This window comes from Falsiroseomonas selenitidurans, assembly GCF_012103215.1.
Classification (GTDB): Bacteria; Pseudomonadota; Alphaproteobacteria; order Acetobacterales; family Acetobacteraceae; genus Falsiroseomonas; species Falsiroseomonas selenitidurans.
This window is the reverse complement of sequence record NZ_JAAVNE010000018.1, coordinates 54,485-98,446: the sequence shown is the minus strand read 5'-3', so window position 1 is coordinate 98,446 and position 43,962 is coordinate 54,485. Positions and strand designations below refer to the sequence as shown.

General features: G+C 72.2%; 35 protein-coding genes and 1 tRNA gene (1 of these 36 running past the window's edge). 13 read left to right on the top strand and 23 right to left on the bottom strand.

Annotated elements, in window-relative coordinates; all coding sequences use genetic code 11:
* The 8 genes from HEQ75_RS13000 to HEQ75_RS12965 form a co-directional block, all read right to left on the bottom strand.
* Positions 1–4,126: right-handed parallel beta-helix repeat-containing protein (locus tag HEQ75_RS13000; RefSeq protein WP_209318523.1), on the bottom strand; the 4,126-nt coding region annotated here is incomplete at its 3' end.
* A gap of 745 nt (positions 4,127–4,871) precedes the next feature.
* A tRNA-Met gene (locus tag HEQ75_RS12995) sits at positions 4,872–4,948 on the bottom strand.
* A 30-nt stretch (positions 4,949–4,978) separates the two neighbouring features.
* Entirely contained in the window at positions 4,979–6,088 is a 1,110-nt protein-coding gene (gene mnmA / locus HEQ75_RS12990) for a tRNA 2-thiouridine(34) synthase MnmA (RefSeq protein ID WP_168031121.1), read from the bottom strand.
* Positions 6,085–6,777 (bottom strand): TenA family protein, encoded by a 693-nt coding sequence (locus HEQ75_RS12985; RefSeq protein ID WP_168031143.1) that lies wholly within the window; start codon positions 6,775–6,777, stop codon positions 6,085–6,087. Before HEQ75_RS12985 ends, mnmA begins: the two co-directional genes overlap by 4 nt.
* A gap of 14 nt (positions 6,778–6,791) precedes the next feature.
* Positions 6,792–7,121, bottom strand: a complete 330-nt coding sequence (locus tag HEQ75_RS12980) for a ferredoxin family 2Fe-2S iron-sulfur cluster binding protein (RefSeq protein WP_168031119.1) — start codon at positions 7,119–7,121, stop codon at positions 6,792–6,794.
* 86 nt (positions 7,122–7,207) lie between these two features.
* Entirely contained in the window at positions 7,208–8,392 is a 1,185-nt protein-coding gene (locus tag HEQ75_RS12975; protein WP_168031118.1) for a cysteine desulfurase family protein, read from the bottom strand.
* Positions 8,389–9,495, bottom strand: a complete 1,107-nt coding sequence (locus HEQ75_RS12970) for a cysteine desulfurase family protein (protein WP_168031117.1) — start codon at positions 9,493–9,495, stop codon at positions 8,389–8,391. Before HEQ75_RS12970 ends, HEQ75_RS12975 begins: the two co-directional genes overlap by 4 nt.
* A 5-nt stretch (positions 9,496–9,500) precedes the next feature.
* A complete protein-coding gene (locus HEQ75_RS12965; RefSeq protein WP_168031115.1) occupies positions 9,501–10,004 on the bottom strand; it encodes an Rrf2 family transcriptional regulator in 504 nt (167 codons plus the stop codon).
* Positions 10,005–10,557: 553 nt separating this feature from the next.
* On the opposite strand from HEQ75_RS12965, the gene HEQ75_RS12960 reads away from it, so the two are divergent.
* Positions 10,558–11,226, top strand: coding sequence for an alpha/beta hydrolase (locus tag HEQ75_RS12960; protein ID WP_168031113.1), 669 nt, complete (start codon positions 10,558–10,560; stop codon positions 11,224–11,226).
* 60 nt (positions 11,227–11,286) lie between these two features.
* Here the strand turns inward: HEQ75_RS12960 and HEQ75_RS12955 are convergent, their stop codons facing one another.
* Positions 11,287–12,381 (bottom strand): anhydro-N-acetylmuramic acid kinase, encoded by a 1,095-nt coding sequence (locus HEQ75_RS12955; protein WP_168031141.1) that lies wholly within the window; start codon positions 12,379–12,381, stop codon positions 11,287–11,289.
* Positions 12,382–12,486: 105 nt separating this feature from the next.
* Between HEQ75_RS12955 and tyrS the strand changes: the two genes are divergently transcribed.
* Positions 12,487–13,722 (top strand): tyrosine--tRNA ligase, encoded by a 1,236-nt coding sequence (tyrS, locus tag HEQ75_RS12950; protein ID WP_168031111.1) that lies wholly within the window; start codon positions 12,487–12,489, stop codon positions 13,720–13,722.
* Between the two features lie 78 nt (positions 13,723–13,800).
* Here the strand turns inward: tyrS and HEQ75_RS12945 are convergent, their stop codons facing one another.
* Positions 13,801–17,052, bottom strand: a complete 3,252-nt coding sequence (locus HEQ75_RS12945; RefSeq protein WP_168031109.1) for a DUF3971 domain-containing protein — start codon at positions 17,050–17,052, stop codon at positions 13,801–13,803.
* A 17-nt stretch (positions 17,053–17,069) separates the two neighbouring features.
* Here HEQ75_RS12945 and HEQ75_RS12940 point away from each other — a divergent pair, with 17 nt between their 5' ends.
* From HEQ75_RS12940 to HEQ75_RS12910, 7 genes are all read left to right on the top strand, one after another.
* Positions 17,070–20,120, top strand: coding sequence for a bifunctional [glutamine synthetase] adenylyltransferase/[glutamine synthetase]-adenylyl-L-tyrosine phosphorylase (locus HEQ75_RS12940; protein ID WP_168031107.1), 3,051 nt, complete (start codon positions 17,070–17,072; stop codon positions 20,118–20,120).
* Positions 20,121–20,134: 14 nt separating this feature from the next.
* Positions 20,135–20,602, top strand: a complete 468-nt coding sequence (gene bcp / locus HEQ75_RS12935) for a thioredoxin-dependent thiol peroxidase (RefSeq protein ID WP_168031105.1) — start codon at positions 20,135–20,137, stop codon at positions 20,600–20,602.
* Positions 20,602–21,678 (top strand): methyltransferase domain-containing protein, encoded by a 1,077-nt coding sequence (locus HEQ75_RS12930; RefSeq protein ID WP_168031103.1) that lies wholly within the window; start codon positions 20,602–20,604, stop codon positions 21,676–21,678. Before bcp ends, HEQ75_RS12930 begins: the two co-directional genes overlap by 1 nt.
* A 189-nt stretch (positions 21,679–21,867) precedes the next feature.
* Positions 21,868–22,770 (top strand): FkbM family methyltransferase, encoded by a 903-nt coding sequence (locus tag HEQ75_RS12925; protein WP_168031101.1) that lies wholly within the window; start codon positions 21,868–21,870, stop codon positions 22,768–22,770.
* A gap of 19 nt (positions 22,771–22,789) precedes the next feature.
* A complete protein-coding gene (locus HEQ75_RS12920; RefSeq protein WP_168031099.1) occupies positions 22,790–24,001 on the top strand; it encodes an MFS transporter in 1,212 nt (403 codons plus the stop codon).
* Positions 24,002–24,154: 153 nt separating this feature from the next.
* Positions 24,155–24,598, top strand: coding sequence for a hypothetical protein (locus tag HEQ75_RS12915; protein ID WP_168031097.1), 444 nt, complete (start codon positions 24,155–24,157; stop codon positions 24,596–24,598).
* A 5-nt stretch (positions 24,599–24,603) separates the two neighbouring features.
* Positions 24,604–25,239: an aspartate/glutamate racemase family protein gene (locus HEQ75_RS12910; RefSeq protein WP_168031095.1), complete on the top strand. Its 636-nt coding sequence runs from the start codon at positions 24,604–24,606 to the stop codon at positions 25,237–25,239.
* Here the strand turns inward: HEQ75_RS12910 and HEQ75_RS12905 are convergent.
* The 3 genes from HEQ75_RS12905 to HEQ75_RS12895 are packed head-to-tail and all read right to left on the bottom strand — an operon-like array spanning position 25,133 to position 27,541.
* Positions 25,133–26,263: a M48 family metalloprotease gene (locus HEQ75_RS12905; RefSeq protein ID WP_168031093.1), complete on the bottom strand. Its 1,131-nt coding sequence runs from the start codon at positions 26,261–26,263 to the stop codon at positions 25,133–25,135. The genes HEQ75_RS12910 and HEQ75_RS12905 overlap by 107 nt on opposite strands.
* Positions 26,264–26,280: 17 nt before the next feature.
* A complete protein-coding gene (locus HEQ75_RS12900) occupies positions 26,281–26,838 on the bottom strand; it encodes a LemA family protein (protein WP_168031091.1) in 558 nt (185 codons plus the stop codon).
* 43 nt (positions 26,839–26,881) lie between these two features.
* A complete protein-coding gene (locus tag HEQ75_RS12895) occupies positions 26,882–27,541 on the bottom strand; it encodes a DsbA family oxidoreductase (protein ID WP_168031089.1) in 660 nt (219 codons plus the stop codon).
* A gap of 195 nt (positions 27,542–27,736) precedes the next feature.
* Between HEQ75_RS12895 and HEQ75_RS27855 the strand changes: the two genes are divergently transcribed.
* Positions 27,737–31,402 (top strand): beta strand repeat-containing protein, encoded by a 3,666-nt coding sequence (locus HEQ75_RS27855; RefSeq protein ID WP_209318522.1) that lies wholly within the window; start codon positions 27,737–27,739, stop codon positions 31,400–31,402.
* Positions 31,403–31,438: 36 nt separating this feature from the next.
* Here the strand turns inward: HEQ75_RS27855 and HEQ75_RS12880 are convergent, their stop codons facing one another.
* Together HEQ75_RS12880 and HEQ75_RS12875 are read right to left on the bottom strand one after the other, a co-directional pair.
* Entirely contained in the window at positions 31,439–32,608 is a 1,170-nt protein-coding gene (locus tag HEQ75_RS12880; RefSeq protein ID WP_168031087.1) for an aminotransferase, read from the bottom strand.
* A complete protein-coding gene (locus tag HEQ75_RS12875; RefSeq protein ID WP_209318521.1) occupies positions 32,605–33,270 on the bottom strand; it encodes a DNA-3-methyladenine glycosylase family protein in 666 nt (221 codons plus the stop codon). Before HEQ75_RS12875 ends, HEQ75_RS12880 begins: the two co-directional genes overlap by 4 nt.
* A 293-nt stretch (positions 33,271–33,563) precedes the next feature.
* Here HEQ75_RS12875 and HEQ75_RS12870 point away from each other — a divergent pair, with 293 nt between their 5' ends.
* The gene (locus tag HEQ75_RS12870; protein WP_168031083.1) at positions 33,564–34,292 is read left to right on the top strand and encodes a response regulator; all 729 of its coding nucleotides are present in this window, start codon (positions 33,564–33,566) and stop codon (positions 34,290–34,292) included.
* 3 nt (positions 34,293–34,295) lie between these two features.
* Positions 34,296–35,654 carry an ATP-binding protein gene (locus HEQ75_RS12865; protein WP_168031081.1) on the top strand — a complete coding sequence of 453 codons (1,359 nt, stop codon included), beginning with the start codon at positions 34,296–34,298 and terminating at the stop codon, positions 35,652–35,654.
* A gap of 173 nt (positions 35,655–35,827) precedes the next feature.
* Here the strand turns inward: HEQ75_RS12865 and HEQ75_RS12860 are convergent, their stop codons facing one another.
* Positions 35,828–36,034 (bottom strand): hypothetical protein, encoded by a 207-nt coding sequence (locus tag HEQ75_RS12860; protein ID WP_168031079.1) that lies wholly within the window; start codon positions 36,032–36,034, stop codon positions 35,828–35,830.
* 153 nt (positions 36,035–36,187) lie between these two features.
* Between HEQ75_RS12860 and HEQ75_RS12855 the strand changes: the two genes are divergently transcribed.
* Positions 36,188–36,694, top strand: a complete 507-nt coding sequence (locus HEQ75_RS12855) for a hypothetical protein (protein WP_168031077.1) — start codon at positions 36,188–36,190, stop codon at positions 36,692–36,694.
* A gap of 241 nt (positions 36,695–36,935) precedes the next feature.
* Here HEQ75_RS12855 and HEQ75_RS12850 read toward each other — a convergent pair whose 3' ends face one another.
* The 7 genes from HEQ75_RS12850 to HEQ75_RS12820 all read right to left on the bottom strand — a co-directional run.
* On the bottom strand, positions 36,936–37,970 hold the full coding sequence (locus HEQ75_RS12850) for an ABC transporter ATP-binding protein (protein WP_168031139.1): 1,035 nt from the start codon (positions 37,968–37,970) through the stop codon (positions 36,936–36,938).
* Positions 37,971–37,987: 17 nt separating this feature from the next.
* Positions 37,988–38,992 carry an ABC transporter ATP-binding protein gene (locus tag HEQ75_RS12845; protein WP_168031075.1) on the bottom strand — a complete coding sequence of 335 codons (1,005 nt, stop codon included), beginning with the start codon at positions 38,990–38,992 and terminating at the stop codon, positions 37,988–37,990.
* Between the two features lie 8 nt (positions 38,993–39,000).
* Complete coding sequence (locus tag HEQ75_RS12840; protein WP_168031073.1) at positions 39,001–39,936, bottom strand: ABC transporter permease; 936 nt, start codon at positions 39,934–39,936, stop codon at positions 39,001–39,003.
* Positions 39,937–39,961: 25 nt separating this feature from the next.
* Positions 39,962–40,933, bottom strand: coding sequence for an ABC transporter permease (locus HEQ75_RS12835; protein WP_168031071.1), 972 nt, complete (start codon positions 40,931–40,933; stop codon positions 39,962–39,964).
* 9 nt (positions 40,934–40,942) lie between these two features.
* Complete coding sequence (locus HEQ75_RS12830) at positions 40,943–42,544, bottom strand: ABC transporter substrate-binding protein (protein ID WP_168031070.1); 1,602 nt, start codon at positions 42,542–42,544, stop codon at positions 40,943–40,945.
* 151 nt (positions 42,545–42,695) lie between these two features.
* Positions 42,696–43,160 (bottom strand): Lrp/AsnC family transcriptional regulator, encoded by a 465-nt coding sequence (locus HEQ75_RS12825; RefSeq protein WP_168031068.1) that lies wholly within the window; start codon positions 43,158–43,160, stop codon positions 42,696–42,698.
* A 47-nt stretch (positions 43,161–43,207) separates the two neighbouring features.
* Positions 43,208–43,962: the 3' portion of a class I SAM-dependent methyltransferase gene (locus tag HEQ75_RS12820; RefSeq protein ID WP_168031066.1), read on the bottom strand. It continues 19 nt past the right edge of the window; 755 of the gene's 774 nt are visible here — the last part of the coding sequence; the start codon falls outside the window, past its right edge; the stop codon is at positions 43,208–43,210.

Here is a 43,962-nt window from a genome sequence, read left to right as displayed (position 1 = left end):
CCTCGGCATTGCCGTAGAGCGCATCGGCATAGATCGAGCCTTCAAGGTTCTCGATGCTGTCGTAGAGGTCGCCAAGGGCCTCGCCGGTGTTCGGCGAGTCAGGTGCATCCAGGATGCCGATGCTGTCGATGCCGATGGAGTCGAGCGAGGCGGTCACGCCGGACTTGGCATGGGCATAGCTGGCGGTGTCGATCCCGTCGCCGCCATGGAGGCTGTCCCCGCCGGCACCACCCTCCAGCGTGTCGTCGCCGTCCAAGCCATCGAAGGCATTGCCCTCGGCATCACCGATCATCAGGTCGTCGAAGGCGCTGCCGACGACCCCTTCGATGGCGACCAGCTCGTCCGTGTTCAGGCCGTGCGTGACGTAGCCAAGGTCGAGGCGGACCTCGATGGCCGTCGAGCGGGCGAGGTACAAGGCGGTGTCGAAGCCCTCGCCACCCAGCAGCAGGTCGTCGCCGGCGCCGCCAGCCAGCGTGTCGTCGCCATACCCGCCGTCCAGGATGTCGTCGCCCGCCAGGCCGAGCAGGATGTTGTCGACGGGGCAGCCGGCATCGCTCACGTCGCCGATGATCCAGTCATCCGCCAGCGTGCCGATCACGCCCTCGATCTCGCTCAGCATCTGGCCGGCGGCGGACTGGCCGCCCGGCTGCGTCGAGTCGAGCGAGACCACCACGCCATCCGCGAAATCCTCGTGGAGATAGACAACCCAGTCCGTCCCGTCGCCGCCGATCAGCGTGTCCGCCCCAAGGGAGGCGCGGAAGAAGTCGTTGCCGTCGCCGCCGGCCAGCACGTTGGCCTCGTCATCGCCGCGCATGATGTCGCTGTAGTCCGTGCCGATCACGGCCTCGATCGAAACCAGCGTGTCATCGCCATCCGCCCGCTCGACCGCGGATTCGGAGAGGTCGACGCGGATCGAGTCACTCTCCCCGCTGTAGTCGGCGGTATCGAAGCCGGCGTCGCCCTGCAGCAGGTTGGAGCCCTCGCCCCCGACCAGCGTGTCGTTGCCGGCGCCACCGGACAGCGTGTCGTCGCCGGCCCCGCCATCCAGGCTGTCCGCGCCCGAGCCCGCGGTGATCGTGTCCGCACCGTCGCCGGCATCGAGAACGGTGGCGGCGGCCCCGGTGTCCACGAAGCTGTCGTCGCCGCCGAACAGCGAGTACTGGATGAAGCCGCGGCCGTTGGTCACCAGGGCCGAGGAGTCGACGGTGATGGTCAGCGCGTTCTGCGCCAGTCCGTCGAAGCCGTTGTTGTTGTTGTCCTGGCTGTCATAGACGCCGATGTAGGCGTTTTCGTAGTGGTTGCCGCTGAGGACATGCGCCGCGTCGTAGGTCTCGAGCGGGCCCCAGGGCGCCTCGATGAAGACGCCGATCGTCGTCTGGTTGAAGGTGTTGTTCGAGACGGTGGCAGCCGTGCCGGCCTCGTACAGGCCCACGCCGACCGAGCCCATGGTCTCGATCGGCGCGGAGAGCTCGGCAGGACCGCTGATCGTGTTGCCGGAGATCTCGAGCGTCCCGGCCTGGCGTACCAGGATGCCGGTCGCGGAGTAGCCGGGGCTGCCGGGGGCGATGTCGTTGATGGTGTTGTTGCGGATGATGCCGGTGGTGCCGTCGCGACCGTTGCTGGCCGCGGAGCCGATCTGCATCCCGTTCTGGTTCGATTTGCCCCGCTCGCCGCTGGCATTGATCGTATTGTCTTCGATCAGCACGTCCAGCTTCGGGCCCCAGGCGACGATGCCGGTCTTCTGGAAATCGCTGATCGTGCTGTTGCGGACCTCCACCGTCACCGCCGTTTCCAGCGCGCTGCTGCCTTCGGCCACGATCCCGTAATGGGTCGAGTAGCCGGAGAGGTTGTCGTCGCTCTCCAGCGGCTCGCGGATGCCGGTGATCGTGACATCCTCGATCACGGCGGCGGTATCGCTGATCGCGATGCCGACCATCGGGTCATCCGAGGAGGCGGCGCCCTGGCCGCGCCCGTCGATGGTGATGCCGCGCACCGTCACGGCGCCCTGCGTCGGATCGGCGACGTCCAGTTCCAGGATGGAGAATTTCAGCCAGCCATTGATCGTGGTGCCGGTCTGCACCTGGTTGGCGGTATCCGGCGCCTCCAGCGTGATGTCGTGGCCTTCGGCCGCCTCGATGGTGATGCCGCCGGTGCGGACGATGAACTGCCCGCGATAGAATTCCGGCGAGGAATCCTCAAACAGGCGAATGGTGTCGCCGGGCTGTGCAGCATCCAGCGCATCCTGCAGGCTGGCAAAGCCGCCATTGCCGACGAGCAGCAGGGCCCGGCCGGACGGATCGACGATCTTCTCGAGACCCTGGACGGTCTGGGTGCCGTCGCTTGTCGTGGTGATGGTGAAGCCGCCGCCATCCAGCGCCGTGATCGTCTCCGGAAGCGCACCATCGAGCTGCAGCATGTCGATGCCGTCGCCACCGATGACCACGATGCCGTCGGTCGCTTGGAAGGTGTCGTTGCCTGACCCGCCATCCAGCGTATCGGCGCCGGAATCGCCGCCGCTGAGCTGGTCGTCGCCGCCGCCGCCGGTGATGACATTGTCCCCGGCGTTGCCGATCAGGATCTGGCCGTCGCTCGAGGTGCCGGTCAGATCCTCCACATGATCAACCAGGGTGTAGAGGCTCAGCCCGGTCTGCACCTCGTCATGCCCGCCGGCGGCGAGTTCGGTCACCGTGTCGAGGCCCTCAACGCCCAGATAGACGTCGTTGCCCTCGCCGCCGCTCAGCGTGTCGATTCCGTCGCCGCCCTCCAGGGTGTCGTCGCCCTGCTCACCCCGCAGGTCGTCATTGCCGGCCGCCCCCTGCAAAAGGTCGCCCGCGCCGCCGCCGATGAGGCGGTTGTCGTCGCCCGAGCCGATCAGCGTATCGGCATAGTCGCCACCATGCGCGCCTTCCATGCCGACCAGCGTGTCGTTGAGGCTGCTGGTGCCGGCCTCAAGGTTCACCATCACGGCGCCGGAGTGGTCGTAATAGGCGGCCATGTCGAAGCCATCGCCGCCATCCAGCCGGTCGTTGCCTTCGCCGCCGGTCAGCGTGTCGTCGCCGGCGCCACCTTCGACCGTGTCCGCGCCGTCGGCGCCGAGCACCTGGTCGTTGCCTTGGCCGCCCTGCAGAAGCTGGCTGCCGGTGGCACCGTAGATGGTGTCATCCTGGCTGCTGCCGATGACCGCTTCGATGCTGGAATAGCTGTCGCCCGCGGCGTCACCGCCGGTGCCGGTGCCGCTGTCGAGATCGACATTGACCGCGGCGCCGGACTGCGCGTAGTCCGCCGTGTCGATCCCGTCATCACCATTCAGCACGTCCGCACCGGCGCCGCCCTCCAGGGTGTCGTCGCCGGCGCCGCCGAGCAGCTCGTCGTCGCCGCCGCCGCCCTGCAGCGTGTCGGCGCCAGCGCTGCCCTGCAGGCTGTCCCCGCCGTCGCCGCCGCTCACCAGATCGTCGCCATCGCCGCCAACCAGCAGGTCGCCGTGGCTGCCGCCCCGCAAGGTGTCGCCATAGGCGCTGCCGAAGGCGCCCTCGAAACCATCCAGCAGGTCGGTCCCTTCGCCCGTGGCCCCGCCGGCGTCGTAGTTGTCAGGATCGGCTTCCTCGGTCAGGCGCACCGAGACGGGCCCTTCGGCCGCGCGGAAATCGGCGATATCGTTGCTGACGTCCCCACCGCCGATCAGGGTGTCGTTGCCCTTGCCGCCGGCCAGCACATCGCTGCCGCCGCCGCCGTCGAGGTAGTCGTCCCCATCGCCGCCCGCGAGGTCGTTCTCGAGATCGGAGCCGTAGATCGAGTCGCTCGCGTCGGAACCGATGACGCCCTCGATGTCGGTCAGAATGTCGCCGTCCGCGTCGCCACCGGAGGTGTCGCCGGTACCAAGGTCGACGACGACGCCCACGCCGGAACCGGCATAGCTGGCCGTGTCGATGCCGTCGCCGCCATCGAGCGTGTCGCCGCCGGCGCCACCCATCAGCAGGTCGTGGCCGTCGCCACCGCTGAGGCTGTCGGCCGAATCCCGGCCCGTCAGCGTGTCATTGCCACCCAGTCCGTTGATGAAGTTCATCACGCCGGCGTCGCCGGTGAGGGTGTCGTCCGCTTCGCTGCCGGTGATCGTCGAGATACTCATGATCGGGGTTCCGCCTCGTGGCCTGGTTGTCGACGCAGCGCGCCGTCGCCGGAAAGACCGGGAATGCCGTCAGCCCCCCCGGTTGCACGTCGTCCCTGTCGGTGGCGCATGATGGAAGTGCATGGCCTGGCCAATTCCAGGTGGAGCACAAATTCCCGCAATGCTGAGGACCGCGCCGCGGGGCGCCTGCCAAATCCACCGGAAGACAAGCGCGCCACAGATACTTGTGCCGGCCGCCCATCGACATCGAATACCACCAAACCAGGGACGCCATACTGCGGGGCGGACCCTACCAGCCCAACACGCCGCCGCTGAGACCCGGTTTTGTAAGGTATTGTCGTGTAAACGGAACGTTAAGCGGTCGCGCTGTCACCCCCAACACGCAACCCGGGCGTGTGAATCGGTGCCGGTGCGTCGGCCAGGCCGCTTCGGCCCTCGCGCCTCGGCACCGCTGCATGGGCCGCTTGAGCCTGCGCGATGCCGCCGCAGCCGCCGGCCGGCAGCGCGTTCAAAGAATTGGACGGCGTCTTCTTTCGCCACAACATCCGGAACGATCGGGACCGATCCGGCCTACATCACCCTACAATTCACGGCGAAATCGCCGTCGTGCCGGGCGCCGGCCATGGCGTCGGAATCCGACAGCGGCCGGATGCGCATCGCCCGCCGGGTGGCCGGCGCTGCGGCGCGGCCAATCCAGGACGACCGGGAGAGAGGGTGTGCAGGCCTACCCCGCAGCGCGGGGCGATGGTAGCGGCGAGCGGACTTGAACCGCTGACCCCGGCATTATGAGTGCCGTGCTCTAACCAGCTGAGCTACGCCGCCCCATGGGGGCACCCGAGGGCGGGGCCGCGATTACGCTGCCGCCCCATGGCTGTCAATGTCGGACTGCGCCAGGGCGGGCGCGCGCAGGAAGCCGCCGCCCAGCACGCGGTCGCCATCATACACCACGCAGGCCTGGCCGGCGGCGACGATGTTGGGCTCGGCCAGGGCCACATGCATGAGGCCGGCGGCCGCGTCCCATGCCACCCTGGCCTCCCGCGGCGCCTCCCGCCCCCGCAGCTTCACCTGCACGGATAGCGGCGCGGTGGGCGGGGCGACCAGCCAGTTCACCTCGCCCGCCACCGCCCGGGCCTGCGGCAGGGCGGCGCGGGGGCCAACGACGATGCGCCGGCGCGGCGCGTCGATGGCGGCGACGAACAGACGCTCCCCACCCCCGCCCAGGCCGAGACCGCGCCCCTGCCCCACCGTGTAGCGCCCGATGCCCTGGTGGGTGCCCAGCACGCGGCCCTGGCCATCGACGATCTCGCCCGGCTCGGCCGCCTCCGGCCGCAGCCTTGCCACCAGCCGGTCGTAGCTGCCTTCCGGCACGAAGCAGATGTCCTGGCTGTCCGGCTTGGCGGCAACCGCCAGGCCCAGGCGCGCCGCCACCGCGCGCACCGCCGCCTTGTCCGGCATGTCACCCAGCGGGAAGCGGCAGAAATCGAGCTGCTCCCGGGTCGTGGCGAACAGGAAGTAGGACTGGTCCCGCACCGGGTCCGCCGCACGATGCAGCGCCGCGCCCCCGGGGCCTTCCACGCGGCGGGCATAGTGGCCGGTGGCCAGCGCCTCGCAGCCCAGGTCGCGGGCCAGTTCGACCAGATCCTGGAATTTTACCGTCTGGTTGCAGCGCACGCAGGGGATGGGTGTCTCGCCGCGGGCGTAGCTGGCCGCGAAATCGTCGATCACGGCCTCGCGGAAGCGGCTTTCGCGGTCCAGCACATAGTGGGGGATGCCCAGCACCTCGGCCACGCGGCGGGCATCGTGGATGTCCTGGCCGGCGCAGCAGGCGCCCTTCTTCTGGATGGCCGCACCGTGGTCATACAGCTGCAGGGTGGCGCCCACCACCTCATGCCCCTGCTCCACCAGCAGCGCGGCCACCACGCTGCTGTCCACGCCGCCGGACATGGCCACGAGGATCCTCATCCCGCCGCGTCCAGCCCCTGCTGCCAGAAGCGCTGCTCCAGCCGCGCCGCCTCGCCGAAGGTGGCGGCCAGCATCGGGAAGCGGGCGTCGCCGCCATGGGTTGCGCCCAGCGCGTCGATCCGCGCGGCGGCGGCGCGCGCCAGGGCCTGGTAGCCGGGCGCGGCATAGGCCTCGATCCAGCCCTGGTAGGGGTTGCCTTCGACCTTCCGCGCCGGGTCGGCCAGGATGCGCAGCGCCACCTCGCCATAGCCCACCGTGCAGGGGGCCAGCGCCACCTCAAGGTCCAGGATGTCGCCGGCCAGGCCGCGGTCGATGACGTAGCGCGTGTAGCTGACGGTCTCCGCCGACTCCGCCGTGGCGCGCACCGTGGCCTCCGGGATGCCCCATTCGGCGCAGTAGGTCAGGTGCATCGTGGTCTCGGCCAGGATGGCCTGGATCGACGCCGCCTTCTCCCGCATCGAGTCCAGGCTTTCCGCCTTGAAGACGGCAAGCGCCTTGGCGCGGGCGAACTGGATCAGGAACAGGTAGTCCTGGATCAGGAAGTCCTGGAAGGCGGCCAGCTTCAGGCTGCCGTCGGAAAGCTGCCGGACGAAATCGTGCCAGGTGTAGGCCTGCCAATCCGCCGCGCAGTCGGCGCGCAGCCGGCGGAACAACCCGCCCTCGGCGCCGAAATCCTCCCAGGGCGGCATGCTCGGCTGCATGATCAGCCGCCGGCGTTCCGGGTGCCGGCGGGCAGCTTCACCACCAGCCCGTCCAGCGCCTCCGTCATGATGATCTGGCAGCCCAGCCGCGAGGTCTCCTGCAGGTCGAAGGCGAGGTCGAGCATGTCCTCCTCATCCTCCGTCGCATCGGCCAGCTTGCCGTACCAGCCGGCATCCACCACCACATGGCAGGTGGAGCAGGCGAGCGAGCCTTCGCAGGCGCCCTCGATGTCGACCCCATGCTTGTGCGCGATCTCGAGCACGGACAGGCCAAGCGGCGCATCCACCTGCCTGTGGGTCCCATCGCGCTCGATGAAGGTCATCTTCGGCATGTCAGCCTCTACTCCGCGCCGCTGGCCCCACGCCGGGGCGATCGATGTCCAAAAGTCGCGGCGCCCCGTCCGGGGACCGCCCCTGCTCAGGAAGCTTTCGAGGACTCCATGGCCCGGCGCCAGGCGGCGGCGAGGGCCGCGGCAGCTCGATCCACATCCATGGGCGAGGTAAAGCGGCCCATGCCGATGCGCAAGGTCGCGCGCGCCCGCTCCGGCGCCAAACCCAGCGCCTGCAACACATAGGAAGGCTCGACCTCGGCCGAGGAGCAGGCGGAGCCGGTGGAGACGCAGAGCTCCGGCGCCGCTTCCATGATGGCCTGCGCCGTCACCCCGCCCGGGAAGGAGAGGGAGAGGTTGCCCGCAACGCGCGCCTGCCAATCGCCATTCACCGCCAGGCCGGGCACGGCCGCCTCCAGCGCCGTGCGAAAGCGGTCCCGCTGCCCGGCGATGCGGCCGGCATCCAGCGGGCCTTCCAGGGCGGCGATGCGGCAGGCCTCGCCGAAGCCGACGATCAGCGGCGCCGGCAGGGTGCCGGAACGCAAGCCGCGTTCCTGCCCGCCGCCGGAGAACAGCGGCGCGAGCCTGACGCGCGGCCGGCGCCGGACATAGAGCGCACCGATGCCCTTGGGGCCGTAGACCTTGTGGCCCGAGAGCGACATCAGGTCGGCGCGGATCGCCGCCACATCCAGCGGCAGGCGCCCGGCCGCCTGCGCCGCATCGGTGTGGAACAGCGCGCCATGCTGCTTCGCCAGCGCCCCGATCGCGGCCAGGTCCTGCACCACGCCGATCTCGTTGTTCACCGCCATGACGGAGACCAGCAGCGTCGGTGCCTCCACCAGGGCGGCGTCCAGAACCGCCAGGTCCAGCAGCCCATCCGGCCGCACCGGCAGCACCAGGGGCGCGAAGCCTTCCGCCGCCAGGTCGCGGACGCTTTCCAGCACGCATTTGTGCTCGGTCGCCAGCGTGATGACGCGCCGGCGCTCGGTTGCCTGGCCGGCGGCGAAGCGGGCGGCGCCCTTGATCGCCAGGTTGTTGGATTCGGTGGCGCCGGAGGTGAACAGGATCTCCGCCGGCTCCGCCCCGATCAACGCCGCCACATGGGCCCGTGCCTCCGCCACCGCCGCCTCCGCGGCCCGGCCCATGGCGTGCTCGACGGAGCCGGGATTGGCGAAATTCTCCTCCCACCACGGCCGCATTGCCGCCAGCACCCGCGGGTCGGCCGGGGTGGTGGCGTGGTTGTCGAGGTAGATGGGGCGGTTCGGACGGGTCATGGCGCCAATCTGGCCCCGGCCAGGGCCGGGCGGGAGAGGCGGCTGCGCATGGCCGACCACGCGGCCGTGAAACGCTCCGCCGAATCCGCCGGGGCATCCCAGGGCAGCGAGACGCGAATCGCCCCCTGCAGCCCCATCGCCGCCAGCACATGGCTGGCGCCGACCTTGCCGGAGGAACAGGCGGCGCCGGCCGAGACCTGCACCCCGGCGAGGTCCAACGCGATCACCTGCGTCTCCGCCGCCGCGCCGGGCAGGATGAGGCTGCTGGTATTGGGCAGGCGCGGTGCCCCGCCCCCGGCGACCAGGGCGCCCTGGGCCAGGCAGAAGGCCTCGATGGCATCGCGGAGCGGGGCGAGCCTCGCGGCGGCGGCCGGGTGCGCGGCTGCGGCCGCGGCGCCCAGGCCGGCGATGGCGGGCAGCGGTTCCGTGCCGCCGCGCCTGCCGCGTTCCTGCCCGCCGCCGGCGATCAACGGCGCCACCGCCAGGCCCGGGCGCAGCAGCAGCGCGCCGGCGCCCTTCGGCCCGCCCAGCTTGTGGCCGGACAGCGCCAGCGTGTCCGCCCCCAGCGCCGCGGCATCCAGGGGCACGCGCCCGGCCGCCTGCACCGCATCCACATGCAGCGCCGCGCCATGGCGCCGGCAGATCGCGGCCAGTTCCTCCAGCGGGTGCAGCACGCCGGTCTCGTTGTTCGCCGCCATCAGGCACACCAGGGCGGGCAGGCCCTGCCGCAGCGCCGCGTCCAGCACGGCAGGGTCCAGCGTGCCGTCCGGCCGGACCGGCAAGTGCGTGGCATCGGGGGCCGCGGCCAGGACGGCGGGGTGTTCGGTGGCGCCGAGCAGGATGCGCCGCCCCGGCGCCAGGGCGTGAATCGCCAGCGCATTCGCCTCGGTCCCGCCGGCGGTGAAGACCACATCGGCCGGCGCCGTGCCGAAGCGGGAAGCCACCTGGTCCCGCGCCCGTTCCAGCAGCCGCCGCGCCGCCCGCCCGGCACCATGGACGGAGGAGGGGTTGCCCGGCAGGTCCAGCGCCTGCAGCACCGCCTGGCGCGCTTCGGGGCGCAGCGGCTCCGTCGCGTTGGCGTCCAGGTAAAGCGGCGCGGCCATGCGGGTCAGGCCGGCGGAGCCGGGGCCGGACCGGGCGGGGTGGGCGGGATGGCGCGGCCCAGCACCTGGCCGCAGACCACATCGGCCAGCGTCACGCCATCCAGGAACAGGCGGATCTGGCTGCCGAGTTCGGCCCAGAGGTCATGCGTCAGGCAGCGGTCCCCGGCCAGGCAGCCCGGCCCGCCCTCGTCGCAGCGAGTCGCCTGGATGGGCTCGTCCACCGCCTCGACGATCGCGGCGATGGAGATCTGCGCCGCGGGGCGGGACAGCCGGTAGCCGCCGCCGGGGCCGCGGGTGGAGGCCACCAGCCCGGCGCGGCGCAGCGGGCCGAAGAGCTGTTCCAGATAGGCCAGGGACAGGCGCTGGGCCTGGGCGATCTCCGCCAGGCTCACCTGGCTGCGCGCCGGCACCCGGGCGGCGACGGAACATTCCGCCGACTCGCCCTGCGCGCGCGCCGCAAGCTCGACCATGGCCATCACGGCGTATCGACCGCGGGTGGAAAGCCTCATGGCGCACTCCCGTGCTGCGTGTTGCGCGGGCCCCGATCGGGCCCGCATGGCGATCCGCCCGCTTCCGTGTCCGAAGCATAGGCGGTGACGTCGCAGTCAGGGCGCAAGAACATGCGGGTCATGCCGTGAATCCGATATCAAAGCTGACCCTGTCTCACCTATATTACGTGAACCCCAGGGGCACGGGAGCCTGACCTGGGGTGCCCAATCCGGGGTGCCCATCGGCGCAAGCCTTGCCGCACCCGCCAGAACGATGATGGAGCCCGAGGACAGCGACCGCTATCCCGTTGACCGCGTGCCACCCCAACACGCATCAACCCGGCGGCGGTTGCCTGCATGACGCTATAGTTCCCGACCCCTGTCGTCAACAATGACGGGGCCGATCATTGGACTGGACGTGCCGAGGCGCGCCGCGGCGACGGTGCCCTGGTTCCCCAAACGGGCTGGAGAAGGGTGTCGCTGCGCGCGCCCCTCTCCGCCCTTGGTCCCCTTCCCCCGGTGCCGGCAGGCCCGGGACGGCGGGGGACCCAACATGGACTGGATCGACAGGACGATGCCTGAAGTCATGTTTGCCGGGCCGGATGGCCGGCTCGAGGGTCGCTACCACCACGCGAAGCAGGCGCATGCGCCGGTTGCGCTGATCCTGCACCCGCACCCGCTGCATGGCGGGACCATGAACAACCGCGTCGTTCATGCGCTGTACCAGCGCTTCCAGGCGATGGGGTTTTCCACCCTGCGCTTCAACTTCCGCGGCGTCGGCCGCAGCCAGGGCCGCTATGATGGCGGCATCGGCGAGATCTCGGACGCTGCGGCGGCGCTGGACTTCCTCCAGGCGGTGAACCCGAACGCTTCCTCGCTCTGGGTCGCCGGCTATTCGTTCGGCTCCTATGTCGGGATGCAGCTGCTGATGCGTCGGCCGGAGATGGGCGGCTTCGTCAGCGTCTCCGCCCCCGCCAGCCATTATGATTTCGGCTTCCTGGCGCCCTGCCCCTGCAACGGGCTGATCCTGCACGGCGCCGATGACGAGCTGGTGCCGGAAGCCAGCGTGCGGAAGCTGGTTGACAAGCTGAACACCCAGAAGGGCATCCGCATCGACTACCGGGTGATGCCCGCCGCCGGCCATATCTACACCCCGCCGCAGGCGGAACAGGTGGCGGATGCGGCGGAGGACCATGTGATGGCGACGCTGAACCGCGGCCGCATGGCGCTGGCGGCCGACTGAGGCGCCGGGCGGGCCGCCCTGGCCCGCCCCTTTCCCGCCGCGCCGGCAACCGGCCCCTTTCTACAGCAGCGGCCCCACCAGCCGCCCCCCCGGCATCGACCCCGGCGCCCCGGTGGTGCCCGGAAAGGTCAGCGGCAGGCCGCGCCACACCCGCGCCGCCAGCACGCCGAAAGCCTGGGCTTCCAGCGCATCGCCGTTCCAGCCCGCCACCTCCACCGCGCGCACCGGTTCCGCCAGCGCGGCGCCGAGGGCGCGCATCAGCGCCGGGTTGCGCCGGCCGCCGCCGGCCACCAGCCATTGCACCGGCGGTTCCGGGAAGTGCCGCGCCGCCGCCGCCACGCAGATGGCGCAGAAGGCCACCAGCGTCGCCGCACCATCCGCCGGCGACAGCGCCGCCGCACCCGAATCTTTCAGCGCCCGGTCGAAATCCAGCCGGTCCAGGGATTTCGGCGGTGGCGCCGCCAGCCAGGGATGCGCCATCAGCGGCGCCAGCACCCCGCCATCCGCCTGGCCGGCCAGCGCCAGCCGGCCGTCGCGGTCATAGGCCTCGCCCGTCGCCAGCCGCGCCCAATCGTCCAGCGGGCCGTTGGCAGGGCCGGTATCGAAGGCGATCAGCCGGCCATCGGCGCCAATCCAGGTGACATTGGCGACGCCGCCCAGGTTCAGGATGGCCAGCGGCTTGGGCAGCCGCGCCGCCATCACCGCATGCACCACCGGCACCAGCGGCGCCCCCTGCCCGCCGGCCGCGACATCGGCGGCGCGGAAATCATGCGCGACGGTCATCCCCGTCTCCCGCGCCAGCCGCGCCGCATCGCCCACCTGCCAGGTGAAGCCGGCGGCATTGCTGCCCGGCCGCTGCGGCCGGTGCAGGATGGTCTGCCCGTGGAAGCCGATGAGGTCCGCCGGCCAGCCGATGGCGCGCACCGCCTCCACATGCCGCTCGGTCAGCCGCGCCACGCAATGGGCCAGGAAGGGGTCCTCCGGCCCGATTTCCGCCGCGCGGTCCAGCAGCGTCCGCAGGTCGCGGCGCAGCGCCGGCGCATAGGGCAGGGTCAGCACCGGGCCGAGCCGCCCGATCGCCTCCCCATCCGTCTCAACCCAGGCGGCATCCACCCCATCCAGGGAGGTTCCGCTCATCAGCCCGATCGTTCTCAGCATGGCGCCAACGTGCTACGCCACCCGCGCCGCCGGAAGCCCCGTCCGGGCAGACCCGCCCCGGTTCGGACCCGACCTCGATGATGGACCCGATCGCACAGCGCCATGACCGCCACCGAAGATTTCCTCGCCATTGCGCGTGAGCGCGGCTTCATCCACCAGGTGACGGATGCCGAGGCGCTGTCGGCCCGCCTGCGTGCAGGGCCGGTGGCCGGCTATATCGGCTTCGATGCCACCGCGGACAGCCTGCATGTCGGATCGCTGGTGCAGATCATGCTGCTGCGGCTGATGCAGCGCACCGGCCACAAGCCGGTCGTGCTGATGGGCGGCGGCACCACGAAGGTCGGCGATCCCTCCTTCCGCGACGAGGCCCGGCCGCTGCTGACCGATGCGCAGATCGAGGTGAACAAGGCCGGCATCCTGCGCGCCTTCCGCAGCTTCCTGCACTTCGGCGAGGGTCCGTCGGATGCCATCATGCTGGACAACGCCGAATGGCTGGACCGGCTGGAATACGTGCCGTTCCTGCGCGACATCGGCCGGCATTTCAGCGTCAACCGCATGCTGTCGATGGACAGCGTGAAGCTGCGGCTGGAACGGGAACAGAACCTCTCCTTCCTCGAATTCAACTACATGCTGCTGCAATCCTACGACTTCCTGGAACTCAGCCGGCGGCACGGCGTGGCGCTGCAGGCCGGCGGCTCGGACCAGTGGGGCAACATCATCATGGGCGCCGACCTGGTCCGCCGGGTGGATGGCAAGGAGGCCTTCGGCGTCACCACGCCGCTGATCACCACCGCCTCCGGCGCCAAGATGGGCAAGACGGCCAGCGGCGCGGTGTGGCTGAACGCGGACCGCTTCGCGCCCTACGATTACTGGCAGTTCTGGCGCAACACGGAGGATGCGGATGTCGGCCGCTTCCTCGGCCTGTTCACGGACCTGCCGATGCCGGAGGTGGCGCGCCTCGGCGCCCTGGCCGGGGCCGAGATCAACGAGGCGAAGAAGATCCTGGCGACGGAAGCCACCGCCCTGCTGCATGGCCGGGAGGCGGCCGGGACGGCGGCGGAGACCGCGCGCCGCGCCTTCGAGCAGGGCGAGGCGGCGGAGACGCTGCCGAGCCATGACGCCGCGCTGCCCGCGCCCGTGGTGGACCTGCTGGTCGCCGCCGGCTTCTGCGCCAGCAAGGGGGAAGCCCGGCGGCTGATCGCCCAGGGCGGCATCCGCCTGAACGACGCGGCGGTGGGCGATGCCGCGCAACTGCTGACGGCCGGGGACCTGCGCGACGGCGCCGCGAAGCTCTCGCTCGGCCGCAAGCGTCATCTGCTGGTGCGTCAGGCCCCCTGACGCTTGCCCGGGGCGCCCGCCGATGGCGGGGCCGGCCGGCGCGCGGCGATGCGGCGTGCGTGGTGGAACCGGGCGGCTTCAACGCTCCTGCCCGATCTGGAACAGGCCGCGCAGGAAGCCCGGGGTCAGCGCCGCCAGGGGGTTGAAATCCGCCAGCTGCGGGTCCTCGACCGGCCCGGTCAGGCGGAAGGTGGCGGCGAACAGCCCGCCGCCGGCCTCGGGCGCGAACAGGCGCCCGATCAGCGGCAGGTTGCCCAGCAGGGAATTGAAGAAATAGGCCGGCACCACCGTGCCGGAGATGTTCATCCGCTTCCGCCGGCGGTCCAACGTGCCCGTCGCCGTCAGCCCCAGCGAGGCGGAAAAGGCCCGCGCCTCGCCCAGGGTCAGCACATCCGGCGTCAGGCTGAAGGGGGCGACGAGGCGGGCGAAGTTCAGGCCCGGGCCGGACAGCGCCTCCACCAGCCCATAAAGCGTCATCGCCTGCAGCAGCTTGGCGAAGCTCGGCGCATCCTGCACCACGAAGTCGGTGATCTCCGCGGTGCCGGACAGCGTGGCGCCGGGGCGGTTGCCGGCATAGCGCGCCTCCACCGAAAGCTGGCCGCCGCGCAGCTTGCTCAGCACGTCGAAACTGCCGAGCAGCGCGCCGGCATCAGCCGCCCGCACCCGCAGCGACCGCCCGCCCGCCACCGGGGCGATCTCCACCTGGAAATCGCCGCGCGGCCCGGCGCGGCCGGAGAGGCTGCCGGCCCGCACCACGCCATGCTGATCCACCCGCACCCGCGCCTGCACCGCGCCCAGCGCCCGGCCGGGGCCGAGCAGCACGCGCTCGAACCGCGCATCGGCGGAGATCGCCGGCCCTTCGCCCTCTGCCTCCACCGCCGCGCCGGTCGGCCCCGGCGCCGCCTCGCTGAAGGCGCGTGCCAGGTCCAGCTGGGCGCCGCGCAGGCTGACGCTCCAGGCCCCGCCGGGACCGGAAGGCGGGCGCGCCTCGCCGGCGAAGCGGCTGTCATCGATCGCCGCCTCCGCGATCACCAGCCGTTCGAGCCGCGTGCCGCGGCCGAAGCTGGCACTGCCGGTGACGCGCAGGCCCGGCGCCTCCACCCGGAAGCGCTCGATGGCCGTCATGCTTTCCCCCTGCAGGCGCAGCACCGCCTCGCCGCCGGCGATCTGGCCGGGCGGCTTGGCCCAGGCGAGGGGTTCCACCATCAGCTGCGCCTGCCGCAGATCCGCCTTCACCACCGCCTGGCCCTGGCCGTTGCGCCGCCTTTCGCTGCGCACCTCGATCCCGACGGGGCCCGCCACCAGCTCCGGCAGCGCCAGGCCCAGGGCGTCCAGCTGCTGCGAGGTCGGCGTGGCCTGCACGGTCTCACGCATCACCACCTGGCTCGGCGGGCCGTTGCGGAAATCCATCTCCACCGCCAGCCGCGCCGCGATCCCGGCCAGCGAGGCGGTCCCGGTCACGCGCAGGCCGTTGGTATCCACCGTCAGCTCCGCCTGGCCACGTTCCAGCGGCCGGCCGAGCAGGATGTCGCCCAGCCGGAGGTCGCGCAGCCGGGCCTGGGCGCGGATCTGCAGCTGCTCCACCGGCAGGTCCGCCAGCAGCGGGAAGGCGATGTTCAGCCGCCCCTCCAGGCTGCCGCGGGCATCCTGGATCGGCATCGGCCGACGCTCGAACAGCCGCAGCCGCGGATGCTTCACCACGGCCAGCACGTCGGGCACCGGGCCGGCCAGGTTGAACACCATCTCGGTGGTTTCCTGGCCTCCATCGGGCAGCAGGAATCGCACCGTGCCGCCGCGCACCACCACGGCGCTGCCGGATTGGCGCCCGGCCGTCACCGTCATGGTGATCTGGTCGAGACCGAAGGCGACCTGGCCGGACGCACCCTCGGCCGGCGGAATCGGCCGCAGCCAGTGCACCGTGGCATCCTCCACCGCCAGGGTGCCGGACAGGCCGGTGAGCCGCGGCGCGGCCAGATCCTCGCCCACCGCCCCGGCCAGCTGCCACTGGCCGTCGCGCACCCGGCCGGCGGTCAGGTTCTCGACCAGCCAGCTGCGCGGCGCGGCGGCCAGGCCAGGCGGCCAGTAATGGCCGAGATCGGCGATCGCCAGACGGTCCAGGCCGAGCTGCGCCGTGCCCTGCCAGCGGCCCTCCCGCAGGGTGGCCTCCGCCGCCAGCGACAGGGTGGGCGCCTCGGTGCCGCCCGGCGGGGCGGCCAGCAGCAGGCGGCCGCGCGTCACCCGCAGCCGGCCGGGCGCCATCTCCGCCTCCAGTTCCAGCCCGCCCATCGCCACCGGCGGGCCGGCGCCGAGGTCGAGCGTGCCGGGGCCGGCGGTCGCCTCGGCGGCGAGCCCGGCCAGGGTGCCGGCCGCATCGATCCGGCCGCTGGCCGCCAGGCGCAGCGTCGCATCCAGCCGCGCCAGCGGGCCCAGGCCGGGCGCCGCGGCGGCCAGCAGGGCCGGGCGCACCTCCGGCAGCAGCAGGCGAAACGCGACCCCGGGCGGGCCGGCCTCGCTCGCCGTCATGGCCAGGGTCAGGCTGACCGGCACCCGCTCCGCCCCCAGCAGCAGCATGGCGGCCAGCGTGCCGTCCACCCCGCCGCCGCTGCGGCGGCGCAGCGTCACATGGGCCTGGTCCAGCGACCAGGTCAGGCCGAGCGCCTCATCCTCCACCGTGATGCGTCCGGCGGCCACGCGCAGCAGCCGCAGCGCGGCCATCGGGGAGGCGTCGGAGGGCGGCGCCATCAATGCCGCCAGCACCTGCTCCGTCCAGCCCCCGACCGGCTCGGGCCCCTCCGGCCCGGGTCGCTCCGTCCTGGACCCCTCCGGTGCGGCATCGGCGGGCTGCGGCACGCCCAGCAGCAGCGTCACCCCGCCATCCGCGGCGCGCCGCAGGGTCAGCCTCGGCTCCCGCAACTCCAGCACCCGCGGCGCGAGTTCGCCCTTCAGCAGCCAGGGCAGGGACAGGGTGACGGCGGCATCCGGCAGGTCCATCGCGACCGTGCCGTCCGGTGCCTTCAGCCGCACGCCGGACAGGCGCAGCGCCACCGGCGTCAGCCGCCCCTCCTGCCAGCCCTGCCAGCCGATGGCGGCGGTGCCGACCTCCAGCCGCCGGGCGGGCGCGCCCGGCGGCGCCGGGTGCAGCCCGCCCTGGTCCGGCGGCTGGTTCACCTGGTCCTCGATCGCGCGGGCCAGGACCTCCAGCTCGATCGGCCCCTGCGACAGCCGCCAGGCGGCGGCACCGGCCAGAAGCAGCAGCAGCAGCGCCAGGCCGAACAGCAGCCGCAGGGCGCGATGCGCCTCCCGCGCCACTTGACCGGCGGCCGCCCTCATCGCCACGTTGGCCCCACATGCCAAAGACCCGCGCGACGGCCCCGGACGCAGACCGGTCCGCCACCCGCATCGCCGCCCCCGCGGGCCGCGCCGCGGAAGCCCCCGCCTGGGCGCCCACCGCCCTGCCCCGCCCGCATGACCCGGAAGCCGCCGACCTGCTGGCGCAGCGATTCGCCGACCGAGGCGCGGCGGAACGCGGCTTCGTCGCGACGGCGGAAGGCGCGGCGCTGCTGGGCGCGCTCGGCGGCCACAGCCCCTACCTGGCCGACCTCGCGCTGCGCGAATCCGCCACGCTGCTGCGGCTGGCGGAACGCGGGCCGGAGGCCGCCTTCGCCGTGGCGCTGGACAAGCTGGGCCGCGCCGATCCGGAGGCGACGCGCGCCGGCGTCGCCGCGCTGCTGCGCCAGGCCAGGCGGCAGGCGGCGCTGATCGCGGCGGTGGCGGATCTGGCGGGGCTGTGGGGGCTGGACCGGGTGACCGGCGCGCTGTCCGACCTGGCGGATGCCTGCACCGACTACGCATGCGCCCATCTGCTGCGGGAAGCCCAGGCGCGCGGCGACCTGAAGCTGGCTGGCGGCGTGGCGCGGCACGACCCGCGCGCCACCTGCAAGGGCTCCGGCCTGGTCGTGCTCGGCATGGGCAAGCTCGGCGGGCGGGAGCTGAACTACTCCTCGGATATCGACCTCATGGTGCTTTATGACCCGGAGGTTGCAACCTACGACGCCGACCGGGCCGGCGCCATCTATGTGCGGCTCGCGCGCGACCTTGTGCGCCTGCTGGAGGAGCGGACGGAGGATGGCTACGTCTTCCGCACCGATCTGCGCCTGCGGCCCGACCCGGCGGCGACGCCGCTGGCCGTCAGCCTGCCCGCTGCCATCGCCTATTACGAGAGCATGGGCCAGAACTGGGAACGCGCGGCCATGATTAAGGCCCGCCCGGTGGCCGGCGACCGGGCGCTGGGCGAGCATTTCCTGCGCGAGATCCGGCCCTTCGTCTGGCGCCGGCACCTGGATTTCGCGGCCGTCGCGGACATCCACGCCATCAAGCGGCAGATCCACGCCCATAAGGGCCACAAGGGCGCGCATGCCCAGGTGCAGGTGGAAGGCCACGACGTGAAGCTCGGCCGCGGCGGCATCCGCGAGATCGAGTTCACCGTGCAGGTGCTGCAACTGATCTGGGGCGGCCGCGACCCGGCGCTGCGCGACCCGACCACGCTGGGCGCCTTGGCCGCCCTGGCCGCCGCCGGCAAGATCGACCGCCGCGCCGCGGCCGACCTGGCGGATGCCTACGGCTTCCTGCGCCAAGTGGAGCACCGGCTGCAGATGGTGGCGGACCGCCAGACGCATCGCCTGCCGGAGGATGCGGCCGGCCTGGCCAACATCGCCTCCTTCATGGGCTATGCGGGGCGGGAGGATTTCGCCGCCGCCCTGCTGGGCCATCTCGGCCGGGTGGAACGCCGCTATGCCGGGCTGTTCGAGGCCGCGCCCAGCCTCGCCTCCGGCCAGGACGGCGATGGCAATCTGGTGTTCACCGGGGTGGAGGACGACCCGGAGACGCTGGCCACGCTGCAGCGCCTGGGCTTCCAGAATCCGCCCGCCGTCGCCGCCACGGTGCGCGGCTGGCACCATGGCCGGGCGCGGGCGACGCGCAGCGAAAGGGCGCGGGAATTGCTGACCGCGCTGATGCCCAGCCTGCTGGCCGCCCTGGCCCGCCAGCCGCAGCCCGATGTGGCGCTGATGCGCTTCGACGCGGCGCTGGCGCGGATGAGCACCGGCGTGCAGGTGCTGTCCCTGCTGGCGCGCAACCCGGCGCTGCTGGACCGGCTGGCCTTCGTGCTCGGCGCCGCGCCGCAGCTGGCGGACCATTTCGCGCGCAGCCCCGCGGCGCTGGACGGGCTGCTGGCCGGCCATGCCGCCCCCGGCACCGACCCGGCTTCCTCCCTCCCCGCTCTGGTGAAAGATGCCCGCTTCCTGGAGGAGGCGCTGGAGGCCGCGCGGCGGCTGGTCACCGAAGGCAAGTTCGAGATCGACGCCGCGGCGCTGGAAGGCCGGCTGGACCCGGATGAGGCCGGCACCGCGCGTTCGGCGCTGGCGGATGCCGCGATCGGTGCGCTGCTGCCGCGGCTGGCCCAGGATTTCGCCCGGCGGCACGGCAAAGTGCCGGGCGGGGCGCTGGGTGTGGTGGCGCTGGGCAAGCTCGGCGCGCGGGACATGCTGCCCGGCTCCGACCTCGACCTGATCCTGGTCTACGATCATGCGGCGGAGGCGACGGAAAGCGCCGGCGGCGCCCGGTCCGGCGTGAAGCCATTGGCGCCCAGCCAGTATTTCGCACGCCTGGCCAACCAGGTGGTGGGCGCGCTGACCGCGCCCGGCGCGGAGGGGCGGCTGTACGAGGTGGACATGCGGCTCCGCCCCTCCGGCTCCAAGGGCCCGGTCGCGGTTTCGCTGGGCGCCTTCAGCCGTTACCATAGTGAATCAGCCTGGACCTGGGAAAGGATGGCCTTGACCCGCGCCCGCTTCGTCGCGGGTGCGCCGGCGCTGAAGCGGCGGGTGGAGGCGGCGATCCGCCAGGCGCAGGCGCGGCCGGCGGACCCGGCGACGGTGCTGGCCGATGCGCGGGCGATGCGCGCGCGGATGCTGCGCGACCTGCCGGCCGACGGGCCCTGGGACGTGAAGCACCGGCCGGGTGGGCTGGTGGAGGTGGAGTTCATCGCCCAGGCCCTGCAGGTGGCGCATGGGCACCGTCTGCCGGCCGTCATCTCCCCCACCACGCGGCTGGCCCTGGCCGCTCTGGCGCGGGCGCGGATCCTGCCGGAGGAGGATGCCGCGGTCCTGGTCGCGGCGGACCGGCTGTGGCGGGCCATCACCGCGCATCTGCGGCTGACGCTCGGCCGCTGGCCGGAGGAGACGCTGCCGGAGCCGGTGGCGCTGGCGCTGCTCTCGGCGACGGCGCGGCTGCTGCCCGGCCCGGCGGTTGACCAGCCGGGCTACCGCGCACAGATGCGCGAGGTGGCGGCGCGGGTGCGCTGCGCCTTCACCCGCCATCTCGGCAACCCAGAAACCCCCTGACCGGAGCCCCGCCCATGTCCGAAGCCATCGAGGGGGCGCCCGCCCCGGAGTTCAGCATGCCGGCCTCCGGCGGCCGCACGGTCAGCCTGGCGGCGTTGAAGGGACAGCCTTTCCTGCTGTATTTCTACCCGAAGGCCGACACGCCCGGCTGCACCAAGCAGGCCTGCGGGGTGCAGGAAGCGCTGCCGCAGCTTGGCAGGCTGAACCTGGCGGTGATCGGCGTCTCCCCGGACGCGATGAAGCCGATCGAGAAATTCGCCCAGAAATTCAACCTGACCTTCCCGCTGGCCTCGGACGAGGATCACAAGGTGGCCGAGGCCTATGGTGTGTGGGTCGAGAAGTCGATGTATGGAAAGACCTATATGGGCATGGAGCGCAGCAGCTTCCTGGTGGGCGCCGATGGCCGGATCGTGAAGGTCTGGCGCAAGGTGAAGCCGGAAGCCCATGCGGGCCAGGTGCTGGAGGCGGCGAAGGGGCTGTGATGCAGGGGCAGGACCAGGCTGGCTGGGGCCAGTTGGAGCCAGGCAAACCATTGAGCGCCGAGGCGGTGGCCTGGGCCTTCCGGCTGCTGATCGGGCGCGACCCCTTCTCGCCGGAGGAGGTGGAGGCGCATCGCGGCCTGCCGGACCTGGCGACGCTGCGGCGCGCCTTCGCCAATACCTGGGAGTTCTTCGACTTCTTCGACAGCGCGGTGGACGGCGTGCCGACCTACGGCATGCCGCTGTTCCTGATGCGCCCGCCGGCCGACCCGGCCTTTCCCTTCCGCTTCACGCCGCCCAGCCTGGACGAGCCGGTCTGCCAGTTCTGCACCATGTCGCAATTCGACGACGCGGCCTTCGCCGAGATCGTCCAGGCCATGGGGATGAGCCCGACGCGGACCCGGCGCAGCTGGGAACAGGTCTGGATCGTTTCCATGCTGGCGACCGCCGGGCTGATCGGGCCGGGCCGGACCGCCATCGGCTTCGGGGTGGGGCGGGAACGCATCCCCTCGCTGCTGGCGTCCCGCGGGGTGCGGGTGCTGGCGAGCGACACGCCGAACCAGGATGGCGACGCGCAGCTGCCGCCCGGGGCGCAGCACATGGCGCTGTTTCACCCCGAGATCCTGCATCTGGAGGATTTCGAGGCGATGGTCGGCTACCGGCCGATCGACATGAACCACCTGCCGGACGAGTTGGAAGGGCAGTTCGACTTCTGCTGGTCGGCCTCCGCCGTGGACCGGCTGGGCTCGCTGGCCAAGGCGACGGAGTTCCTGGAGAACAGCCTGCGGGTGCTGAAGCCGGGCGGGCTTTCGGTGCACACCTTCGGGCTGAACATCCGCTCCGACGTCGCGACGGTGGACCACCCGCTGCTGGCGCTGCTGCGCCGGCGCGACATCGAGCAGCTGGCCAGCACGCTGCAGGTGCAGGGGCATGAGATCCTGCCGGTGAACTTCCACCCGGGGCTGGAGCCGCTGGATGCGGAGGTGATGGTGAAGCCGGACGGCCCGCCGCGGCCGAAGCAGCGGCATGGCGCGCTGATCCTCACCTCCTTCGGGCTGGCGATCCGCAAGGCGGCGTGACACGCGCCGCAACCCGGGCGCGTCGCTGCTGCCTTCTTTTTGTCGGCAGGCTGGGCTACAGCAGCCCGGCGTAGGCGCAGGACGCCCTGCGCCCGGCTCATGCGCGAGAGTCGAATGGCCCGGTGCGGGGTGGCGGTGCTGGACCCCGCCGGCACCGGATTCGCGCCCCGATCGGAGGCTTTCTGCCGGATGCTGCGTGATCTGCTGTCGCTTCCGGGCCGCCTGCTGCGCATGCAGCGACGGCTCGAGGAGAGCATCGCCTACTTCGCCACCCGCACCCACCCGAGTTATTTCGTGCAGAATGCCTATCTCGGCGACAACACGGCGCTGGCGCGGCTGCAGGGCCGCCTCAAGATCTTCGTCGATACGCGGGGCAACGACATCGCGCCGCACCTGCTGATGGACGGGGCGTGGGAGCCGGACGACACCAGCCTGTTCCAGCGGCTGATCCAGCCCGGCGATACGGTGCTCGACCTCGGCGCGCATCTCGGCGTCTATTCGCTGCTGGGTGCGCTGGCCACCGGCCCGACCGGGCGGGTGGAGGCGTTCGAGCCCAATCCGCGCTTCGCCGCCCTGCTGGCGCGGTCCCTTGCCGTCAATGGCTTCGCCGACTTCGCCCGGGTGAACAACATGGCGGTCGGCGCCGAGGAAGGCGTGGCGGAGCTGCTGTTCTCCTACGCCTGGGGCGGCGGCGGGCATATCTCGGTCAATCCCGGCCATGTGCCGGAAGGCGACGAGATCCGCGCCTGCCGCGTGGTGGCGGTGGACGACATGTTCCCCGACCCGGCCTTCCAGGTGAACGTGATGAAGATCGACGTGGAGGGGACCGAAAGCCGGGCTGTGCGCGGCATGTGGAACCTGCTGGCCCGCTCTCCCCGCGCCCGGGTGATGTTCGAATTCGCCCCCGGCATGCTGGCCGCGCAGGGCAGCAGCGCGGCGGAACTGGTGCACCTGTTCGCCGAACTGGGCTTTCGTTTCTGGGCCATCGGGCCGCAGGCGGTGCTGGAGCCGGTGGAGGCGGCGGTGCTGTCCGACATGACCGCTGGCGTGCGCAACATCCTGGCGGCGCGGGAGCATCCCTTCCCGGCCTGAACCCGAGGGAACCACCGGCATGGCCCAGCGCCCCGCTTACGCCGCCGCCGTGCTGATGAGCTGCGGCGTGCTCTGCGCCGCGCTCGCCATGGGGCTGCGCAATTCTTTCGGCCTGTTCCTGGCGCCGATGACGGAGGCGAATGTCTGGACCGCCTCCGGCTTCTCCTTCGCCATTGCGCTGCAGGTGCTGCTGAACGGCGCCAGCCAGCCCTTCTGCGGCCAGATCGCGGATCGCTGGGGCGGGCGCGTGGTGGTGATGGGCGGCGCCGCGCTCTATGCTATCGGCCTCCTCGGCATGCTGCTGGCCTCGGCGCTCGGCGTCTTCACCTTCTTCGCCGGGGTGGTGATGGGCGTGGCGGTGTCCGCCGCCGGGATGCCGGTGATCATCGCGACGCTGACGCGGCTGCTGCCCGAGGGCCAGCGTGGGCTGGCCGTGGGCCTCGGCACGGCCGGATCCTCCTTCGGCCAGTTCCTGGTGGTGCCGCTGGCCGGGCTCGGCATCGGCACGCTGGGCTGGCAATGGACCCTGGCGCTGATGGCCGCCGTGTCGCTGCTGATGATCCCCCTCGCCCTGCCCCTGGCGGAGCCGCCGCGGCCGCGCCAGGCGCCGCAGGGGGAGGAGACGGCGCGCCAGGCGCTGGCGCGGGCCTTCGCCACGCCGAGCTTCTGGTTCCTGTTCTTCGGCTTCTTCGTCTGCGGGCTGCACATCTCCTTCCTCACGGTGCATCTGCCGGGCTTCGTGCAGTATTGTGGGCTGCCGGTGGCGGTGGGCGCCGGGGCGATCGGGCTGATCGGGCTGTTCAACGTGGCCGGCTCGCTCGGCGCCGGGGTGCTGACGCAGCGCTGGCGGCGGCGGGAATTGCTGGTCATCATCTACGCCGCGCGCGGCGTGCTGATTACCGGCTTCATGCTGGTGGAGAAGACCACCGCCTCCGTCCTCGTCTTCTCCGCCATCATGGGCATCCTGTACCTGTCCACCGTGCCGCCGACGGTGGCGCTGGTGGCGCGCAATTTCGGCACGCGCTGGCTGGCGACGATCTTCGGGCTGGTCTTCCTGGGCCACCAGCTGGGCGGCTTCACCGGCGCCTTCATGGGCGGCGTGGTGCTGGACCTCACCGGCTCCTACGACCTGATGTGGTGGATCGGCGTCGGCGCCTCCGCCTTCGCCGCGCTGGTTCACCTTCCCGTGAAGGACCCGCCCTTGCCGCGGCCCGCCGCGGCAGCGGCCTAGGCGCCCGCCGCGGCAGCGGCCTAGGACTGCCCGCGGCAGCGGCCCAGGACTGCCCGCGGCAGTGGCCCTGGGCCGGAGCCGGGCGCGGGCGGCGATGGTAGGCGCTGCCCCCCCGCGCGCGCTATCATGCGCTGATCGGTGAAGGAGCACGGCATGCGACGGTGGATCCTGGCGGCGGCGGCCCTCCTGGCGCTCAGTGGCGGCGCCGAGGCGCAGCGTGCGGACCCGCCACATGCCTGGGTGTTCGGCTCCTGGACCGGCGGCATCTTCCCGCCCGGGGAGGCCAGCGGCCCGCGCTGCACCGGCCAGCCCACCGTCATCTTCACCCGCGACGTGGTGCTGCGCGCCTCGGTCTTCGACGTCCCCTATCGCCAGCGGCTGATCGAGACGGTCGCCACCGGGCCGGACGTGCTGGAATTCCGCTTCGTCCCCGCGGCCGGCCCCTCCGGCCCGCTCGCCTCCCGCATGCCGCCGGATATCGGCTTCGGCTGCCCGGGCGGGCCGAACACCCTGCGGGTGGAGCGGCGGGGGGATGAGATCGTCTTCCCGGATTGCGCCGAATTCCCCTCCCCGCTCAAGCGCTGCGTCGGAAACTGAGGCCGATGCGCATCGCGCTGATCCACGCGCTCCGCCACTCCCCGCCGCCGATCGAGGCCGCCTTCGCCGAGGCCTGGCCGGAAGCGCGGCTGATGAACCTGCTGGATGACAGCCTCTCGGCGGACCTGGCACGGGACGGCGCACTCGGCCCGGCGATGACGGAGCGCTTCCTCACCCTCGGCCGCTATGCGCGCGGCACGGGGGCGGACGGGGTGCTGTTCTCCTGCTCCGCCTTCGGTCCCTGCATCGCGGCGGTGGCGGCCGAGCTGGCGCCCATCCCGGTGCTGAAGCCGAACGAGGCGGCGATCGAGGAAGCCTGCGCGCTTGGCCGGCGGATCGGCCTGCTGGCCACCTTCCCCGGCACGCTGGCCTCCATGCCGCCGGAATTCCCCGCCGGGGTGGCGGTGGTGCCCTGCCTGGCGGAAGGCGCGCTGGCGGCGCTCGATGCCGGGGATGTGGCGACCCATGACCGGCTGGCGGTGGAGGCGACGCGGCACCTGGCCGGGCGCTGCGACGTGGTGCTGCTGGGCCAGTTCAGCCTGGCGCGGGCGGCGTCGGCGGTTGCCGCCACCACGGGCTTGCCGGTGGTGACGACCCCGGGGAGTGCGGTGCGCCGTCTGAAGGCGTTGCTGGCGGGCTGAGCGGCGGCCCGGCAACGGGCACCAGCGCCGCCTTCGGCAGGTCGCGGGCGCCGGCATGCTGCACCAGCGCCGCCACCCGGGCGGCGATCGGTGGATGGGTGGCGAACCAGCCGGGGCCGAGGCTGTTGGCGCCATCGTGCAGCAGCAGGGCGCGCACCTGCCCGGGCAGGTCCTCCATCCCCGCCTGCGCGCCTTCCAGCTTGCGCAGCGCGCCCACCATGGCGTCCGGGTCCGCCGTCATTTCCACGGCCCCGGCATCGGCCAGGTATTCGCGGTTGCGCGACAGCGCCAGGCGCAGCACCAGCGACAGCACCCAGGCCAGCGCCGCTACGCCCAGCGCCAGCAGCACCAGCAGCATCGCCCCGCCGCGCCCCTTGCCGGAGGAGCCGCTGCCGCGCGGAACCCGCCGCAGCAGCCGCCAGCCGCCGCGCCCGACGCCGCGCCACATCACCTCCCCCGCCATGGAGATCACGCCGGCGAAGACCGCGGCCACCACGCCCAGCCGGGCGTCGCCGTTGCGGATATGGGTCAGTTCATGCGCCAGCACCGCCCGCACCTCCCGCGGCGTCAGCGCGTCCAGCAGCCCGCGCGTCACCGTCACCGCCCCCTTGTCGCGGGTGAGGCCGGAGGCGAAGGCGTTGCGGGCGGGGGTTTCGATCACCGCCAGGCGCGGCATGCGCATGCCGCGGCTGATCGCCAGTTCCTCCGTCATCCGCCACAACTCGGGTTCCGCCTGGCGCGTCACCGGCCGGGCGCCGGAGATCGCGTCCAGGATCCGCTGGTTGGCCAGCCAGGCAATGCCGAACCAGAGCGCGGAGACCAGCAGCGCGATCGGGATCGTCACCGGCAGCAGGTCGCGGGACAGCAGCAGCCCCTCGGCGAAATCCGCCGCCTGCCCCGCCGCCAGCAGCAGCGCCACGGCCCAGGCGATCAGCGCCAGCAGCACCGGGAAGCCGGCCAGCAGCAGCAGGGTGCGCAGGCCGGTATTCCAGATATGGGTGCGCAGGCCGAGGGTTGGCAGCATGGCCGGGGGCTACCGGCTCAGAACTTCACCTGCGGCGCGTTGCGCGTTGCCGCCCGCTCGCCCTCGTCCAGTTCGAAGAAGCCGCGCGGCCCGAAGCCGGCGGCGCCGGCGAAGAATACGGCCGGGATGGACTGGATGGCGGCGTTGTATTCCGCGACGCTGCTGTTGAAGAAACGCCGCGCCGCGGCCAGCGTGCCCTCCACCGCCGAAAGCTCGGCCTGCAGGGACAGGAAGTTGGTATTGGCCTTGAGGTCCGGATAGGCCTCGGCCAGGGCGAACAGCCGGCCGAGGGCGGCGCCCAGCACGCCTTCCGCGGCGCCGGCCTGTTCCGGCCCCTGCGCCCGCACCGCACCGTTGCGCGCGGCGATCACCGCCTCCAGCGTGCCGCTTTCATGCGCGGCATAGCCCTTCACGGTTTCCACCAGGTTGGGGATCAGGTCGTGCCGCTGCTTCAGCTGCACCTCGATATCCGCCCAGGCCTGGGACACCGCCTGCCGCAGCGACACCAGCCGGTTGTAGAGCACGACCAGCCACAGCAGCAGCAGGATGACGAGCCCGAGCAGCACCCATTCCATCGCATCACCCCCCGGGCGCCGATCCGCCGCGCCGGCGGGAAGGTTACGCCGCCGCGCTGCGCGCCGAAAGGATGGCGTCGGCCTGGCGGAAGGCATCCGCCATCTGCTCCGGCGGCATGGCGCCGCTGAACAGCAGGTGGCGGTCCATCAGGAAGGCGGGCACGCCGTTGATGCCGCCGCTGCGCGCCGCCATGTCCTCGTTCAGCACCGCCTCCCGGTAGCTGTCGCCCTCCAGCATCCGGGCGACGGCGATGCCGTCCATCCCCGCGGCGGCTGCCAGCTCCACCAGCGTGACCTTGTCGCCAACATCGCGGCCTTCCTGGAAATAGCCGCGGAACAGCGCTTCCAGCACCGGATCCTGCAGCCCCTGCTCGGCGGCCATGCGGACCACGCGGTGGGCGGCGACCGAATTCGGCGTGCGCTGCATCAGATCATGGCGGAATTCCAGCCCGGCGGCGCGCCCGGCCTCCGCCACCCGTGCATCCAGCTCCCGCCCCCGCTCGGCGGAGCCGAACTTCGCCGCGCGGTAGACGGCGCGTTCCACGCCTTCCTCCGGCATGTCGGGGTTGAGCTGGTAGGGGCGCCAGCGGACCTTGAAGCGCAGCCCTTCCGCGGCCAGCCCGGCCAGCGCCGTCTCCAGGTTGCGCTTGCCGATCCAGCACCAGGGGCAGATCGCGTCGGACAGGATGTCGAGTGTGCGCATAGCCGGCTCCTTGCCGTTGCGCCTGACCTCGCATCTCGCCGCCAGGCTGGTCAAGCGTGCCGAGGGCCAGGGCGCATCTTCACCCAGCATTAGCCGATGTGCGCGAAAATGGAAGCGACGCAGCGTTGGGAGGGTCCCCTCGTGCCGATCGCCGCAGGCAGTACCGCGACAGGCGCCCGCCAGCTTGCCGGCGTGATGGCCAACCTCACCGCCACCCAGCTCGGCCAGTTGCGGCCGGAGGTGCTGGCGCGGCTGCGGGGGGAGGCCTTCTCGGCGCTGGACCAGGACGACATGGCGGCGCTGCAGACCAGCCAGCTGGCCGCGCTCGGCACCCTGCAGATGGCCGGGCTGGCGACGACGCAGCTGGCGGCGCTCGCCACCACCCAGGTCGCGGCGCTGGGCACCGCGGCGCTGGGCGGGATGGCGGCCAGCCAGGTGGCGGCGCTGGGCGCGGCCGGGCTGGCGGCGCTGTCCTCGACACAGCTGGCGGCGCTGAAGCCGGCGGGCCTCGGCGGGCTGGCCACCGCCGCCCTGGCCGGATTCGGCAGCGCCCAGGCAGCGGCGCTGACGCGTGGCCAGATGGCCTCGCTGGCGCCGACGCAGGTGGCGGCGCTGTCCACCACCGCGCTCGCGGCGCTGACGACGACGCAGCTCGGCGGGCTCGGCAAGCCCGGCATCGCGGCGCTGGGCACGGCGCAGCTGGCGGCGCTCGCCACCAGCCAGATCGCCAGCCTGAGCCGCAGCCAGGCCGCGGCGCTGACGGCGACGCAGGCGGCCGGGCTTGCCACGACGCAACTGGCCGCCCTGGCGCCGGACCAGCTGGCCGCCTTTTCCAATCCCGAGATCGGCAGCCTCGGCACCACCGCCATCGCGGCGCTGTCGGCCAACCAGCTTGGCGCGCTGAGCGGCCAGCAGGCGGCGGCGATCCAGGCCGAGGGCCTGGCGGCGCTGGATGGGGGCCGGCTGGGCGCGCTCTCGGCCTCCGCCATGGCCCTGCTGAGCCTGGCGCAGGTGCAGGCCCTGGGCACGGAGCAGGCGGCGGCGCTGACCACGGCGCAGCTGCGCGGGCTGGGCGCGGTGCAGGCCAAGGCCCTGAGCGGCGGGCAGATCGCGGCGCTGTCCACCACCCAATTGGCGGCGCTGACGCCGGTGGCGCTGGCCGCCGTGGATGGCGCGGATTTCGATTCGCTCTCGACCACCCAGCTGGCCGCCTTCGGCACGGCGCAGATGGCGGCGCTGAAGCCGGCGCAGCTGGCGGCGATGGGCACGGCGACCCTGGCGGCCCTGCCCGATACCGGCTTCGCCGCGCTGTCGGGCAGCGCCATCGGCGGGCTGACGACGGCGCAGCTGGATGCGCTGGGCACCACGCGGCTGGCGGCGCTGACCACCGGCCAGGCCGCCGGCCTCGGCTCCGCCCAGCTCGCCAGTCTGGACCAGACGCAGCTCGGCGCGCTGGGGGCCACCCAGATCGCCGCGCTGTCGCGCAGCGCCGTGCCGGGGCTGGCGCTGGCGGCGCTGGGCAGCACCGGCCTGGCGGCGCTCGGCACCGGGCAGGTCGCCGCGCTGGGCACGGCGCAGCTCGCCGGCCTGTCGGCGACCGGGCTGGCCGGGCTGGCGACCAGCCAAATGGCGGCGCTGGCCGCCAGCGCGATCGGCGCGCTGGCGACGACGCAGCTGGCGGCGCTGGCAACCTCGCAGATGGCCGCCCTCGGCAGCGCGCAGCTCGGCGGCCTTGGCAGCGCCCAGCTTGGCGGGCTGGCCGCCACCCAGCTGGCGGCGCTGGGCAGCACCCAGGTGGCCGGGCTGGCGGCGACGGCGCTGGCCGGGCTGCAGGGCGCGGCGATGCAGGCGCTGGACGTGCGCGGCCTGGGCCGGCTGCAGATCATGGGCCTGGGCAGCACGCAGCTCAGCGCGCTTGCCACCGGCCAGGTCGCCGCGCTGTCCAGCACGCAGATCGCCGGGATGGACCGCTACCAGGTGCAGGCGCTGCCGGATGGCGGCACGGCACAATGGGGCTCGGCACAGCTTGCCGCGCTGTCCGCGGCCGCGATGGCGGGGCTGGAGACGGCGGATATCGCGGCGCTGACCACGGAGCAGGCGGCGGCGCTGAAGCGGACGCAGCTGGCCGCGCTGGCCAGCAGCCAGATCGGCACGCTGGGCGCCACCCAGCTTGCGGCGCTGGGCACCGCGGCGCTGGGCGGGCTGGGCTCGGCTCAGGCGGCGGCGCTGGGCAGCACTGCGCTGGCCGGATTCGGCACCGCGCAATGGGCGGCCCTGCCGACGGCCGCCCTGGCGGGGCTGGAGGCGCCGGCGCTCGGCGCCCTCGGCACGGAGGGGCTGGCGGCCCTCGGCGGCGCGCAGGTGGCGGCGCTGTCCACCGCGCAGCTCCTGGCGGCCGGATCGGACCAGATCACCGCCCTGTCCACGACCCAGCTGGCGGCACTGACCGCGACGCAGCTGGGCGGGCTGGACGGGTCGCGGGTGGCGGCGTTGTCCACGGATGGCCTGGCCGCGCTTTCGCCCGCATCGATCGGCGCATTGTCCACCGCCACCACCAGCCTGTGGGGCCAGGCGGGCTATGCGGCACTCTCCACGGCCCAGGTGGCGGCGCTGTCCACCGGCGTGGCGGCGGGCCTGGATGCGACGGCCATCGGCGCGCTGGCCACCACGCAGCTGGCGGCGCTGGGCTCCGTCCAGCTCAGCGCGCTGTCCGGCCCGGCGCTGGCGGCGCTGACCGAGACGCAGATCGGCGCGCTGGGCGCCGGCGGGATCGGTGGCCTGGCGGTCGCGGCGCTGGGGGCAACGCAGATCGCCGCCCTCGGCACCGCGCAAGTGCCGGGGCTGGGCTCCGCCCAGCTGGCCGCGCTGAGCGCAACCCAGACCGCCGGGCTGGCGACGACGCAGCTGGCGGCGCTGGCGCCCGCCGCCGCGGCGGGGCTGGTGGTGGCGGGGCTGGATGCCGGCGGGATCGGCGCGCTCGGCACGGCGCAGGTGGCGGCGCTGGGCTCGGCGCAGGTGGCGGCGCTGGACAGCGGCCAGGTGGCGGCCATGGCCAGCGCGCAATTCGCCGCGCTGTCCGCCACGGCGATCGCCGGGCTGGACCTCGGCCAGGCTTCCGCCCGGCTGCCGGCGTTGACGACGGCGCAGATGGGTGGGCTGGGCTCGGCGCAGATCGCCTCGCTGGGCACCACCGGGCTCGCCGCCCTGGCCGAGACCCAGGTGGCGGCGCTGTCCGCCACCGGCTTGGCCGGGCTGGACGGCGCGCAGGTGGCGCAGCTTGGCACAGCCCTGCAGGGGTTGAGTGCTTCGCAGCTCGGCGGGCTGGGCTCGACGCAGGTGGCGGCGCTGTCCACCGAGACGCTGGCCGGCTTCTCCGCCGGCCAGGTGGCGGGCCTGTCCTATTCGGGCGTGAGCGGGCTGGCGACGACGCAGCTGGCGGCGCTGGGCGGGGCGCAGATCGCCGCGCTGCGCCCGGTGCAGCTGCTGGCACTGGGCACCGGCCAGGTGGCGGCATTGGCGAGCACGCAGGTGGCGGCGCTGGGCTCGGCACAGATCGCCGGCATGGCTGCGGCGCAGATCGGCGCGCTGGACAGCGGCCAGATGGCGGCGCTGACCGGCACGGCGCTGGCGGCGCTGGACGCGGTGCAGGTGGGCGCGCTGTCCACCGCCGATGTCGCCGCGATCACGCCGGACGCCTTCCTCGGCCTGACGCCGACCGCGCTGCAGGCGCTGTCCTCCACCCAGCTGGCGGCCGTCACCACGGGGCAATTGGCGGCGATGCGCGCGCGCCAGGCGGAAGGGTTCGGGCGGGAACAGCTGTTTGCCATGTCGCCGGAGCAGTTGGCGGCGCTTTACGGGTAGAGCCTGTTCCGCCGAGGATCAGGGCGATGGATGCTTTCAGCCGAGGGCCGCCAGGCGCCCCGGCACCTGGGCCAGCACCGCCGGTCCGGCATTGGCGAAGGCCAGGCGCAGATGGCGGTCCTGGCCGGGGCCGAAGAAGGGGCCTGGCAGCGTCATAAGCCCCTGCTCCGCCGCCAGCCATTCCGCCGCCGCCAGCGCATCCGGCGCCGCTTCCGGCAGGCGCAGATAGGCGAAATAGGTGCCGATCGCATCCAGCCGCCAGCCGGGCAGTTGCGCCATGCCGGCGCGGAACAGCGCGGCGCGTTCCGCCATCAGCGCGCGGTTGCCGTCGCGCCAATCCGCCAGTGCCGGCACCGCCCAGGCCAGCGCCGCCTGTGCCGGCCGGGCCGGGCAGATCTGCCAGGTATCCAGCGCCTTGGCCAATTGCTCCCGGAACCCCGGCCCGGCGGCGATGGCGCCGACCCGGTGCCCCGGCACGCAATACGCCTTGGAGAAGGAATAGAGGTGGACCAGCCCCTCGCCCCAGCCGGGGTCGGCGAACAGCGCGTGCGGCGGCGACTGCGTGGGCGTGAGGAAGTCGCGGTAGGTCTCGTCCAACACCAGCATCACGCCGCGGGCGCGGCAGGCGGCGTGCAGGGCGTGGATGACCGCCGGCGGGTAGACCGCGCCGGTCGGATTGTTCGGCGTGACCAGCACCAGGGCGCGGATCGTCGGGTCCGCCTCCAGCAGCGCCGCCGCCTCCGCCGGGTCCGGCACGAAGCCACGCGCCGCATGGGTGGGCAGGGCCACGGGGCGGACGCCCTGCATGGTCAGGGCCATCTGGTGGTTGAAATACCAGGGGGCGGGCAGCAGCACCGCCTCCCCCGGCCCGGCCAGCACGGCCATGGCCATGGCGAAGGCCAGGTTGCAGCCGGCGGTGATGGCGATGGCCTCCGCCGCCATTGGCGCGCCGTAGAAGCGGGCGATGTCCCCGGCCAGGGCTTCGCGCAACGCCGCATCGCCATCGATCGGGCCATAGCCGGCGCAGGCGGTGCTGCCGGCGGCCTCGGCCAGCCGGGCCAGCAATTCGGGCGGCGGCGGATAGCCGGGCACCGCCTGGGTCAGGTCCAGCGCCGGGCCGGCGGCACCGGCATAGCGGGCGGCCCAGGCGCGGGCGGCGGGAATGGGCGGCGCGGCGGTGGCGCGCAGGCGGGCGGAGAAGGTCATTGCGGCAGCCTGCCGCCGGCCCCGCCCGGGTTCAATCCATCCGGCCCGTCCTCGATCAGCGGCCGGCCGGTGACATGCCGCCAATGGTGCCAGAACAGCCGTGCCGCCAGGCCGCGCCAGGGCGACCAGCCCAGCGCCAGCGCCGCCAGCGGCTTCGGCGCCGGCCGCGCCGGCAGGCGCTTGAGATGCGCGACGCTAGCGGCCAGGGCGATGTCGCCGCTCGGGAAGATGTCCGGCCGGTCATGCGCGAACAGCAGATGCACCTCCGCCGTCCAGCGCCCCAGGCCGCGCACGGCCGACAGATGCGCCACCGCCTCCTCATCCGCCATGGCCTGCACCTCGGCGAGCCGCAGCGTGCCATCCAGGCAGGCGGTGGCCAGCGCGCGGGCATGCGCCGCCTTGGGGCGGGACAGGCCGGCCACGCCGCACAGCGTGGCATCGTCCAGCGCCAGCAGCCCGGCGGGGTCGAGCGCGCCGGGGATGGCGGCCAGCCGCCGCCAGATGGCGCCCGCCGCCTGGTTCGAGATCTGCTGGCCGCAGATGGTGCGCAGCAATCCGGGGAAGCCCGCGGGGCGCACGCGCCAGGGCAAGGGGCCGGCGGCCTGCTCGATCACGGCAAGGTCCGGATCCGCCGCCACCAGGGCAGCCAGCGCCGGGCGCACCCAGGACGGGGTTTCAGGAGGTTCCGGTGGCGGGGCGTTGGGGGGGAGAGGCATCCCCGCCACCGGTACAACACGCCACCCCACGCTGGGAGGGGGGGGATCCCACGGCGAAGTCGGGGCCTGCGGCGGGGTGGCATCCTGCACTTCGCCAGATGGGGGGCGAAGGTAACGGCCGAAGCCGTGGCGGGTCAGGAATTGCAACGGCCGGTAACGGGCGGGGCCGGGGACACATCCCGCAACACCGCCGCGCCTTTGCCGCTAGGGGCCGCGCCACGCCGCGCTATGTTACAGCGATGGACGCCACAGCCCCGCATATCCTGGTGGTCGACGACGACCGCGAAATCCGAGAACTGCTCGGCAAGTTCCTGGAGAAGCAATCCTTCCGCGTCACCGCCGCGCGCGATGCGCGGGAGGCGCGGAAGCTCTGGCCGCTCGGGCGCTATCACCTGGTGGTGCTGGACCTGATGATGCCCGGCGAATCCGGCCTGGACCTGGCCCGATGGCTCCGCAGCCAGTCGGAGGTGCCGATCGTGATGCTGACCGCGATGGGGGAGGAGACGGACCGCATCGTCGGGCTGGAACTCGGCGCCGACGATTATGTGGCGAAGCCCTTCAACCCGCGGGAGCTGCTGGCGCGCATCCGCGCCGTGCTGCGCCGCGCCACGGCGGACAGCAGCACCGGGCCTTCCCAGGAACCGCCCGCGCGGATCCTGCGCTTCGCCGGCTGGGTGCTGGAGCCGACAAGGCGGCGCCTGCTGAACCCGCAGGGGGCGGAGGTGCCGCTGACCGGCGGCGAATACGAGCTGCTGATGGTGCTGGTGGAACGCCCCAACCGGGTGCTGACGCGCGACATGCTGATGGACCTGCTGCGCGGCCGCCAGGCGGGACCCTTCGACCGGGCGATCGACGTCGCCGTCTCCCGCCTCCGCCGCAAGCTGGAGGATGACGGGCGCAACCCGCAGGTGATCAAGACCGTGCGCGGCGGCGGCTATGTGCTGTCCGCCACCGTCGAGCGCGGCTGAAGCATGCGCCGCTTCCTCCGCCGCTGGCTGGGCTGGCTCTGGCCGCGCAGCCTGGCGGGGCGCACCGCGCTGGTGCTGCTGGGCGGGCTGACGCTGGTCCAGGTGGCGGGGCTGACCATCCATGCGCTGGACCGGGTGGACCTGCAGCGCTTCCAGCAGGCGCGGGAGATCTCGCAGCGCGCCTATGGCGCCTGGCGCAGCCTGCTGCAGGTGCCGCCCGCCCAGCGCCCCGGGCTGGTGGAGGATCTGGACATGCCGCCGGGGCTGAAGATCTCGGTGGATGCGGGACCGAACGCCGTGCCCGGCTTTCCGCCGCCGCCGCCCTCCCTCGTGCGGCTGCTGCGGCTGGACGGGCTGCGCCACGCACCGCCGCGCTTCCGGCCGCGGGAGGTGCTGATCGGCACCAATGGGCGGCCGGGGCGGCTGGTGGTCAGCCTGCGCTTCCCGGACCAGGGCTGGCTGAACCTGCGGCTGGAAATGCCGCCGCCGCGGCCCTGGCACTCCGAGACCTTCCTGTTCGCCTTCGTCCTGATGACGCTGGCTGCCGGCGGATTGACCCTGTGGGCGGTGCGGCGGCTGACCCGGCCGGTGGCGGCGCTGGCCGCCGCCGCGGACCGGCTGGGCCGCGACGTGAACGCCACGCCGCTGCCGGAATCCGGCCCGGAGGAGGTCGCCACCGCGGCCCGCGCCTTCAACACCATGGCGGAGCGCATCCGCCGCTTCGTCGGCGACCGCACGCAGATGCTCGCCGCCATCGGCCATGACCTGAAGACGCCGATCACCCGGCTGAAGCTGCGCGCCGAATTCCTCGATGATGAGGAGCAGCGCCGGAAGATGCTGGCCGACCTCGATGAGATGGAGGCGATGATCGCCGCCACCCTGGCTTTCGCCCGCGACGATTCGACGCGCGAGCCCTCGGTGCCGGTGGACCTGGTGTCGCTCTGCCGCACCGTGCTGGACGAGACGGCGGATGCACGGCCGGAATTCGCGGATTTCATCACCTATGCCGGGCCGGAGCACCTGACCGTCACGGCGCGGCCGGGTTCGCTGAAGCGGGCGCTGGCCAATCTGGTGGGCAATGCCGTGGCCTATGGCGGCTCCGCCATGCTGCGGCTGAGCCCGCCGCTGGGCGGCATCGTGCGCATCGCGGTGGAGGATGACGGGCCGGGCGTGCCGGAAGCGGATCTGGAAACGGTGTTCCAGCCCTTCCGCCGGCTGGAGGCCAGCCGCAACCGGGAGACCGGCGGCACCGGGCTCGGCCTGCCGATCGCGCGCAACATCTTCCGCGCGCATGGCGGCGACGTGGTGCTGCGCAACCGGCCGGGCGGCGGCCTGCAGGCACTGGCGACGATGCCGGTCTAGCAGCCTCTGATTCTACGGCAAAAAATGCGTCCAGATGAAGCCATTTGGACGCATATTGCCCTAGCCAGGAGATCCTCAGGCCAAGCGGGCTCGCCTGACGACTTGGAACAGGCGTGGGACCCGACCGAGAGCGCATGGTCCGCGCCACTCGAACCAACTGGACGGCGCGTGCTTCAGGGGCCCCACAGCGCCAGCGCCACCTCGCCGGCGGCCAGGCTGGCGGTCAGGGCGATGACCGACCAGCGCATCGCCTCGCGCCAGGCGGGCTCGGGGAGGACGGGGCGGCTGACCACGCGCGGGCGCGGCGGGATGCGGAGATCGGCCGGGATCCCGGAGGATTTTCCAGCCTGGGGGCGAAAGCCGAGGGCGATCGTGCTCATGGGTAGACTGGAACATATCACGAACATGAAGGCAAGCTCTTTCGCGGCCGCATCAACCTCGCCGCGCCTCACCCTCTCGCTTCCGTGGCAAGGGCCCACTTGTGGAAACCCGGCCGCGCCGTGAACATGCCCGCTGGGAAGGAGCGCCGCCGCATGTCCGCCTCAGACGAATCTCCGCTCGGCCGTCGGCTTCTGGTGCTGCGGGTGGCGACGCTGTCCGGCGCGGGCGCCCTGCCCGCTGCGGCCGGTGCCCAGGGCGCGAAATCCGGCGGCGGTGGCGTGCCGGACAGCAAGGGCGGGCCGCCGCCGCCGGCGCGCAGCGGCCTGACCGACAACGACCCCACCGACGAGGTCGGCAATGGCCGTGGCGGGAACCGCGGCGGGGCGACGGATAGCGACCCGAGCGATCCGCCCGGCCGTGGCCGCGGCGGCAGCCGGCCGCCCGCCGGCCCCAGCGACCGCGACCCGACCGACCCGCCCGGCCGCGGCCGCGGCGGCAACCGGCCGCCCGCCGGCCCCAGCGACAGCGACCCGACCGACCCGCCCGGCCAGGGTCGCGGCGGCACGCCACGCAAGGGCAATGCCGGCCCCACGGACCAGGATCCCTCCGATCCGCCAGGGCGGGGCCGGGGCGGCGCGGTGGAAACGAAGCGGAGCTGAGGCGCCGCGCGTGTGAGAGAACCGGGTCTGCGCCCCGAGGCCCGATGGTATCGTCAGATTTGCCGGGGCTCCGGCATTTCCGGGGCTTCATGCCCCCATCGATCGAAACCCGCGACCGCTAATAATCGCGGGGGAATCGCCAGGACCGGCACGCCGATCCGGCACAATCCCCGCCAGGTTGGGTCCTGCGTCGCCCCGTCAGGCAGGTCGCGGCTGTCGCACCGGGCGCGTCAGGGCCAACTCAGGCGGCGTCGTTCAGGTGGCAGGCGCTGCGCTGGCCGGGCGCGATCTCCCGCAGCACCGGCACCTCGACCCGGCAGCGCTCGAAGGCGTGCGGGCAGCGCGGGTGGAAATGGCAGCCCGGCGGCGGGTTCAATGGTGAGGGGATCTCCCCCTTCACCGTGGTGAAGGCCCGCTTGCGGTTGCCGATCCGCGGCACGCTGTTCAGCAGCGACTGGGTGTAGGGGTGGTTGGCGGCGGCGAAGACGCGCTCGGTGGGCGCTTCCTCCACCACACGGCCGAGATACATGATCACCACCCGGTCACTCAGGTGCTCCACCACGCCCAGGTCGTGGCTGATGAACAGGTAGGTGAGGTCCAGATCCTTCCGCAACTGCATGAAAAGGTTGAGGATCTGCGCCTGGATCGACACGTCCAGCGCCGCCACCGCCTCATCGCAGACGATGAATTCGGGCGCCACCGCAAGCGCCCGCGCAATGCCGATGCGCTGCCGCTGGCCGCCGGAGAACTGGTGCGGGTAGCGGCGCTTGAAGGCCGGGTCGAGCCCGGCGCGGCGCATCTGCTCATCCACATAGCCGTCGAACTTGCCGCGGGTGGTCAGGCCGTGCACCAGCGGCGCCTCGCCCACAATGTCCGCCACCCGCATGCGCGGGTTCAGGCTGGCATAGGGGTCCTGGAAGATCATCTGCCGGCGCAGCTTGCCGATCTTCGCCGCTTCGCCCTGCATGGCGGCGACATTCTCGCCGTTCCAGAAGACCTCGCCCTCGGATTGCGGCAGGATGCCCGCGACGATGCGGCCGAGGGTGGATTTGCCGCAGCCGGATTCGCCGACCAGGCCCACCACCTCGCCCTTGCGGACGCGGAGATCGACGCGGTCCACCGCATGCACGATCTCCTCGCGCACCGAGGCGCCGAGGCGTCGCGCCAGCTTGGCGGCGATGTCGAGCTTCTTGGCGAAGCGGCGGGAGACGCCGCGCAGCTCCACCATCGGGGTCTCGGTGTCGGAAAAGCTGCGCGGGGCGTTGGTGGCCTGCATCGGCATCTGTGCCTGGCTCATGCCGTCGCCACCTCGTCCAGATGCGGATGGTGGCAGCGGGCGAGGCGCCCGGGCAGCCAGTCATGCAGCGCCGGCATCACCAGGCAATCCTCCTGCGCGCGCGGGCAGCGGGCACGGAAGGAACAGCCCTCCGGCAGCTTGAGCAGGGAGGGCGTCATGCCCGGGATCTGCCGCAGCGGCTCGCCGCGCTTGTTGCGGGACGGTACGCTGCCGATCAGGCCATGGGTGTAGGGGTGCAGCGGGGCGTCCAGCACCTCCCCCACATCGCCGAACTCGACCACGCGGCCGGCGTACATCACGGCGATGTCGTCGGCGAGGCCGGCGACCACGGACAGGTCGTGGGTGATCCACAGCATCGCCGTGCCGGTGGTGGCGCAGAGCTTCTGCACCTCGGCCAGGATCTGGCCCTGGATGGTGACGTCGAGCGCCGTGGTCGGCTCATCCGCCACGATCAGGTCGGGCCGGTGCAGCAGGGCAATGGCGATGGCGACGCGCTGGCGCATGCCGCCGGAGAACTGGTGCGGGTAGGATTTCAGCCGCTCATCCGGGGAGGGGATGCCGACCATGCCGAGTGCGTCCCGCGCCCGGCCGCGGGCTTCCTCCTCCGAGACCTTCTCATGCGCCTGCACCGTCTCGATCATCTGCGTGTCGATGCGCAGCACGGGGTTCAGCGTCATCATCGGGTCCTGGAAGATCATGGCGATGCGGTTGCCCCGCAGATGCCGCATCTCCTCCTCGGACAGCTTCGCCAGGTCGCGCCCCTGGAACAGGATGGAGCCGCCGACGATCCGCCCCGGCGGATCGACCAGCCCCATGATGGAAAACCCGGTCACGGTCTTGCCGGAGCCGCTTTCGCCCACCAGCCCCAGCACCTTGCCGCGGCCGATGGTGAAGGAAACGTCGTCCACCGCCCGCACCACGCCGGCGCGGGTGAAGAAATGGGTCTGGAGGTTCCGCACCTCCAGCGTCGGCGGGGCGGAATGGGGGGAAGGCTCGGCCATGGGCGCCCTTATTTCTGCAACCGCGGGTTCAGCACGTCGCGCAACTGGTCGCCGACCAGGTTGATGGCGACGATCGTCACCAGCAGCGCGATGCCCGGGTAGAAGCTGATCCAGTATTTGCCGGACAGCATGTATTCATAGCCATTGGCGATCAGCAGGCCGAGCGAGGGTTCGGTGATCGGCACGCCGAGGCCGAGGAAGGACAGCGTGGCTTCCAGCGCGATGGCGCGCGCCACCTGCATGGTGCCGATGACGATCAGCGGCGGCAGGCAGTTCGGCAGCAGGTGGCGGAACAGGATGCGGTAGCGCGGCAGCGCCAGGCATTCCGCCGCCTCGATGTATTCGCGCCGCCGCTCCACCAGCGCCGTGCCGCGCACGGTGCGCGCGTAATAGGCCCATTCCACCACGACGATGGCGATGACCACGTTGGTGATGCTCTTGCCCAGGAAGGCCAGGATCATCAGCGCGACGAGGATGGAGGGAAAGGACAGCTGCAGGTCGACGATGCGCATGATGATGCTGTCGGTCCGCCCGCCGGCATAGGCGGCGGCGAGGCCGAGCGAGGCACCGACCATGCAGGCGATGAAGGCGGAGCCGGCGCCGACGGTCAGCGAGATGCGCAGCCCGTAGAGGATGCCGGACAGCATGTCCCGCCCCTGGTCGTCGGTGCCGAGCCAGTAGGTGATGGAGCCGTCGCCGGAGAGCGAGCCCGGCTCCATGCGCCCGTCCATGATGTCCAGCACCGCCAGGTCGTAGGGGTCCTGCGGCGAGATGAAGGGGGCGAGGATCGCGAGCAGGATGATGATGGAAATCACCACCAGCCCGCCCAGCGCCAGCCGGGATTCCATGAATTCCGAGGCGAAGCGCCGGAACGGCGTCTCCACCTTGTCCTTCGCCCCGGGGTCCTTCACCACCGGCGTGCCCTGGCCGACCACAGCGCTCATCGCCGATCTCCCCTGATTGCGGGCATCACTTGCTTTCCAGCCGGACGCGCGGGTCGAGAACCGAGTACATCAGGTCCACCACCAGGTTGATGGTGATGAACATCATCACGACGATCATCAGGTAGGCGACGATGACAGGGCGATCGAGCACGTTGATGCTGTCGATGATCAGCTTGCCCATGCCGGGCCAGGCGAAGATGCTCTCCGTCACCACCGAGAAGGCGATGGTGGAGCCGAATTCGAGCCCGGTGACGGTGACGACCGGGATCAGGATGTTCTTGAACACGTGCACGAAGGTGACGCGGAAGGGGCTCAGCCCCTTGGCGCGGGCGAATTTCACGTAGTCCATCAGCATCGTCTCCCGCACCCCGGCGCGGGTCAGGCGGATGACGAGGCTGATCTTGAACAGCGCCAGGTTCAGCGCCGGCATCAGCAGGTGGGAGAGCCCGTCCGCGGTCAGGAAGGACCAGCGGGTGCCGAGGATCTCCACCGTCTCCCCCCGCCCGGTGGAGGGCAGCCAGCCGAGTTGCACGGCGAAGACCATGATGAGCATCAGCCCGACCCAGAAGGTGGGCAGGGAGAAACCCAGGATCGACCCCGCCATGATGGCCTTGGAGCCGACGCTGTTCGGCTTCAGCCCGGCATAGAGGCCGAGCGGCAGGCCGATGAGGATGGCGCCGAAGGTGGCCGCGAAGGCCAGCTCCAGCGTCGCCGGCATGCGCTGCAGGATCAGCTGCAGCGCCGGCTCGTTGAACACGAAGGAGCGCCCGAGGTCCCCCTGCACCGCCTTGCCCAGGAAGATGGCGTATTGCTGCCACAGCGGCAGGTCGAGGCCGAGGGCCGCGATGGCCCTCTCCCGCTCCATCTGGTCAGCATCCGGGCTGATCAGGATCTCGACGGGATCGCCGATGGCGAAGACGCCGATGAACACGATCACCGACATCGCCAGGACGACGCCCAGCGCCTGGATCAGGCGGCGGAGGAGGTAGACGCTCATCCGACGGGACTACTGCGCGGCGGGGCGCACATCCTGCGCCCGCGTCAGTTCATCCACCCGCGGCGTGTGGGTCAGGCCGCGGCGCATCGCCCAGATGTTGGTCTGGATGTGCAGCGGGATCACCGCCACCTGCTCGGCCGCGATGCGCTGGGCGCGGATCAGCAGCTGCTCGCGCTTCGGCTCGTCCAGCTCCACCAGCGCCTGGGTCAGCAGGCTGTCCACCTCGGCGTTGGAGAAGCGGCCGCGGTTGGAGGCGCCCCAGCCGCGCTCGCGGCTCACCGTCGCCAGGATGTTGCGCAGCGGGTGGCTGCCATCCGGGTTGGAGCCCCAGCCGATGAGGAAGGAGGAGAATTCCTGGCGGCCGGCGCGGCCGACGAAGGTGGACCAGGTCTGCGCCTCCACCGCCGTGCGCACGCCGATGCGCGTCCACATCTGGCCGACCGCCTGGATGATGCGGCTGTCGTTGATGTAGCGGTCGTTCGGGCCGGCCAGCGTGATGCGGAAGCCGTTCGGGTAGCCGGCCTCGGCCAGCAGGCGGCGCGCCATGTCCGGATTATATGCCGGCGCCTGGACATCCGGCACATGGCTGAAGGTGCCGGGCGGCAGGAACTGGCCGGAGGGCGTCGCCGCGCCCTCCATCACCCGCTCCGCGATCGCCTTGCGGTCGATCGCCATGGACAGCGCCCGGCGCACGCGCACGTCGCGCAGCGGGTTGCGGCCCAGCGGCTTGCCCTCGTGGTCGGTGATGAAGGGCGAGTTCTCGTTTTCCGCGCGCAGGTGGTCGAGGCCGAGGAAGATCAGCCGCAGGCCCACCGTCTCCGACAGCCGCATGTTCTGGTCGCGGCGCAGCCGGGCCAGGTCGCTGGTCGGCACCTGGTCGATGAAGTCCAGGTCGCCCGAGAGCAGCGACGCCGTGCGCGTCGCGTCGTTGGTGACCATGCGGTAGTTCACGCGCTGGAAGGCCGGCGCCTCGCCCCAGAAATTCGGGTTGCGCTCGAACTCGATGCGGTCGCCGCTGCGGTGCGACAGCACGCGCCAGGGGCCGGTGCCGATGGCGACGCGGCCGGCGTTGAAATCCTCGGTCGCCGCATTGGCATGCGTCGTCGCGTCCAGGATGCGGACATTGGTCATGTCCATCGGCATCAGCGGATAGGGCGCCGCGGTGTGGAAGCGGATCGTCAGCGGGTCGACGATCTCCATCCGAACGATCGGCCGCGCATAGGCGGCGTAGGAGGACGGGCTGTTCGGCACGTTCGGCAGGCGCTGGATGGTGAAGACCACGTCCTCGGCGGTGAAGTCGTTGCCGTTATGGAACTTCACCCCCGGGCGCAGCTTGAACTCCCAGGTTGTGGGGCCCACGGCGCGCCATTCGGTCGCCAGGCCGGGGATGTTGCGCGCCGCCGCGTCCGTGCCGACCAGCTTGTCGAAGATCATGTCGCTGACGGCGTTGTTCGGCGAAAGCTGGTGGTAGTGCGGGTCGAGCGAGGTGACCGGGGAGCCGACGCCCATGTTCAGGACCTGCTGCGCCGCCGCCGGCGACGCGCCAAGCGCCCCCGCCATGGCTGCCGCCGAAACCGCCGCCGCCGCGGCCATCCGGATGCTGTCTCGCATCACTCTCTCCCTCGATGAATGAATCCCTGCGCCCGACCCTTAGCAGCCCCTACCCCAAGCCGCCAGGGCTGCGCGAGCCGGGCCACGTTCCACGACAAGCGCCAAGATTGCAGCCCTCCCCAGACCCGCACGCGCGGGCGGGGCGCCTGCCCTACTCCTCCTCGGCCTCCGCCACCGGCAGGATTGCGGTTTCCTTCGGCGATGCCAAGGCCAGGATCGTCTCCGTCCGCTCCACCCCCGGCTGCGCCCGCACCTTGGTGGAGACGAAATCCTCCAGCGCCGCGATGTCCGCCAGCCGCAGCTTCAGCAGGAAGCACCAGGCGCCGGTCACGGTGTGGCATTCCAGCACCGCCTCATGCCCGCGCATCGCATCCGCGAAGCCGGCGTCGCTGGCACCCGGGCGCATGGCGACGAAGACGAAGGCCAGCAACGGGCAGCCGGCGGCGATGGGGTCGAGGTCGATCCGCCAGCCGCGGATCACCGCCCTCTCCTCCAGCCGCTTCACCCGCTCCGCCGTGGCGGAGACGGAAAGGCCGGCCACCTTGGAAAGCTCCGCGAGGCCCGCGGCGCCGTTCTCCTGCAAGGCAACGACGAGGTTACGGTCGATTTCATCCATGGCCGGAGCCTAACCCGGCCCGGGCGGAAAAAGAAACGTGCCGCGTTTCACCCGTCGCGACGATAGACCCCGAGCAGGCAGTTCTCCGGGTAGCCGAGGCCGACCGCGCGCAGCGTCCGCCACAATCCCAGCTCCAGCGTGTTGAGCGCGCGGAAGCGGTTGGTGGTGCGGGTATCCGGCAGGCTGCGGAAACTGGCCTCGGCGAATCCCGCCTCGCGCATCAGCCCGGCCAGGCGGCTTCGGGTGTTCATCCGGTAGGCGGTGGGGAAGGTGTCCTTCTCCTCCCCCTCCCACAGCAGCGCCTTCATGCGGTGGTGGAAGGACAGCGGCGTGACGGCGGAGACCAGCGAGACGGGCGAGTATTTGTGCACCGTGTAGATCACCACATGCCCGCCCGGCCGGGTGAGCCGCCCCAGCGCCGCGGCCGCTTCCTGCGGCGCCGTGATGTGTTCCACCACCATGCGCAGGGTTACCAGGTCGAAAGGCTGCGGCGCCTGGAAATCCTGCAGCAGGCATTTCGCCCGGTGATGCAGGAAGGGGTTCTCGTCGATGTTGTCAGAGGGATCGAGCCCGGTCAGCGAATGGCAGCGCTCCGCCAGCAGCCGCGCGGCGGCGGCGTTGGAGGGGAAGATGTCGCGGCCGCAGCCGACATCCAGCCAATCCGTCTCCGGCCGCACCAGATTCCAGACCGTCGCCTCATACCAATCGTCCGGCGTGAAGTATCCGAAACGCTCACGAAGTCGTGGGCCCCAGCCTGCGGTGGCGAGGTCTCCATACTTCAGCGCCGTCACTTGGGAGATGT

Coding starts and splice junctions, on each gene's coding strand:
- mnmA (WP_168031121.1), bottom strand. CDS start 6,088: ATGAGGATCCTCGTGGCCATGTCCGGCGGCGTGGACAGCAGCGTGGTG.
- HEQ75_RS12985 (WP_168031143.1), bottom strand. CDS start 6,777: ATGCCGCCCTGGGAGGATTTCGGCGCCGAGGGCGGGTTGTTCCGCCGG.
- HEQ75_RS12980 (WP_168031119.1), bottom strand. CDS start 7,121: ATGCCGAAGATGACCTTCATCGAGCGCGATGGGACCCACAGGCAGGTG.
- HEQ75_RS12975 (WP_168031118.1), bottom strand. CDS start 8,392: ATGACCCGTCCGAACCGCCCCATCTACCTCGACAACCACGCCACCACC.
- HEQ75_RS12970 (WP_168031117.1), bottom strand. CDS start 9,495: ATGGCCGCGCCGCTTTACCTGGACGCCAACGCGACGGAGCCGCTGCGC.
- HEQ75_RS12965 (WP_168031115.1), bottom strand. CDS start 10,004: ATGAGGCTTTCCACCCGCGGTCGATACGCCGTGATGGCCATGGTCGAG.
- HEQ75_RS12960 (WP_168031113.1), top strand. CDS start 10,558: ATGCCTGAAGTCATGTTTGCCGGGCCGGATGGCCGGCTCGAGGGTCGC.
- tyrS (WP_168031111.1), top strand. CDS start 12,487: ATGACCGCCACCGAAGATTTCCTCGCCATTGCGCGTGAGCGCGGCTTC.
- HEQ75_RS12945 (WP_168031109.1), bottom strand. CDS start 17,052: ATGAGGGCGGCCGCCGGTCAAGTGGCGCGGGAGGCGCATCGCGCCCTG.
- HEQ75_RS12940 (WP_168031107.1), top strand. CDS start 17,070: ATGCCAAAGACCCGCGCGACGGCCCCGGACGCAGACCGGTCCGCCACC.
- bcp (WP_168031105.1), top strand. CDS start 20,135: ATGTCCGAAGCCATCGAGGGGGCGCCCGCCCCGGAGTTCAGCATGCCG.
- HEQ75_RS12930 (WP_168031103.1), top strand. CDS start 20,602: ATGCAGGGGCAGGACCAGGCTGGCTGGGGCCAGTTGGAGCCAGGCAAA.
- HEQ75_RS12925 (WP_168031101.1), top strand. CDS start 21,868: ATGCTGCGTGATCTGCTGTCGCTTCCGGGCCGCCTGCTGCGCATGCAG.
- HEQ75_RS12920 (WP_168031099.1), top strand. CDS start 22,790: ATGGCCCAGCGCCCCGCTTACGCCGCCGCCGTGCTGATGAGCTGCGGC.
- HEQ75_RS12915 (WP_168031097.1), top strand. CDS start 24,155: ATGCGACGGTGGATCCTGGCGGCGGCGGCCCTCCTGGCGCTCAGTGGC.
- HEQ75_RS12910 (WP_168031095.1), top strand. CDS start 24,604: ATGCGCATCGCGCTGATCCACGCGCTCCGCCACTCCCCGCCGCCGATC.
- HEQ75_RS12905 (WP_168031093.1), bottom strand. CDS start 26,263: ATGCTGCCAACCCTCGGCCTGCGCACCCATATCTGGAATACCGGCCTG.
- HEQ75_RS12900 (WP_168031091.1), bottom strand. CDS start 26,838: ATGGAATGGGTGCTGCTCGGGCTCGTCATCCTGCTGCTGCTGTGGCTG.
- HEQ75_RS12895 (WP_168031089.1), bottom strand. CDS start 27,541: ATGCGCACACTCGACATCCTGTCCGACGCGATCTGCCCCTGGTGCTGG.
- HEQ75_RS27855 (WP_209318522.1), top strand. CDS start 27,737: ATGGCCAACCTCACCGCCACCCAGCTCGGCCAGTTGCGGCCGGAGGTG.
- HEQ75_RS12880 (WP_168031087.1), bottom strand. CDS start 32,608: ATGACCTTCTCCGCCCGCCTGCGCGCCACCGCCGCGCCGCCCATTCCC.
- HEQ75_RS12870 (WP_168031083.1), top strand. CDS start 33,564: ATGGACGCCACAGCCCCGCATATCCTGGTGGTCGACGACGACCGCGAA.
- HEQ75_RS12865 (WP_168031081.1), top strand. CDS start 34,296: ATGCGCCGCTTCCTCCGCCGCTGGCTGGGCTGGCTCTGGCCGCGCAGC.
- HEQ75_RS12860 (WP_168031079.1), bottom strand. CDS start 36,034: ATGAGCACGATCGCCCTCGGCTTTCGCCCCCAGGCTGGAAAATCCTCC.
- HEQ75_RS12855 (WP_168031077.1), top strand. CDS start 36,188: ATGTCCGCCTCAGACGAATCTCCGCTCGGCCGTCGGCTTCTGGTGCTG.
- HEQ75_RS12850 (WP_168031139.1), bottom strand. CDS start 37,970: ATGCAGGCCACCAACGCCCCGCGCAGCTTTTCCGACACCGAGACCCCG.
- HEQ75_RS12845 (WP_168031075.1), bottom strand. CDS start 38,992: ATGGCCGAGCCTTCCCCCCATTCCGCCCCGCCGACGCTGGAGGTGCGG.
- HEQ75_RS12840 (WP_168031073.1), bottom strand. CDS start 39,936: ATGAGCGCTGTGGTCGGCCAGGGCACGCCGGTGGTGAAGGACCCCGGG.
- HEQ75_RS12835 (WP_168031071.1), bottom strand. CDS start 40,933: ATGAGCGTCTACCTCCTCCGCCGCCTGATCCAGGCGCTGGGCGTCGTC.
- HEQ75_RS12830 (WP_168031070.1), bottom strand. CDS start 42,544: ATGCGAGACAGCATCCGGATGGCCGCGGCGGCGGCGGTTTCGGCGGCA.
- HEQ75_RS12825 (WP_168031068.1), bottom strand. CDS start 43,160: ATGGATGAAATCGACCGTAACCTCGTCGTTGCCTTGCAGGAGAACGGC.